The organism is Pseudomonas sp. GW704-F2, assembly GCF_059423025.1.
Genome location: NZ_JBWKXO010000045.1, coordinates 1 through 44,416, shown reverse-complemented (window position 1 = coordinate 44,416; position 44,416 = coordinate 1). Strand labels below are relative to the sequence as shown.

Below are 44,416 nucleotides of genomic sequence, written 5' to 3'. Positions count from 1 at the left end.
GTACTTTGACAAGCGCCCAGCAGCAGGGAAAATGCGGCAAGGAGCAGATAACGGGAGGTGAACGGCTTCATTCCTGCGACTCTCTATTTGCGCAAAAAGCGAGCAAGTCTACACCCCTCGACGGGGCAGGACAAAACTCAGCAGAAACAGGGCGGCCGCCGTGACCACAATCGACGGCCCTGCCGGCGTGTCCTTGAACCAGGACAGCGCCAGGCCCCCACACACTGCCAGCATCCCCAGTACGCTGGCGCCGATCGCCATCTGTTCCGGCGAGCGGGCGTGGCGCTGGGCGGCGGCTGCGGGAATGATCAGCAGTGACGTGATCAACAATACGCCGACAATCTTCATCGCGACAGCGATCACCACGGCGATCAACAACATCAAGGTCATGCGCAGCGCGGGCACGGGCAAGCCTTCCACCGTGGCCAGTTCTTCATGCACGGTGATTGCCAGCAGCGGGCGCCACAGCGTCACCAGCAGCACCAGCACGGCTGCGCTGCCGCCGAGAATCCACGCAAGGTCCGTGGGGCTGATCGCCAGCAGGTCGCCGAACAGGTAAGCCATCAGGTCGATGCGTACTTCATGCATGAAGCTCAGCACCACCAGGCCCAGGGACAGGGTGCTGGGCGCCAGGATGCCCAGCAACGTGTCGGAGGCCAGCGGCTGGCGCTGTTGCAGGGTCACCAGCAGCACCGCCAGCAGCAGGCAGCCGACGGTCACGGCGATGGTCGGGCTCACATCCAGCAGAAAGCCCATGGCCACGCCCAGCAATGCGGCGTGGGACAAGGTGTCGCCGAAATAGGCCATGCGCCGCCAGACCACGAACGAGCCCAGCGGGCCCGCCACCAGCGCCAGAGCCAAGCCTGCCAGCAGGGCGTAGAGCAGAAAATCAGCCATGCTTGCAGCTATCTCCATGAACGTGAGTGTGGGGTGTGGCGGGATCGTCGACCACGGCGCCATGCAGGTCATGGGCGTGATCGTGATGGTGGTGATAAATCGCCAGGCTCTGCGCGTTCTTGCCGAACAGCTCGACGAACGCCGGATCGCCGCTGACTTGCTCCGGATGGCCGGAGCAGCACACGTGGCGGTTGAGGCACACCACTTGGTCGGTGGTGCTCATCACCAGGTGCAGGTCGTGGGAGACCATCAGCACGCCGCAGCCAAGGCGGTCGCGCAGGCGGGTGATCAAGCTGTACAACTCGGCCTGGCCGGCGACGTCGACGCCCTGCACCGGTTCGTCGAGCACCAGCAGCTCCGGCTCGCGCAACAGGGCGCGGGCCAGTAACACGCGCTGCATTTCACCGCCGGAGATGCTTTGCACCGGGCTGTCGATGACCTGTTCGGCACCGACCTCCTTGAGCGCGGCTTGCGCGCGGGCGCGGTCCACGCCCGGCACCAGGCGCAGGAAGCGCAGCACCGACAAGGGCAGCGTCGGGTCCACGAAGAGTTTTTGCGGCATATAACCGACACGCAGCTTGGGCTTGCGCCACACACTGCCGGTGTCGGGCTTGAGCAGGCCGAGTACGGCGCGCACCAGGGTGGTCTTGCCGGCGCCATTGGGGCCGATCAGCGTGACGATCTGCCCCGGTTCGACGCTCAGCGCGATGTTATCCAGCACGTTTTGCCCGGCGAACGTGACCCCGACCTGCTCCAGGCGGATTAACGCGTTGCTCATCAAGCCCCCTGGCAACCGGCGCAGAGTCCGACGACTTCGACGGTTTGCCCTTCCACCTTGAAGCCGACGTCGGCGGCGCTCTGGATGATGGCGTCGCTGATGCTGCTTTGCTCAAGCTCAATGGCGGCGTGGCACTTGCGACAGATCAGGAACTGACCCTGGTGCGCGTGTTCCGGGTGGTTGCAGCCGACGAAGGCGTTGAGTGACGCGATGCGGTGTACCAGGCCGTTGTCCAGCAGGAAATCCAGCGCGCGGTACACCGTGGGCGGCGCGGCGCGGCGACCGTCCTGCTCGCTGAGCACGCCGAGGATGTCGTAGGCGCCCAGCGGCTTGTGGCTCTGCCAGACCAGTTCCAGCACGCGCCGACGCAGGGCGGTCAGGCGCAGACCCTGCCGTGCGCAGAGGGTGTCGGCCTCCGACAGCGCGGTATGCACGCAGTGAGAGTGGTCGTGGGGACGGCTGGCAAGCGGTGTTATAGGCATGAGCGGCGACAGATATTTGATAGAGACGTTATTATGTTACCCGTTCCTACGCCATTGAGTGGTCATCGTGTCCCGACTTTTTCCCGTTTTTGTCGTATTTGTCGCCAGTTTGCTCACCGCGGGTGCCGCTCAGGCGGAGGTCAAGGTGCTGACCAGCATCAAGCCGCTGCAGTTGATTGCCGCGGCTGTGCAGGACGGCGTGGCGGTTCCCGAGGTGTTGTTGCCGCCGGGGGCCTCGCCGCATAACTATGCGTTGCGCCCATCCGACGTGCGGCGCGTGCAGTCGGTAGACCTGCTGTATTGGATCGGCCCGGACATGGAAGGCTTCCTGCCCCGCGTCCTCAAGGGGCGCAGCCTGCCGACGGTGGCCGTGCAGGATCTTCCGGGCATGAAACTCCGTCGTTTCGCCGAAGATAGCCATTCCCACGCCGACGATGCCGACGAACATGACCACGATCATCGCCCAGGCACTTTGGACGCACATCTGTGGTTGTCGACGCTCAACGCCCGGGTGATTGCCGCACGCATGGGCGCCGACCTCAGCGCCGCGGACCCGGCCAATGCCGAGCGCTACCAGCTCAACGTGAAGGCGTTCGTGAGCCGACTGGATGCGTTGGACGCGCGCTTGAAAGCGCGGATGGCCGGCATCCACGACAAGCCTTACTTTGTGTTCCACGAAGCCTTTGATTATTTCGAAGAGGCCTACGGCCTCAAGCACGCCGGTGTGTTCAGCGTGGCCGCCGAAGTGCAGCCCGGTGCCCAGCATGTGGCGGCGATGCGTACACGTTTGCAGGAAGTCGGCAAGACCTGCGTGTTCAGTGAGCCGCCGCTGCGTCCGCGCCTGGCGGAAACGCTGGTGGCCGGTTTGCCGGTGAAATTGGCGGAGCTGGATGCGTTGGGCGGGTACACCCCGGCTTCCGCTCAAGGTTACGAACAGGTGCTGGACAAGCTGGGCAATGACTTGGCGGGCTGCCTGGAGTCGCTCTGAAAGCCCAGGCATAACGTCTGTAGGAGGGAGCAAGAAGCTCCCTCCCGCATTTTAGAGCGCGAACGGCAGCTGGATCGCGACCTGCTGGCGCTGCGCCAGCCGATGCTCGAACTCCGCCGGGTCATGAATCAACACATCCTGCCCGGCAAACGACTCCGCCGCGATCAGGCGTGACAACCAGAACCGCACGCACGCCACGCGCAACATCGTCGGCCACAACTCGGCTTCTTTCGCGGTAAACGGGCGCAACCCCGCATAAGCCCCGAGCAGTGCGCGGGCGCGCTGGCCGTCGAGTACGCCGTCGGCGTCCGAGCACCAGTCATTCAGGGCGATCGCCACGTCGTACAGCATCGGGCCCGAGCAGGCGTTGTAAAAGTCGATCAAGCCCGTCAGGTGCGTGCCTTCGAACATCGCGTTGTCGCGAAACAGATCCGCATGAATATTCGCGCGCGGCAGGGCGAGGATCTGCGCCTTGTGGGCCTCGATCTCATCCAGTGCGTCGCGCAGCAGGCGTTGCGGCGCTGCGTCCAGGTGCGAAATCAACTGCGCGCCTTCGCTGAGCATCCAGTCCAGCCCGCGATCGGTCTTGCGCTCCAGTACCTTGTCGCCCTGGGTCGCCAGGTGCAGATGGCCAAGCAGGTCGCCGACCTGGGCGCAGTGCTGGGCATTGGCGTCCTTGATGTGCTTGCCGGCCAGGCGCGGTTGCAGCAGCGCCGGTTTGCCGGCCAATTCGCGCAGGGCCACGCCGTCGGTGGTGCGCAGGGCGTAAGGCACCGGCAAGTCGGCGTCGTGGAGCACGTCGAGCAGTTCGATGAAGAACGGCATTTCCTGCACCGGGCCGCGCTCGACCAGGGTCAGGACGAACTCACCCTGTTCCAGGCTGATGAAGAAATTGGTGTTTTCGCTACCCGCGGCGATCCCCTGGAAATCAAGCAGGCGGCCGAGCCCGTAAGGGGCAAGAAAGGTTTCCAGCTCGGTCCGAGCCAGGGGGGTGAACACAGACATGGTTAAAACTGCCAGTACGGGCGCCGCGGTGTGCGGCGCCAATTGAAGTTAAGAAATCATTTCCATTCGAAGATCTTCCATGACGGGATCAGCATATCCGGTTGGTCAGAGCGGATGAAATTCGCATCGGTTCCGTCCGCGCGCACCAGGAAATACGGTGGGAAGCCTTTCTTCGTTATCTTGATTGCATACAGGAAACCGTTTTGACGGTACTCCTGAATGGTTCTGTCGCCCTCTGTGCGAATGGTAACTTCCGGATCACCCGAAGGCGCACTGTCGGCCGCCATGGCAACCATCGGAGCGAATGCAAACAAGCCGGTCAACAGCAGGCGATTGAATGAGCGCATGATAACCTTGTCCCTTTGTTGTCTGTGGTCCGGCTATTCTAGCGCCTGACCCGCCGAAAAGGTTGATCCTGCTCATGAGCCAAGCCCCCCTCGTCCTGGTGGACGGTTCTTCATATCTGTACCGCGCCTTCCACGCGCTGCCACCGCTGACCACTTCCAAAGGCCTGCCGACCGGTGCGGTCAAGGGCGTGTTGAACATGCTCAAGAGCCTGCGCAAGCAGTACCCGGACAGCCCGTTCGCGGTCGTGTTCGACGCCAAGGGTGGGACCTTTCGCGACGAAATGTACGCCGAATACAAGGCCAACCGCCCAAGCATGCCCGACGACATGCGCCTGCAGATCGAGCCCCTGCACCAGAGCGTGATCGCCCTGGGTTTCCCGCTGTTGTGCGTCGAAGGCGTCGAAGCCGATGACGTGATCGGCACCCTGGCCCGCAGCAGCGCAGCCGCGGACCGCCCGGTGGTGATCTCGACCGGCGACAAAGACATGGCGCAGCTGGTGGACGGGCACATTACCCTGGTCAACACCATGACCGGTAGCGCCATGGATGTGGAGGGCGTAAAGGAGAAATTTGGCGTCGCTCCGGAGCAGATTATCGACTATCTGGCGTTGATGGGCGATTCGTCCGACAACATTCCAGGCGTTCCGGGCATTGGTCCGAAGACCGCTTCCGGCTTGCTGGTGGGCGTCAATGGCGGCCTGAAAGAGCTGTATGAAAATCTGGATATTGTGCCGAGCCTGCCTATCCGTGGGGCCAAGACCCTGCCGGCCAAGCTGCAAGAGCATAAGGACATGGCCTTCCTCTCCTATCAACTGGCGACGATCAAGATCGACGTGCCGCTGGACGTGGGCCTGGATGATCTGCACCTGATCGAGCCGGATCGCGAAAAACTCCTGGAGCTGTACACCCTCCTGGAGTTCAAAAGCTGGTTCGAGGAAGTGCAGCGCGACGCCAAGCGCACCGGCTTGGAGGTGGCGGCTCCGGTCGCCGAGAATGCGCCGGTCGTCAACACCGAGCTCAAGTACGAGACCATCCTCGATCAGGCGCGTTTCGATGTGTGGCTGAAGAAGCTCGGCGAGGCCAAGCTGTTTGCCTTCGATACCGAGACCACCGGCATCGATGCACAGCAAGCGCAGCTGGTTGGGTTGTCGTTCGCGGTGCAGCCCTATGAAGCGGCCTACATCCCGCTGACCCATTCCTACATGGGCGTGCCGGAGCAGCTGGACCGCGACACGGTGCTGCGCGCGCTCAAGCCGATCCTCGAAGACCCGAGCAAGCTCAAGGTGGGCCAGCACGCCAAGTTCGATATGAATATCCTCGCCAACTGTGCCATCGGTGGCGATCAGAATTGTGGCATCACGGTGCAGGGCATTGCCTACGACACCATGCTCGAATCCTACGTCCTCGACTCCACCGCCACGCGGCATGACATGGACAGCCTGGCTCAGAAATACCTGGGTCACACCACGGTGAGCTTCCAGGATATTGCGGGTAAAGGCGCCAAACAGCTGACCTTTGACCAGATCTCCCTCGAACAGGCCGGCCCTTACGCGGCTGAAGATGCCGACGTCACCCTGTGTCTGCACCAGACCTTGTTCGAAAAACTCCAGGCGATCCCCAGCCTGGTCAGCGTGCTGACCGATATCGAGATGCCGCTGGTGCCGGTGCTGGCGCGTATCGAGCGTCAGGGCGCGCTGGTGGATGCCAAGTTGCTTGGCGTGCAGAGTGTTGAGCTGGGCGAGAAGATGGTCGAGCTGGAGCGTGAGGCATTTGCCATCGCCGGTGAGGAATTCAACCTCGGCTCGCCCAAGCAATTGGGCGCGATCCTGTACGAAAAACTCGGCCACCCGGTTCTCAGCAAGACCGCCAAGGGCCAGGCGTCGACCGCCGAAGCGGTGCTTGCCGAACTGGCCGAGCAGGATTTCCCGCTGCCCAAGGTGCTGATGCAGTACCGCTCCATGAGCAAGCTGAAAAGCACCTACACCGACCGCTTGCCTGAGCAGATCAACCCGCGCACCGGGCGCATCCATACCTCGTATCACCAGGCGGTGGCGGCCACCGGGCGTTTGTCGTCGAGTGATCCGAACCTGCAGAACATTCCGATCCGCACCGCTGAAGGCCGGCGGATTCGTCAGGCGTTCGTCGCGCCAAAAGGCTACAAGCTGCTGGCGGCGGACTACTCGCAGATCGAGCTGCGGATCATGGCGCACCTGGCCAAGGACGAAGGCTTGCTGCACGCCTTCCGCAATGATCTGGACGTACACAAGGCCACCGCCGCCGAAGTATTTGGCGTGGAGCTGGGCGCGGTCACCACCGACCAGCGTCGCAGCGCCAAGGCGATCAACTTCGGCCTGATCTACGGCATGAGCGCGTTTGGCCTGGCCAAGCAGATCGGTGTCGATCGTAAACAGTCCCAGGCCTATATCGACCGTTATTTCGCCCGCTATCCGGGCGTGCTGGCCTATATGGAGCGCACCCGCGCCCAGGCGGCCGAGCAGGGTTATGTCGAGACGATCTTCGGTCGCCGCCTGTACCTGCCGGACATCAACGCGAAGAACCCGGCGCTGCGCAAAGGCGCCGAGCGCACGGCGATCAACGCGCCGATGCAGGGCACGGCGGCGGATATCATCAAGAAAGCCATGGTGGCGGTGGATAACTGGCTGACCGCGTCGGGCCTGGATGCCAAAGTCATCCTGCAGGTACACGATGAACTGGTGCTGGAGGTTCGCGAGGATCTGGTCGATCAAGTGCGTGAAGAGATCCGCCAGCACATGAGCCACGCGGCGACGCTGGATGTGCCGCTGCTGGTGGAAGTGGGCGTGGGTGATAACTGGGACGAAGCGCACTGATAGCGCGGTTCTGCCACCGCCGAGGGTGGTGGCAGAACGCTTTAGACCCGAAAACGCCGTCGCTTATTGCAAATAGTTTTTTGTACGTGCCGGAACTTAACTCATGAAATGCCACTCAGAGTTACTGAATGGGCGGTGAAGCCCTTCAATGCTCCTATGTTGTGTTAAGTGTTGGCAGATATCTGGACCCCGCCCTAGCGGTCCGGAGCTTGAACCCCGAACTTCCCCTCCCCATACGAAGTCCGGGGTTTTTTTTGCCTGCGCAAAAGTCACTCCGCGGTTTCTGCGCCCTTGTCGGCCAATTCCATCCAGTCGGCCAGCACGGTGTAGGCTTCTTCCAGGCCCAGGCGCTTTGGCGCCGAGAACAGCTGGATGGTGATGGTGTCACCCCAACCTTTGCGGATTTCCGCCTGCACCTTCAACAGCGTGTTCTTGGCGGCGCCATAGGTCAGTTTGTCGGCTTTGGTCAGCAGGATATGCATCGGCATGCCGCTGGCGACTGCCCAGTCGAGCATCAGCAGGTCGAAGTCGGTCATTGGATGACGGATGTCCATCATCAGGATCAAACCCTTCAAACTCTCCCGGCCACCCAGATAAGCCTCGAGGTGACGCTGCCAGTGCAGCTTCAGCGGGATAGGTACTTTTGCATAACCGTAGCCTGGAAGGTCGACCAGACGCCGATCATCGTCTAGCTTGAAGAAGTTGAGCAGCTGCGTGCGGCCCGGGGTTTTCGAGGTGCGCGCCAGGCTGGCATGGGTCAAGGTGTTCAGGGCGCTGGATTTGCCCGCGTTGGAACGGCCGGCAAAGGCGACTTCAAAGCCCTCGTCATCGGGGCATTGGTCCACTTTGGCGGCGCTGAGCATGAACGTGGACTGTTGGCACAGGCCGAGGATGGGGTTCTTGAGTTGCATGAGATTTCCGATGTGGGCGGTGCCGAAAAAGGGTGCGGCAAGCGGTGTCGTTTCCGTTTCAGTAGCGCCAGTATATAATGCCGCAGATTTTGTGTGTGCTTTGTCCCAGCGAAGGATGAAGTTCACGGGAGTGATAGACCTTTATTGCGCATTAGAACGCAAAACGCTCCCAAACCCTGAAAAGGTCGATGTATGACCAGATGGTTGCTTGCTGTCGGTGTCTTGATGCCGCTTTACGGCGCTCAGGCTACACAGGAACCGGAAGCGGTGTACAACCGAGTTTGCGTGGCTTGCCATGCCGGCCAACTGCCGAACGCCCCGAAGCGGGGTGACCAGGCAGCCTGGGCGCCCAGACTGGCGCAAGGCATGGACACGCTGGTGCAACACGTGACCCAGGGTTTCAAGGCAATGCCGCCGCGTGGTTTGTGCATGGACTGCAGTACCGAGGATTACCAGGCCATCATTGAGTGGATGGTGAGTAAACCCGGTTAGATAACTCTTAAACCCTTAGCCGTAGTTGGATTAGCTGATGAACAAACTGATCGTGAGTCTGCTGTTGACCTTGGGCATCACCGGTGTTGCCCATGCTGCAGGCGACGCTGCTGCGGGTCAGGCGAAAGCCGCCGTGTGTGGTGCTTGCCATGGACCGGATGGTAATAGCCCGGCGCCGAACTTCCCTAAACTGGCCGGCCAGGGTGAGCGTTACCTGACCAAGCAGATGCACGACATCAAGGACGGCAAGCGCACGGTCCTGGAAATGACCGGCTTGCTGACCAACCTCAGCGATCAGGATCTGGCCGATATCGCGGCCTATTTTTCCAGCCAGAAAGGCAGTGTGGGAGCTGCTGATCCGAAGCAAGTGGCCCGTGGCGAAGAACTGTTCCGTGGCGGCAACCTCGACAAAGGCATGCCTTCCTGCATCGGTTGCCACTCGCCTAACGGCGTGGGCAACGCCGCTGCGGGCTTCCCGCATGTGGGTGGCCAGCATGCGCAGTACGTCGCCAAGCAACTGACGGACTTCCGTGAAGGTAATCGCACCAACGACGGCGATACCAAAATCATGCAGAGCATTGCCGCCAAGCTGAGCAACAAGGACATCGAAGCGGTTTCCCAATACATTCAGGGGCTGCACTGATCGAGGGCTGCGTTAACGCTCGATTAATCCGTTGATGCAAGCATAAAAAGGGTGGCCTAGGCCGCCCTTTTTTGTGGCCGGTGCCGTTACACTAACGAACTCATGCCCGCGCAGACCTGTCACAACAAAGGTCGCGTGAGGCGACTTTATTTGTCCAGGAGTAAAGCATGCGTAATCTGATCCTCAGCGCCGCTCTCGTCACCGCCAGCCTCTTCGGCATGACCGCACAAGCCGCCGACGTGCCGCTTGAAGCCGGTAAAACCTACGTGGAATTGGCCAACCCTGTGCCGGTTTCGGTGCCGGGCAAGATCGAAGTGGTGGAGCTGTTCTGGTACGGCTGCCCGCATTGCTACGCCTTCGAGCCAACCATCAACCCATGGGTTGAGAAGCTGCCCAAGGACGTGAACTTCAAACGCATCCCTGCCATGTTCGGCGGCCCATGGGATGCCCACGGCCAACTGTTCCTGACCCTGGAGGCCATGGGTGTCGAGCACAAGGTTCACAACGCTGTCTTCGAGGCGATCCAGAAACAAGGCAAGCGCCTGACCAAGCCTGAGGACATGGCTGACTTCGTCGCGACCCAAGGTGTCGACAAGGACAAGTTCCTGGCCACCTTCAATTCCTTCGCCATCAAGGGCCAGATCGAAGCCGCCAAGAAACTCGCCGTGGCTTATGGCGTGCAAGGCGTTCCGACCATGATCGTCAACGGTAAGTACCGTTTCGACCTGGGCACCACCGGCGGTCCTGAAGCGACCCTCAATGTGGCCGACCAGTTGATCGCCAAAGAACGCGCCGCCAAGTAAGGGGCCTGCCATGCGTCGCTGGGGTACCGAACGCGTTGTCGGTCTGCATGACCCGCAGGTCAACGAAGCTCACCTGGAATCCACGGGCCTGCCGGCGGACAGCCGCCTGCGGCTGCTCAGCTTCAATATCCAGGTGGGTATCAGTACCGAGAAGTACCGGCACTACCTCACCCGTGGCTGGCAGCACTTGCTGCCCCACAACGGGCGGGCGGGCAACCTGCAGAAGATCGGCGACCTGTTGGGCGACTTCGACCTGGTCGCCTTGCAGGAAGCCGACGGCGGCAGCATTCGCTCCGGCTACATCAACCAGGTGGAACACCTGGCCCAGTTGGGTGCATTTCCCTACTGGTATCAGCAACTCAATCGCAACCTCGGGCGTCTGGCGCAGCACAGCAACGGCGTGCTCAGCCGCCTGAAGCCATCGGCCATCGAAGATCACCCATTGCCGGGCCCCAAGGGTCGTGGCGCGATCCTCGTGCGTTTTGGCCAAGGTCCGGAAGCCCTGGTGGTGGTGATGATGCACCTGGCGCTCGGGGGACGTACCCGCAACCTGCAGTTGGCCTACGTGCGTGAGTTGATTGGCGGCTACAAGCATCAGGTGTTGATGGGTGACATGAACACCCATGCCACCGACCTGCTGCAGAATTCCCCGTTGCGTGACCTTGGGTTGCTGGCGCCGCAAGTCGAAGCCACGTTCCCCAGCTGGCGCCCGCAACGCTGTCTTGATCACATCCTGCTCAGTCCGACCCTCACGCTTGAAAGTGTGCAGGTGCTGGCGCAGCCCATCTCCGATCACCTGCCGGTCGCGGTAGAGATTCGTCTGCCGGGTTCGCTCACGGTGGATGCATTGCCCGCGTTGAGCCCCGGCCCTCGCGGACCCCTTGCATGAGCGACGAAGCCCAGCGCTGGAAAGAGAAATACCTTAAAAGCATCGATCAACAAGACAAACTCGAACGCCGCTGGGCCGCCCGCCTCGACCTGCTGCGCCGAGGCTTGGTGCGCAGTACGTTGGCCGCTGAAGGCACCGACCGTGCGGTCGATCAATGCATGAAGGAAATGCGCGACGTGGTGCGCAGCGACGACATGGATGCCGCCCTCGCCGCATTGCTGCCGCGCCTGGAAAAAGCCGTACTGGATTCGGAGCAGCGTCGCGAAACCCGGATTGACCAGATGAGCAGCGCGCTCACGGCCCTGGTTGCGCAGTTGCAGAAACTGCCGCTGCCCCGCGAGGTGGCCCGCCCGTTGAAAACCTTCGCCAAGCAGCTGGATAGCCGCGTGGGCCAGGCGCGCGAGATCCCGCTGTTGCTCAGTGAGTTGAGCAACCTGCAAGGGCAGGCGTTGAATAACCTGGAACCGGACGGCGAAACACCACGCCCCGGTCCCGGCCTGTTGCAGCGTCTGTTTGGCGCCAAGGAAGTTGCGAGTGAGGCGCCGACCGGCGAGCCCGCGCCGCCGCCTTCTGCGCCTTCTGCGCCCGCCGCCGCCAGGCCGGTGCCCGAACCCGTCGCCGAGGCGGCACCGCCGCCCCAGTCCGACGAGTTGGCCCAGGCCCTGCGGGCGTTCGCGCCGTTGCCGCAAGGCTCGGCCCCGCCCCCGCCGGAACCGGTGGCAGCGGCCAAGGCGGCCACGGCGGCCGAGGTCGTGAGCCCGGTCGTCGCCCCCGAAGCCGCGCCCCAGCCCACGCCGATCGCCCGGCCCGTCGAAGTGGCGGCGCCTGCCGCGCTTCCAGCAGCGGCGCCAGAACCTGGCGCCGAAAGCGCACTCGCCGCGCTTATCGAACCACCGCCGGTTCAGGTCGATGCACCGCAACAAACCGTCATCGGCAGCCTGTCACTGCCGCCGGTGCTGGACGCGCCGGACCCGGACGAGCTGCTGGCGGACGCAATCTACGCCCTGCCCGATTCGCCGGAGCCGTCCTACAGCTCCGTGGCCAAACACATTGAAGACACCTTGCTTGGCCTGCTGGAAGACCTGTCCCTGCCCGAGCGCCACCGGCCCCAGGCCGAAGCCATGCGCGAGCGCCTGGCCCATGGTTTGAACTGGTACGAACTGCTGCCGATCCTCGATGACCTGGCCACGCTGATGCTGGCGATCACCGACAGCGGCCAGCATGAGTTCGAGGCCTACCTCAAGCAGCTCAACGAACGCCTCGAAGCGTTCCAGGGCCATCTGCAGACGGCCAGCGAAGGCTATGCCGACAGTCGCTCGGCCGCCCGTGAGCTGGACACGCAAATCCGCGAACAGGTCGACGGCCTGCAAAGCAGTGTGCAGGGCGCCGCCGACCTGGACAGCCTCAAGCAGGTATTGGAAAGCCACCTTGAAGGCCTGCTCGGCACCATGGACCAGCACCAGCAGCAGCGTGACCTGCGCGAGCAGGAAGTGGCGGAGCGCTTGAAAGGGCTCGCCGAACGCGTCGCCAATATGGAGCAGGAGGCCCAGGGTTATCGCGATCACCTCGAAGTACAGCGCCAGAAAGCGTTGGTCGATCCGCTTACCGGCTTGCCCAACCGTGCCGCGTGGAGCGAGCGCCTGGACCATGAGGTCAACCTCTGGCATCAGCGCGGCAACAGCCTGTCGCTGGCGATGCTGGACCTCGATCACTTCAAGCGTATCAACGACGGTTACGGGCACCTGGCCGGGGACAAAGTGCTGAAAATCATCGCCAGCGTGCTGCGCAAGCGCCTGCGCCCCGGCGACTTCATTGCGCGCTTCGGCGGCGAAGAGTTTGTGTTGCTGATGCCCGACTCATCCCTGGCGAATGCCCTCGCCGCCGGCGAAGCGCTGCGCGCGGCGATTGAAGTCTGCCCGTTCCACTTCAAGGGCGAGCCGGTGACGATCACGGTGTCGATGGGCGTGGCGCAGTTCCAGCCCGGCGAGCGCAGCGACCTGGCGCTCAAGCGCGCCGACGAGGCGTTGTACCGGGCCAAGGCAGCGGGACGTAACCGGGTGCAGGCGGCCTAAAAGATGTTCCATTTTGTAATTTGACGTTCGGGCCACAAACGGTACGTTACACTGTTGCATTATCGTCTTCAGCGTAACGTTATCCGCCATGAAATCCGTGTACTTCGCCTTTGTGTTCCTCCTGCTCAGCGGCTGCGCCAGCGGCCCGCGCCTGGATACCAGCCACCCTTCGGTCAACCATGACAACCGCGTGCAGTTCGTGGTCGTCCATTACACCTCGACCAACCTCGAACGCTCCCTGGCGCTGCTGACCCATGGTCAGGTCAGCAGCCATTACCTGATCGGCGACGACGCTTCGGGCACCATCTACAAGCTGGTGGATGAAAGCCAGCGCGCCTGGCATGCCGGGGAAAGCGAGTGGATGGGCCGCACCTGGCTGAACTCCAGCTCCATCGGGATCGAGATCGTCAACCCGGGGTTCCGCGACACGCCGACGGGCCGCGTGTGGTACCCGTATTCCGAAGCGCAGGTGAAATCCCTGGAGGTGTTGCTCAAGGACATCAGCACGCGCAACGGCATCGACCCCAGAAACATCATCGGTCACAGCGATATCGCGCCGCTGCGCAAGCTGGACCCGGGGCCGTTGTTCCCATGGAAGCGCCTGGCCGAGAAAGGCTTGGGCGTCTGGCCCGACGCGCAGGCAGTGGCACGCTTCCAGGCGCAGTACGCCACGGACCTGCCGAGCATCACCTGGTTCCAGGAAGCGTTGGCGCACCTGGGCTACCAGACGCCGCAGACCGGTGAGCTGGACGTCGCCACGCGCCATGTGCTCGCCGCGTTCCAGATGCACTTCCGCCCTGCGCTGTTCGATGGCACGCCGGATGCCGAGAGTGCCGCGATCCTGCGTGCCCTCGACCGGCGTTAATTGCTACAGCGGCAACGCCATGTAGAACTGCGTGCCCTGCCCCGGCCGCGAATACACGCCCATGCGGCCGCCGTGCAGTTGCACGATCTCCTTGCACAGCGCCAGCCCCAGGCCGGCGCCGCCTTTCTTGCGGCCCACCTGCACGAAGGGTTCGAAGATGCGCCCTTGTTGACCATAGGCGATACCTTCGCCGTTGTCCTCAACGCTGATGATCACCCGCTCGCCATGGCGTCGTGCCTGCAGACGGATCTGCCCGCCCTCGGCGGTATGGCGCAGGGCGTTGCCCAACAGGTTGTCGAGCACGCGTTCCAGTTGCGCCTGGTCGGCATACAGCCGAGGCAGGTCGGGCTGGGCTTCTACCAGCAGTTCGATGTGTTGTGCATTCGCCGGCTCGGCAAAGCGCGCCCGTGCATGCTCCAGCAGGTCGGTGACATCGCACGGGGCCAGGGTGAGTTTTTGCATGCCGTTCTGGTAGCGCGAAAAGTTGAGCAGGTCATTGATCAACTGCATCAGGCGCTGCATTTCTTCATTGACCGTATCCAGCAGGTCCGCTTCACGGGACTCCGCGGGAAACTTCGCGCGTTCGCGGAACAAGCCGAAGGCCATGTGCATGCCGGTCACCGGCGTGCGCAATTCGTGGGAGGCGCGCAACACGAACTCGCTGCGTACCCGTTCAAAGGCGCGCTGTTCGGTGACGTCATGCAGCACCATCACGGCACCGAGGATATGCCCCTGGGTGTGGCTCACCGGCGTCAGGCTGTAGGTCAGCAGGCGCAGTTCGCCCTCGACTTCCACTTCCAGGTCGTCCGGCGCGCGCTCCAGGCTGCCGCCGCGCAGCACCAGTTGCAACTGATCGTCCATTTCCGGGCGACCCAGCGCCTCGCCCAGGCCCTGGCCGAGACGTTCCTCGTCCCAGCCCAACTGGCGCTGTGCCACTGGGTTGAGGTGTTCCAGGCGGCCTTGCCGGTCAATCATCAACAGGCCGTCGTCGATACTGTCGAGTACCGCCTGCAGGCGCTGCTGGCCGGCGAGCAACTCATCGATATTGGTTGCCTGATGCTGGCGCAAGGCTTCGGCCATGATGCCGAAGCGTCGGGTCAGTTGGTTCATTTCCGCTGCCGAAGAAATGGGCAGGGTCACTTCGAAATCGCCTTGCCCGATCTTGTCGGCGGCCTTGGCCAGTGCTTCGATCGGCCCGCCAAACCGTCGGGCGATGCCATGGGCGGTAACAAAGCCGATGATCAACACTGCGAGGCCAACCAACCCCAGCAGCCCGGCGATCAACAAGGCGCGCTCGCGGGATTTATGTTCGCTGGCGCTGATGTTTTCCAAGGCCTGCTTGTGCTCGGCGATCAGGCCGTTGCGCAGGACATTGAAGGTTTCGGTGATTTTCTCTTTGCTGCCGGGCGGTGGGGACGCTTGTTGAGACTCGTCAAAAGCCGCCAGGAAGCGCTGATAGTCGGCCCGGGCCCGGCTGAAACCGCTGCTGTTCCCGTCGCGCTGTTCATGCGCAATGCCTTGGTCGAGCAGCTCGAAGTAACGCTGTTCGGACGCTTGCAGCGCCTCGGGATTGGGGCGCTGTTCGAGCATCATCATCAACTGATCGCCCAGGCTCTGGCGCAGTTTGAGTCCCAGGTCGAGGGTGATGAAGTTGCTGCGGATCGACGACTCCTGGGTCTTGGCCATCTGCATCACGCTGACCAGGCCCAGGATCAACCCCAGCAGGGCGACGGTGATCAGCGCTGAGATACTCAGGAATAACCGAGTGCGCAATGTCATCGCTAACTTCATAGGGTGCCGCTCACAGGTTGTACTGTTTGCGTTTGCGGTACAGCGTCGACGCGTCGATGCCCAGGGTGCGGGCCGCCTGATCCAGGGTGTCGCTGGTGGCAAGTACCGCGCCGATATGCGCTTTTTCCAGCTCGTCCAGGCTCAACGCTGCACCGATACGGGGGGCATTGTTGGTCGGCTGTTCGGCCATCCCGAGGTGGCTGATTTCGACTTTTTCCTGCGGGCAGATAATGCTCGCGCGCTCCACCACGTTGCGCAGCTCGCGGATATTGCCCGGCCATCGGTAGTTGAGCAGCGCTTCGCGTGCCTCATCGCTGAAGCCCCGCGCTGGTCGCGCGTATTCCTTGACGAAGCGGGCGAGGAAGCGGTCGGCCAAGGCCAGGATGTCTTCGCTGCGTTCGCGCAACGGCGGCAGGTGCAAGGTGATGACGTTGAGGCGGTACAGCAAGTCTTCGCGGAAGCGGCCGTCGCGCACCATGTCTTCGAGATTCAGGTTGGTGGCCGCGAGGATGCGTACATCGGCGCGCCGGGTGACCGGGTCGCCCACGCGCTCGTATTCCTTGTCCTGGATAAAACGCAGCAACTTGGGTTGCAGAGTGAGGGGAAAATCGCCGATCTCGTCGAGAAACAGCGTGCCGCCATCCGCTTGGTTGACCCGGCCCAAGGTGCTTTCGCTGGCGCCGGTAAAGGCTCCGCGGCTATGGCCGAACAGTTCGCTTTCCATCAGCTCCGCCGTCAGCGACGGGCAGTTGATGGTGACGCAGGATTTCTTCGAGCGCTTGCTCCAGCCATGAATGGCCCGCGCCAGCTCGCCTTTACCGGTGCCGGACTCGCCGAGGATGAGGATGTTGGCGTCAGTCCCGGCCACTTGGCGCGCAGTTTCCAGCACCGCCATCATCGCCGGGCTGTGGGAGTCGAGACCGTCTTTCGGTTGGCGCACCTCGCCTTCCAGTGCTTCCAGGCGCGCGGAGAGCTGGCGCACTTCCAGCTGTTTGGCGGTGGCCAGGCGCAGTTGGTCGGGGCTGCACGGTTTGACCAGATAATCAGCCGCGCCGGCCTGGATGGCATCCACGGCGGTGTCGACGGCGGAATGCGCGGTCACAATCACCACGCGCATCCACGGCGCCTGGATACGCATCTGCGCCAACACATCCAGGCCGTTATCCTCGCCCAGGCGCAGGTCGAGGAAGCACAGGTCGAACACCTGGCGTTGCATCAAGGCATCGGCCTGGGCGGCGCTGTTGGCGGTGGCTACGGTGTAGCCCTCATCTTCCAGGCAATAACGGAAGGTACGAAGGATTGCGGATTCGTCGTCCACCAAAAGAATGCGGCCTTGAAGTTCCTTGGCTGATTCCATCTGTCCCGCGCTCCTTAATATGAATGATGGTGTTTAGTCCCGGAATAATCGGGCAAGTTGCATGGTTCATTCTGATCGATAAAACGCAACGTCGTGCAGCTATCTGCCTGCATTCCTACAAAGCCTGCGCCCAATGGCGTTTTCATGCCTTCTTGCCACTTCGGCAACGCACGATGGGTTTTCTATCCGTCGATCCGACCGCTGGCGATCGTGCATTTCGCACGGCGCCCAGGCGGCCATCGTGCAGGATGCTGGGCTTTGCTCCGGTCGCATATATCTAACTGATTGATTTAGTTGAATATTATTTTGTAAAAAAACTGGCATGCGCTCTGCAATAGCTCTCCTAACGAATAATCAAAATGCGGGAGAAAGCAGCATGACTCGCCCAAGCCTCAGCTCACTGCATGTATCGCCACTGCGCTTGCAACAAGGCCTGTTCGCCAGCCTGGCCTTGATGGTCACGTTGATTGGCGGCCAGCAGCTGCAGCATTGGCAGCAGAGTCAGCAGCAAACCCCGCATTTCGAACGTCCGGCGATGACCCAGACCCACTTTCGTTCCATTGATAGCCGTTCCGTTGGCAGCGTTTCTGCCGATGTAACCGTTCCCCAACTGCGGATGGTTGACCAGGCGTCTGCCCTGAATGAACTGCCATCCCAGGAACGTTGGGTGTTCTAGGCAATAAAAAGGTCGCTTGAGTTGAGCGATTGCACGGCAGTACCGCTGTCACCCCCTATAAAAGCGTAAGGAGAATCACCATGTTGAGTTGGGCAATCACATTTCTGATCATCGCCATTGTGGCTGCAGTCCTGGGCTTCGGTGGTATCGCGGGCACCGCCACGGGTATCGCCAAGATCCTGTTTGTGGTCTTCCTGGTGATGTTCATCGCTTCGTTCTTCTTTGGTCGTCGCGGCCGAGGCTGAATATGACCCGTTTGTCCCTCAAAACCATGGCTGCCGTCCTGCTCCTGGGCGGCAGCGGCTTGGCGATGGCCGCTCACGACGGCCAGAGCCGCGCCAACGAATTGCTCGGCGCGGACCCGCAGTACCGTGAAACCTGGCAAAGCGTGGTGAAGAAAGAAGAGCGCCTGCCGGAATGGGTCATGAACCTGTCCGGCGCCGCCGAGCAAATGAATGCCGTCGAAGAAGGTGGCGACAAGTACTTGGTCGGGCCGCTCTGCGAAACCGCAGACACCTGCCGAAACAAGCGCCTGATCGTCGCCTTCAGTTACGACAAGGAAGATGCCTACGCCATGTTGGTGGAAGTCCCGGCCGGCCTGCCGGCGGACAAGTCCCCGACCCGGCACGCCGATTACCGGTTTATCGGTAAGCCGGATGCAGGCATGCAAAAGCTGCTGATGGAGCAGCTTAAGAAAGATCCGAATTGGTACTAGGTTCCGTCTGATGCATTTGTCGTCTACGGGACCGGCGTCCATAGAAAGAAGCCTGTGCGCTTCTTTCTGTTTGCATCGCTCGCCAAGGGTGATGCATGACCAGGGGGCCGGGTTGCTCTGATCCTTCGCGATCGGCGCGACCTACGGGGACAGGGAGTGCCTGCGCAAGGGCCGGGTCAGGTGAAAAGCTGCGCCGCAAGTCCACACGCTCTCGAGCTTGCTGGACTTGCGGCGCGCTTATGACGTTCACCCCCGCCTCTTATGCCGCTCATAGCCGAGAGTCTTCTTTTCGCCCGAGCCCAATCATTACTGGGTATGTCGGGGCGACCATCTATCGAGAAAATTTTGCCCGCGCCATAGGACATTTCAGTCAATGTACCGCTGAAAGCACGGGCATTTTTGCCAACGCTCCCAGGTTGTCCTGAATCTCTGAGCGAGCCTGATTTGACCGGTTCACGGCATATTCACCGGGCAAAATGTCGCATTTGAACTGACCGTTCGGACAGTTATTCTTAAAAAAAGCCATGCCGATTCGGCATAGGGTAGGCGTTTACGGCATTAGACGTCGCCTCCTTGCATGGGAATAGTTGCGCCTTTTTTCGCCTGCCAGTAAGCCATTTCGGCCATGCGGCGGTGACCTTCTACGGAGGCAGATGCACACACTTTTTCGCTTCCGGGCGTTGCAGCTGGCGCATTTGCCTTAAGTTCACTTGAAGTAAGGGTAATGACATGAAGAAGGCAAAGCTAAGCCTCGCCTGGCAGATCCTCATCGGTTTGGTGCTGGGTATCGCAATCGGTGCCGTGCTCAACCATTTCAGTGCTGAAAAGGCCTGGTGGATCAGTAATGTGCTGCAGCCAGCGGGCGATATCTTTATCCGCCTGATCAAGATGATCGTGATCCCGATTGTGATTTCTTCGCTGATCGTCGGCATTGCCGGTGTCGGTGACGCGAAAAAGCTCGGGCGCATCGGTGTCAAAACCATCCTTTACTTCGAAATCGTCACCACCATCGCCATCGTGGTCGGCCTGTTGCTGGCCAACGTGTTCCACCCCGGTGCGGGCATCGACATGAGTACGCTGGGTACCGTGGACATCTCCAAGTACCAGGCGACCGCGGCGGAAGTGCAGCATGAGCATGCGTTCGTCCAGACCATCCTCAACCTGATCCCGTCGAACATCTTTGCCGCCGTCGCGCGTGGCGAGATGCTGCCGATCATCTTCTTCTCCGTGCTGTTCGGCCTGGGCCTGTCGAGCCTCAAGCCTGAGCTGCGCGAACCGTTGGTGACGATGTTCCAGGGCGTGTCCGAGAGCATGTTCAAAGTCACCCACATGATCATGAAGTACGCGCCTATCGGTGTGTTCGCGCTGATCGCGGTGACCGTCGCCAACTTCGGCTTCGCTTCCCTGCTGCCACTGGCCAAGCTGGTGATTCTGGTTTACGTCGCCATCCTGTTCTTCGCCTTTGTGGTCCTGGGCCTGATCGCACGCCTGTTCGGCTTCTCGGTGATCAAGCTGATGCGTATCTTCAAGGATGAGCTGGTGCTGGCCTACTCCACCGCCAGTTCGGAAACCGTGCTGCCGCGTGTGATCGAGAAGATGGAAGCCTACGGCGCGCCGAAGGCCATCTGCAGCTTCGTGGTGCCGACCGGTTATTCGTTCAACCTCGATGGTTCGACCCTGTACCAGAGCATCGCGGCGATCTTTATCGCCCAGCTGTATGGCATTGATTTGTCGGTCGGCCAGCAACTGATGCTGGTGCTGACGCTGATGGTCACCTCCAAGGGCATCGCCGGTGTGCCGGGCGTGTCCTTCGTGGTGTTGCTGGCGACGCTGGGCAGCGTGGGCATTCCGTTGGAAGGCCTGGCGTTCATTGCCGGTGTCGACCGCGTCATGGACATGGCGCGTACCGCGCTCAACGTGATCGGCAACGCCCTGGCGGTACTGGTCATCTCCCGTTGGGAAGGCATGTACGACGATGCCAAGGGCGAGCGCTACTGGAACTCCCTGCCGCACTGGCGCACCAAGCAAGTGCTGCCGGTCGGTGAGACCAGCCGCGGCTGAGGCCAGCCTGATGCGAACAAACCCCGGGAAATCCGGGGTTTGTCGTTTCTGCCAGCCCCGCTATCATTCGCCCCATCTTTCGGGGGATTCAACTGATGCTCAATGGCCTGTGGCTTGGCTTCTTTGTCGTGGCAATGGTGTCAGCACTGGCGCAATGGCTGGTGGGCGGTAACGCTGGGATTTTTGCGGCGATGGTGGAAAGCATTTTCGCCATGGCCAAATTGTCGGTGGAGGTCATGGTGTTGCTGTTCGGCACCCTGACGTTATGGCTGGGGTTTTTGCGCATCGCCGAAAAAGCCGGGATCGTCAATTGGTTGGCCAAGGCCCTGGGCCCCCTGTTCCGCCGGCTGATGCCGGAAGTGCCGGCCGGCCACCCGGCCATCGGCCTGATCACCCTCAACTTCGCCGCCAACGGCCTGGGCCTGGACAACGCCGCCACGCCCATCGGCCTGAAAGCCATGAAGGCGTTGCAGGAACTCAACCCGATCCCCAATACCGCGAGTAACGCGCAGATTCTGTTCCTGGTGCTCAACGCGTCCTCGCTGACGCTGTTGCCGGTGACCATCTTCATGTACCGCGCCCAGCAAGGCGCGGCCGACCCGACGCTGGTGTTCCTGCCGATCCTGCTGGCCACCAGCGCGTCGACCCTGACGGGCTTGCTCTCGGTGGCGGTGATGCAGCGCCTGCGGCTGTGGGACCCGGTGGTGCTGGCCTATTTGATCCCGGGCGCACTGCTGCTGGGCGGCTTCATGGCATTGCTGGCGACCTTGTCCGCCACGGCGCTGGCCGGGCTGTCGTCGATCCTCGGCAACCTGACGCTGTTTGGCCTGATCATGCTGTTCCTGCTGGTCGGCGCGTTGCGCAAGGTGAAGGTGTACGAGGCGTTTGTCGAAGGGGCCAAAGAAGGCTTCGACGTCGCCAAGAACCTGCTGCCATACCTGGTGGCGATGCTTTGCGCGGTGGGCGTGTTGCGTGCGTCTGGCGCGCTGGACTTTGGCCTGGAAGGCATTCGTCATGTGGTGGCCTGGACTGGCCTGGACACGCGCTTCGTCGACGCGCTGCCGACCGCGATGGTCAAGCCGTTCTCCGGCAGTGCCGCACGGGCGATGTTGATCGAGACCATGCAGACCCAGGGCGTCGACAGCTTCCCGGCATTGGTGGCGGCGACGGTTCAGGGCAGTACCGAGACCACCTTCTATGTGTTGGCGGTGTATTTCGGCTCGGTGGGCATTCAGCGGGCAAGGCATGCGGTGGGTTGTGCATTGCTGGCGGAGTTTGCCGGTGTGGTGGCGGCGATTGCGGTGTGCTACTGGTTTTTCGGTTAAGGCTTGGATGGCTATCGGGAGCAAGCTCCCTCCCACATTCAACCGTATTCATCCTGACGAAACGCGGTCAACTGTGGGAGGGAGCTTGCTCCCGATGAGGCCCTCAGCGTTTCGGCGCAGTGTTGCCCTGCGCCACCACCCAATCCACCACCAGCTTGTTCAACTGATCCCCCGCCAGCCCAAACCCGGCCACCACCGCCGGTACTTTGTTGTCGCCGACTGGCTGGCGCACTTCAAACCGGCGGCTGGCAATGATCCGCTGATCACTGCCGCGCACCAGCCGCGCATCCAGGCGGATCACCACCTCCACTGCGTTGCCGCGGTATTCGCTCTGGAACGCCTGCAATTGCCCGCCCAACTCGTAGTCGGCCTGCAGGTTGGTCTCGTCGCTGCTCAGCAGTGTCACCCGGCCATCGCGCTGGAAGCCATCCATGAAGCGGTTGCGCAGCAGCACCGGCGCCGGGTCGCTCCAGCGTGAGTTGGCGTAGCTGCTGATCAGATCACCCTGGGGCACCACGGCAATGCGCGGGCTGTCGAGGAACTCGCTGGTCTGCGGCTTGGTCACGCGCAGCGACCAGGCTACCGGCGCTGCTTGGGTGGCCGCCGGGGCCGAGGCCAGGCGATAGACGTCGGACGGATCGGGCTTGGGCAGGATCGAGCACGCGCTGACCAGCGCCAGGGCCACGGGGGCGATCAGTTGGTAAGCACGCTTCATGGCGTGAACTCCTTGTTCTTGTCGCTGCCCAGCAGGTAACCGCTGGGGTTGGCTTCCAGGCGGCGGGAGATGGCGCGCAGCGAACCGAGGGTTTCGCGCAGTTCGCGCACGGCCGGCGCCAGTTCGTTGAGGCCCTGCATGCCGCTGTTCACCGAGTTCTTGTTATCGGTCAGCAAGGTATTGATGGTCGCGGTGCTTTGCTCAAGGGATTTCATCGCTTGTTCGGCGCTGCCGAAGACCTGCTTGCCTTGATCGTTGAGCAGGCCGTTGGCATTGCGCATCAGCGCAGTGGTCTGCTCCAGGGCGGCACCGGCCTGCTTGCTGACCTGCATCAGTTGCTGCATCACCACCTTGATATCACCGCGCTGCTCGGCAATCGCGCCGGTGGTTTGTTCCAGGTGGTCCAGGGTGTTGCTGATGCGCTCGACATTCTGCGCGGAGAACATTTCGTTGGCGTTGTGCAGCAGCAGGTTGATGCTGGTCATCAGGTCGTTGCTGTTGGTCAGCAACCGCGCGATTGGCGATGGCGAGGCAATGATCTCCGGCAGGTTGCCGTCCTTGCCCTTGAGTTTCGGGCTTTGCGGTGTGCCACCGCTGAGCTGGATGATCGATGTGCCGGTGATGCCGGTCAGCGCCAGTTTGGCCTGGGTGTCTTCCTTGATCGGCGTCTGCCCGGAGAGGCGGATGCGCGCGAGCACGCGGCGCGGGTCTTTGGGGTCCAGGCGCAGGCTGATGACATCGCCCACCTTGATCCCGCTGTACTGCACCGAGCTGCCCTGGGACAGGCCGCTGACCGCCTCGTTGAAAATCACTTCGTAATCCTGGAACGCGGTGTCGACGCTGGACTTGGCCAGCCACAGGCCGAACAGCATCGCGCCGACCACCACAATCACGCTGAACAGACCGATCATCACATGATGGGCTCGGGTTTCCATGTCATACCTCGTTGAGCGGTTGAGCGGCATCCAATGCCGCGCGGCCCCGGGGGCCGTGGAAATATTCGTGAATCCAGGCGTCGTCGGTTTCCGAGACGACATCGATGGCATCGGCCACCAGCACTTTCTTCTGCGCCAGCACCGCCACGCGGTCGGTGATGGTGTACAGCGTGTCCAGGTCATGGGTGACCAGGAACACACTCAGGCCCAGCGCATCGCGCAGGGTCAGGATCAGTTGGTCGAATTGCGCGGCGCCGATCGGGTCGAGCCCGGCGGTGGGTTCGTCGAGGAACAGGATGTCCGGGTCCAGCGCCAGGGCGCGGGCCAGGGCTGCACGCTTGATCATGCCGCCGGACAGCGACGCCGGGTATTTGTCGGCCGCCGACAACGGCAACCCGGCCAGGGCCAGTTTGACCGCAGCCAGGTGCTCGGCGTCGGCGCGGCTCAGGCCGGCGTGTTCGATCAGCGGCAGCGCGACGTTCTCGGTCACCGTCAGCGAGGAAAACAGCGCGCCCTTCTGGAACAGTACGCCAAAGCGTCGTTCCACCAGGGAGCGCTCATGCTCCGGCAGGTTCGACAAGTCCTTGCCGAATACCCGTACCTCGCCTGCGCTGGGCCGGCGCAGGCCGACGATGCTGCGCAACAGCACCGACTTGCCGCTGCCGGAACCGCCGACCACGGCGAGGATTTCGCCCTTGTACAGATCCAGGTCGAGGTTTTCATGCACGCTCTGGCTGCCAAAGCGATTGCACAGCCCACGGACTTCGATCACCGCCTCGCTGGGCGCTCGGGGTCGGCGACTCACCAGCTCATCTCCATGAAGAACAGCGCGGCGACCGCATCCAGCACGATCACCACAAAAATCGATTGCACCACGCTGGAGGTGGTATGGGCGCCGACCGACTCGGCGCTGCCGCTGACCTTGAAGCCTTCCAGGCAACCGATGGCGGCGATCAGGAAGGCGAAGAACGGCGCTTTCACCATGCCCACCAGGAAATGCTTCACGCCAATGTCCGACTGCAGCAGCGAGAGGAACATCGCCGGCGAAATATCCAGGGTCAGCGCACACACCACCCCGCCGCCGACAATCCCCGAGAGCATCGCCAGGAACGTCAGCATCGGCAGCGACACCAGCAGTGCCAGTACCCGGGGCAATACCAGCAGCTCCATCGGGTCCAGGCCCAGGGTGCGGATTGCGTCGATTTCCTCGTTGGCCTTCATCGAGCCGATTTGTGCGGTAAAGGCACTGGCGGTGCGGCCGGCGATCAGGATCGCGGTGAGCAAGACGCCGAATTCCCGTAGGAAGGAGAACGCCACCAGGTCCACGGTGAAAATTGTCGCGCCAAAGCTCTTGAGTACCGTGGCACCGAGGAATGCCACCACGGCGCCCACCAGAAACGTCAGCAAGGCGACGATGGGCGCGGCGTCGAGGCCGGTCTGTTCGATATGCGCAACCATCGGCGTCACGCGCCAGCGCTTGGGCCGGAAAATGCTGCGGGCGAAGGTTTCCAGGATCAGGCCGATAAAGCCCAGCAGTTGCTTGCTGTCCAGCCACACTGTGTCCACCGCGGCACCGATGCGCGCCAGCAACTGGATGCCGACGGCTTCTTCCGGCGCTTTTTCCGGTACGCAGAAATCGTTCAGGGAGCGGTAGACAGTCTTGAGCAGCGCGCGGTCGGCGGCGGACAGGCTGCAATCGGTCTGCTCGGCGGATTGCTCGATGCGGTCCGGGCCCAGCAGCTCCACCAACAGTGAGGCGCCGGCTGTGTCGAGGGCACCGAGGCCATTGAGGTCGATGCGGGCACCGGCGTCGTATTGGCCGTCGAGTTTGTCCGACAGTTTTTTCAGGTTTGTGTAGTGGGCAAGCGTCCAGTCCCCCGTAATCCTGAGTAACGGGGGGGCGGTGGACGTATCGAGGTGGGCTGTGCCGGCCGAGGTACGAGTGGTCATAAGCTCCGAGCTTGTCTGGCTATCCACAATGTCTACGTAATAGCACGATACAGCTTACTTTGGGTTGTCCGTTTGTGCTGTGTCAGTCACTTTGAAGCGCAGCACACCGATCACCTGCCCGTCCTCGGTCAGCACCCGGACTTGCCAGCGTCCCACGGAGTCGGCCGGGAAGTTCTGCTTGTGGGTCCAGGCGCGGTAGCCTTCCTTGCGCCCGCCGTGGATATCCAGGGCGATGCGGTCGACTTCCTGGCCGTTGAATTTCCACACATGGTAGATCCGCTCATCCAGCCCGCGCGGGGCATTGATCGCGGTATAGGCATACAGCCCGCCGCTGCGCAGTTGGGCGGCGCTGACCTCTTTGAGATCGTCGCCGGGTGTGCGGTCTTGCAACTGGGTGCTGATCGCCACTTCGGTCATCCACAAGGTGGCCGGTGGAACCCAACTGCGTAGGAACCATCCGGCGCAGCCAATCGCGGCCGTGACCCCGAGCAGCATCGCCCAGCCTTTGACGCTGCGCAGCGGCAGGCTTACGGCCAGGCTCGGGATCGACAGGACCATGGCCACGCCGAGGGCCAGCTTGTAACTCTCGGCGGTGGTCAGGTGCAGGATGATCGGCAGCGCGGTGAGCAGCGCGGCGAACAGGGTCAAGGTGTGCAAGGCGAGGAACAGCGAGCGTTTCGGCGCCAGCCACTTGTAGTACAGCGGGTCGGTGATCGACACCAGCGCCGCCGCGCCGAGCAGCCCGGTGAAGATCGATTGGCCGCTGTTCCAGGTGGTGGTGATGAAAAAGAACGGCAGCACGAAAAACAGACTTTCCTGGTGGATCATCTGGGTGGCGTAGCGCAGCAGCGGTTCGGGGATTTCGCGCTTGAAGAGTTTGGTGAACAGCTGGGTAAAGCTGTTTTCCAGCATCAGCCACAGCCAGCTCACCAGCATGATCACCGCGATCCAGCTGGCCATGCCCTGCTGGCGGTCCACCAGGATGAAGCTGCTCACCCCCGAGATGAAACCGCCGAGTGCAATCACCCCTGGGTAGCGCTTCATCAGTTCGAGGATGCGCTGGATGTAGTGGTTCAGGTTCGGCATTCGGCGGTCACAGTCTTTGTAGGAAAAATCCCAGACAGAATAACGTCTTAGCCCTGGGTGCGGTGCCTCATTACGCGATCCGTTTGCGATAACTGCGCACGCCGATCACTCCAATCGCGATCAGCCCGAGCACACCGGCGCCGATCCAGTTCAGCATGTCGTAGCTCAGCAGCGGTTTCTCGATGCGCCAGTAGCCCGGCTGCTTGAAGAGTTGGCGCATGGCCTGGTTGGTCTGCGCCAGGCTCACGGCCTTGATGCGTTTGACCGGGTCGCTGAAGTGACCGTTGTCATAGTCGCCCGAGGCGCTCCAGTAATAGTCGGCCAGCGCGCTGTTGCCCTGCACGGCCCAGGCCTGGCGTGCGATGGCGGCGTTTTGCAGGCGGGCGAATGCCGCCGGGTCGAGGCCGTCCTTGAGCAGTTGGGCCGTGAGGTCTTGCAACACCTGTTCGGCTTCGGCGAGGTTTTCCCGTTCGAGGTCGGCATTCAGGCTGAGGAAACCGACGCCGCCGAGCACTTCGCGTTCGCTCCACGGGCCGTAGGACAAACCGTGCTTGAGGCGCAGTTGGCGATACAGCGCCCAGTCGAGGTAGTCCTTGAGCAGGTTGTAGGTTTCGTCATGCTGGTCGTCGAGTACCGGCTCGGGGAGCAACCAGTGCAGTTTGGCGCCGTTGCCGACCCAGCCATGGATCAGGTCACGGCGGTTGGCGGCGGCGTGCTGGATTTCCGGCAGGGCCAGATGCTCGGTGGGCTCGACCGGGACAAGTTGGCCATAAGTGCGTTCCAGATAGGCCGGCAGCAGTTTGTCGAGGTCGCCGACGATGATCAGCGTCATGTTGTTGGGGGCGTACCAGTTTTTGCGCAGTTGCTCCAACTGGTCGCGGGTCAACTGGCCGGCCTCGGCGCGTTCGGCGCACTTGAGGCCCAGTTCGACCGCCAATTGGTTGCTGGCGGTGTGGCCCAGGTCCTGGCGGTCCAGCAGGCGTTGCAGGTGCGAGTAATGGCCGCCGTCTTCGCGCTCGACCACCTGCTTGGCGGCATTGATATGGGCATCGGTCAGTTCGGTGCGGGTGAGGATCGCCCGCAGCAGGTCCAGGACCTTACGCTGGTTTTGCGCGGGCGCCTCGATCACGAAGGTGGTGTCGGCGTTGCTGGTGTAGGCGTTCCACTCGCCGCCCAGGGCTTGCATGCGTTCTTCGAGGTCGCCTTCGCCGCCGCCGTCGATACCGCTGAACAACAAGTGTTCGAGCAGGTGCGGCAGTTCCTTGTCTTCGCAGCGGAAGTCATCCAGGCCCACGCCGACCACCAGGCGAATCGCCACATGCCCGCGTTCGGTGCCCGGCTTGAGCAGCAGTTGCAGGCCGTTGGGCAAGGTGTAACCCTCGACGTGCAGGCGGTCAAAGGCAAAGGCGTGTGCAGAGCCCATGAGCAGGCAGGCGAGTAACAGGCGACGCATAACTGGCTTCCTGGCGAGTGAGGTCAGTGTTAACTGACTTCAGCGGCCGTCTTACGTTCAGGGCGAATGTGTGATGTCGGCAATATCTTCGGCGGACAGTGCGCCGGTGTCGGACGTTTCCAAGACTACATAAGCACTGCTGCAAAACAATGAGTTCAAGCGTTTCATGTCGGCAATCAGTTCCAAATGCAGGGAACTGGTCTCCAGGCTCTGTACGATCTTGCGTTGCAGGCGGCTGACGTGGGCATGGGCCAGGCGCCGCTCCTGGGCGCGGAAGCGGCGTTTCTCGCGCAGCAATTGGCGTGCGCTTTCCGGGTCGGCACTGAGGAATACCGACAGGCCCAGGCGCAGGTTGGCAATCAGTTGGCTATGCAGGCCGGTGAGTTCTTCCAGGCCCACTTCGGAGAACTGGCGACGTTGGGACGTTTTCTGCTGCTGGACTTTGCGCAACATGCGTTCGATCAGGTCGCCGGCCAGTTTCAGGTTGATCGACAGCTCGATGATCTCGGCCCAGCGGCGGTTGTCCTGTTCGCTGAGGTCTTCGCGGGGCATTTGCGCCAGGCAGAGCTTGATCGCGCTGTAGAGCGCCTCGACGTCGTCGCTGAGGCTGCGCATTTCCTGGGTGATGGCCGTCTGTTTGCCGCGCAGCACTTCGAGCATTGCGGTGAGCATGTTGTCGATCAGGTCGCCCAGGCGCAGGGTTTCCCGCACCGCGTTGGCCAGCGCCAGGCTTGGCGTGGCCAGGGCGGCGAGGTCCAGGTGGCGCGGCGTGGCCTTGCCGTTGGCCTCTTCACGTTCGGGCAGCAACCACGCGCAGACCCGGGCCATCGGGCCGATGCTCGGTAGCAGGATCAGGCAGCGACTGACGTTGTAGAGCAGGTGGAAGCTGATGACCATGCCTTGGGCGCTGTAATCCAGGCCGTCCATCCACAACACGAGCGGGTCGAGCACCGGGATGATCAGCAACAGGCCGATCAATTTGTACAACAGGCTGCCCAGGGCCACCTGGCGTCCGGCGGCGTTCTGCATGTTGGTGCTGAGGAAGGCGAGCACGCCGCTGCCGATGTTGGCGCCGATCACCAGGCCGATGGCCACGTGCAAGCCGATCAGTCCGGCGCCGGCCAGGGTGGCGGTCAGCAGTACGGCGGCGAGGCTGGAGTAGGAAATCATCGCGAACAACGCGCCGACCAGCGCATCGAGCAGGATGTCGCCGGTCAGTGAGGCGAACAGCACCTTCACGCCCTGCGCGTGGGTAATCGGCCCGGCGGCTTCGACGATCAATTGCAGGGCGAGGATGATCAGCCCGAGGCCGATCCCGACCCGACCCAGTTGCCCGGCCCGTGTCTGCTTGCGCGAGAGGAAGAAGATCACCCCGAGAAAGATCAGCAGCGGCGACAGCCAGGACAGGTCCAGGGTGAGCACCCGGGCCATCAGCGCCGTCCCGACGTCGGCGCCGAGCATGGTCGCCAGGGCAGGCATCAGCCCCATCAGGCCCTGGCCGACAAACGATGTGACCAGCATGGCGGTGGCGTTGCTGCTCTGCACCATGGCCGTCACCAGGATACCGGCGACGAACGCCAGCCAGCGCTTGGACATGTTTTGCCCGATGACGTGGCGCAGGTTGGAACCGTAGACCCGCAGGATGCCGGTACGGACGATATGCGTGCCCCAGATCAGCAGGGTCACGGCGGAAAGCAGATTGAGCAAGGTCAGCATGCTCGGCCCCCCGTGTGGGTGGGCTCCAACAGGAGCCAATGAGAATTGCCGCGTGCCGTTCTACGTCTTGTACTTAAGCTGTAGTTGGCGAAAGGGCTGTGCGCCAGCATCGCATAGCTAAAGTCGGGTTTGAAACAAAACTGTCATGAAGTCAGTTTTGTGCAGATGAAAAAATGGGGCGCGAACGCCCCATTTCAGCAGCGGATCAAGATTATTGACCCGGAATGTCCTTGCGCAGTTTCACAGGGTCCTGCTGTTTCTTCTTTTTCGCGATGGCGGTACGCATCTTGATGTTCACCGCTTCCACCGCCAGCGAGAACGCCATGGCGAAGTAGACGTAGCCTTTAGGCACATGCACGTCGAAGGATTCGGCGATCAGCACGGTACCCACCACTACCAGGAACGACAGCGCCAGCATCTTCAGCGACGGGTGCTTGTCGATGAAGTCACTGATGGTGCCGGCCGCTGCCATCATCACCAGCACCGCGACCACGATCGCCGCGATCATCACCGGCACATGGGACACCATGCCGACGGCAGTGATCACCGAGTCCAGGGAGAACACGATGTCGATGATCGCGATCTGGATGATGGTGTAGATGAACTTGCCACCGGCGCCTTTGGGCTCTTCGTGGGTTTCGTCTTCACCTTCCAGGGCGTGGTACATCTCCTGGGAGCTTTTCCACAGCAGGAACAAACCACCGAAGAACAGGATCAGGTCGCGCCCGGAAATGCCCTGGCCGAAGACCACGAACAGGTCGTCGGTCAGGCGCATGACCCAAGTGATGGACAGCAGCAACAGGATTCGCGTGACCATGGCCAGGGCCAGGCCGAAGATCCGGGTACGCGCCTGCATATGCTTGGGCATGCGGCTGACCAGGATCGAAATCATGATGATGTTATCGATGCCCAGAACGATCTCGAGGGCCGTCAGGGTGAAGAAGGCAATCCAGATTTCCGGATTGGTCAGCCATTCCATGTGTATTCCTTTAAGCGAGTGTTAAACCGCGCCAGCTGCAGCGCCGCGCGGTGAGTCGGTACGATTATAGAGTGCTGAACAGCGGAAAAATCCCCATCAGCAACGCCGCGAACATTATGCACAGGCACACCAGCACTGCCCACTTCAGGGTGAAGCGCTGGTGATCGCCGAATTCGATACCGGCCAGGGCCACCAGCAGGTAAGTCGATGGCACCAACGGGCTGAGCAAGTGTACGGGTTGGCCGACGATGGAGGCACGGGCCATTTCCACGGCGGTGATGCCATAGTGACTGGCGGCTTCGGCCAGCACCGGCAGTACGCCATAGTAGAACGCATCGTTGGACATGAAGAAGGTGAACGGCATGCTCACCAGCGCGGTGATCACCGCCAGGTAAGGGCCCAGGGCTTCTGGAATGACCGCCAGCAGGCTCTTGGACATGGCGTCGACCATGCCGGTGCCCGACAGGATGCCGGTGAAAATCCCTGCAGCGAAGATCAACCCCACCACGGCCAGTACGCTGCCGGCATGGGCGGCGACGCGGTCTTTCTGCTGTTGCAGGCACGGGTAGTTGACGATCATTGCGATACTGAACGCCACCATGAACAGCACCGGCAGTGGCAACAGGCCGGCGATCAACGTACACATCAGCGCCAGGGTCAGCACGCCGTTGAACCAGATCAGCTTCGGACGGCGGGCATCCGGGTATTGCGACACGCTGATTTCGCTGTGGTCGATCTCGTCGCCCTGCAGGTGCAGTTCACCCAGGCGCGCACGTTCGCGCTTGCCGTACATGTAAGCGATCACCAGGATCGCGACCACGCCGGCGGCCATGGCCGGGATCATCGGGACGAAGATGTCTGACGGGTCCACGTGCAGCGCACTCGCGGCGCGAGCGGTCGGGCCGCCCCAGGGCGTCATGTTCATCACGCCACCGGCGAGGATGATCAGGCCGGCCATGATCCGTGGGCTCATGCCGATGCGCTGGTACAGCGGCAGCATCGCGGCCACGCAGATCATGTAGGTGGTGGCACCGTCACCGTCAAGAGACACCACCAAGGCCAGCACGGCGGTGCCGACCGAGACTTTCAGCGGGTCGCCCTTGACCATCTTGAGGATCTTGCGCACGGCCGGGTCGAACAGGCCGGAGTCGATCATCAGGGCAAAGTAGAGGATGGCGAACATCAGCATCACGCCGGTCGGCGCGAGCTTGGTGATGCCTTCGAGCATCATCGGGCCGATCTTCGGCGCAAAACCGCCGAACAGCGCGAACAGAATCGGCACGATGATCAGGGCGATCAGCGCGGACAGGCGCTTGGTCATGATCAGGAACATGAACGTGATGACCATGGCAAAGCCAAGGAAAGTCAGCATAGGAATACTCCAGGCGTAGCGCGGCTAAGGAATGGCGAACCGGGTGGGGTCAGCGCAGAACGAGAGGCACGAGGCTTACGGGTGGAGTGGGGGCGAACAGGCGGGAACGGGCGGACATCGGGAATCACCATTGTTGTTGTTAACAGCCGGTCTGTTGCCGGCAGTGGGGGCGATCCTAGACGCGTAAGCTTTCAGCCAGCTTTCGTTGATCAAACAGGTGAGGTGGAAATGACACACGGTCTCCAGGCCTGCGCAGATCAACATGTGGGAGGGGGCTTGCTCCCACATTCAGCTGGTGTATGCGCAAACTTTCAGGGCAGTTCGAGGCCGCCCGCTGCTTTGTGCAGTTTGCGCAGATGTTCGCCAATCTGCTTGAGGTTGGCTTCGCACGCGGCAATCTCGGCGGCGCGGGACGGGTCCAGCAGCGCCCTCACCTCTTTATCCAGTTCGCCGGTCAGGGATTGCAGCTGTTTCTGGCGCTCGGCACTTTCCGATTCCAGCCGCTTGGACTCCGAAGGTTGCGGCAAGCCGTAGCCACCGCTGCCCAGCAGTTCTGCCGGGCGGCTGAGGAAGCCGCTGTTGGCGAGGATTTGTTGCAAGGTGGCGTTGGCTTTCTCCATGCCGCCGTTCTTCAGCTCGCGGGCCCCGAGGTAGCGTTGTTTGACTTCGTCCTGGGCCAGCATCAATTGCTTGCGAAAGCTTGCCTGTTCCAGCAGCAGTAATGCGGCGCTGGTGCGCAGGTCGGCCTGCTCGAACCAGTGGCGGCGCTCTTGCGCGCTCAGGGACAGCCAGTCTTCGACCTGGGTCTGCTGGATCGGCAGGCGCTTGCGCAGCACGTCGAACATCGCTTGGTAGCGCTCGCGGAACGAGTCGAAGTGATAGCCCAGGCGCAGCGCCTCGCGCTTGTCGTTCAACACGCTGGTATCGGCCAGGCCGCGCGCCTGCAGCACCTCCAGCAGCCCGTTGGGCGTGATGTTGTCCAGACCGGTCAGTTTCGGGTTGGCGCTGCCGCTGCGTAACAGTTTCAGGCCTTCGACCGCGCAGTTGTTGGACAGGAAGAAGTAGTTGCCGTCGTAGCTCCAGTGCATTTCGGCCGCGTGTTCGACGGTGTCCTCGATCTCCCGGCGCGTCAGCTTCAGCGGCACCGAGGCGAGGCCGCGCAACTCGGTCTTGGTGTACTCGTCGATGACCTGGGCCAGCGGCAACACGAACAGCCGTGACGGGTACTTGCCCACCAGGCCATCCCAGCTCGACAGTTGTACGTCACCGACAAAGGCGCGGTAGGACAACACCAGATGCTGATCCAGATCCAGCCGACAGTCCGGGCCGCGAGGGCGCCCCGGCGCGCAGATCACCAGGCGCAACATGCTGTGGCCCCAGCGACTGACGAGGTTCTGGTTGGCTTCGGCGAGTAGGTAATCGATTTCGTAGACCCGTTCCGGGTCGACATGGCCCAGGGGCGTCTTGGCGAAATCGTTGCCGGCGTTGAGGAAGGCGTAGGTCTTGGCGCAGGTGTCTTGCGCGGGCGGCGCCCAGCCAAAGTGTTCCTTGTAATAGCGGAACAGCGCGGGGCGGCGGCAGGCGTAGCTCGGGTCGAGGAGGAAATATTCCATATTGACCGCGACGAACTCCAGTGGACTGCTGGTTTCGTAGAGGTCCGGGCTGCGCGCGACCTGGCGGTTGTGCTGCTCGCGCTCACCGCGGCGGCCGACGTATTGCGGCCAGCCGGCGAGGTCGAGCAGGCGCGGGTCGTCGCTGAGGGTGAAGCGGCGGTCGTTCTGGCCACGGCATTGATCGGGCAGGCCGACCAGGCCGGTGATGCTGTTCTGGCGGCTGCAGCGTCGGATCAGCGCGCGCTCGTCGCTGGGCCACAGGCGCGCACGGTCGTAGATGTGGGTCAGTTCATGCAGCACGGTGGCGAGCATTTCCCGGCGCACAGTGCCGTGGGGGCGGTTGGTCTTGCGGGTGGCGGCGCTGCCGTCGGTCAGGCTGGCGAGCAGGTTGCGGTTGAGGTCCAGCTCGGACACCAGGGAGGCCTGGCCGTAAGCGTTGGCGGGCATCTTGTCGGTCCAGCCGACATCGATGCGCCGGTCCAACTGTTCGATGAAGCGCGGCGGCAGTGAGCGCAGCGCTTCATCGAGCAACGCCTGGCTGGCCTGCTGTTCGGCTGGGCTCAAACCTTCGGTAATGAGCCGCAGTTGCAGGCTGGCCTGGGCTGCGCCGGCACACAACAGCACAGCCCCGGCCAGGAGCCAGGCGATGAGACGCCTCACAGCGCGAGAATGGCTTCGGCGAGGGTCTGGTCGCTGGCATCACGGGCTTCCGGCACGCGGGTGCGCAGGGTGTCGAAGGCGGCTTCGAGTTGTGCGCCACGGATCTCGCCGTTGCTGGCGACGAAGCTGGCGGCGTCATCGTGGGCTTCGCGCACGATTTTGGAGTCGCGGATGGAGGTGGTGGTGTCCGAGGTGAAATCAATGGTGCGCGCGGAGGCGCGGACGATGATGTTACTGGTGGCCTTCAAGGTCTGCGCGTGGGCGACATCGGTCAACAACAGCAGGCCGAGAGCGGCGGCGATCAGCGGGCTACGCATGGAATGACTCCGAAATACAAAGATGATTATTGGACGAGAATTGCTTGCGCCAGTTCAAGGTCGCTGGCGTTAAGTTTTGGTTGGCTGCGGCGCAGACGATCCAGCGCTGATTCCAGCCGAGCCCCCCGCCATCGGCCGTCAGTGGCAATGAATGCGGCAGCGTCATCCTGGGCGGCCAGCACCCACTTTCGGTCAAACGGCGCGGAGGTCACTTTGCTGGTGGCATAAGCGCTCACCACAGTGCTCTGGGTGGACAGATCAAAGGCCGAAGCCAATGGCGACCAGCCAGCAGCAAACATCACGGGAACCAGCAATAGGCGGTATGAAAAAGCCATGGGACTCGACAACTGAAAGCGAGCGCCAAGGCTAGCGCAATGCCCGGGCGAGAGCCAGCGTCGAGGCATCCGGGAGCGGCTGGCGCGCCCTTGTTCCGACGGGTTTTCAGATGGCCAGAATGGCCTGGGCCAGTTGTGCGTCTGTCGCAGCGCTCAGTTGCGGCGCTTGCTGGCGGATCTGCGCCAGGGCGCTTTCCAGTTTGACCCCACGAATGGCGCCTTGGCTGGCGACGAAGCTGGCGGCGTCGTCACGGGCGGCGCGCACGACCTTGTTGTCACGCAGGGAGGAGGTGGCATCGGAGCTGGCATCGGAGGTGGCTTTCAATGCGCCGACGATCGAGTCGGTCGTCACGATGAGGCTGGACGCATGGGCGTTGGCGGCGAGGGCCAACAGGGCGGCGGCACTCAGCAGGCGAAGACGGGACATGGGGTTACTCCTGTAGATGAACAAATAAGGTCGCGCGCAGCGGCCACTGTGAAACGGATGTGGATGCCATTGAGCATCAGACGCCCGTTCTACACGGTTCGCCACGTGGTGACCGGATATTAAGCCGCGGCCTGTCCATTCGAAAAGCGCCTTGACTGTCTAGTCACGCCAGAACGGCTTGGACAGCTCGACATGGCGCTCGCCGGGGCTGATACCCGCGTCGGACAGCTCTCGAGGGTCGAGCTGGGCCAGTTGGTGTCGTTCTCGGGCCTGTTGCCGCCACCTGGCGAGCGTGGCGACGATGCGGCGTAACAACGTGGTGCGCGGGGTTGGTGGGTGCATGGGGAGCGCCTTACAGGGTCTTTTTTTTGGAAGACCATGTTGAGCGGATCGTTTCGACCGATACAGATACACCGGCGCTAAATTGTACTGCTCGATTGTTATAATAATCGAACTGTACTGGTTGGTTTGCAAGCTATCTGTTCGGGGCCGAAAACACCCGGGCCCAGACACAACAAAGCCCGCCTCCGGTGACCCGGGGCGGGCTTTGCTTAACGAATCAGGTTGCTGGCTGTGGACCCGGTGGGTCAGGGCCAGCGGGCGCTCATTAACGCCAGAACGGCTTGCTCAGCTCTTCGTAGCGTTGTGCTTCGCTGATACCGGCGTCAGCCAGCAGACGCGAATCCAGACGAGCCAGTTGATGGCGGCTGGAGATGCGGCGCTGCCACAGCATCAGGTTGGCGATAACGCGCAGAGGCAAGGAAGCCTGGGTGCTTACAGCTTTTTCTTCGAAGAACAGATCGGAACTGAGTGTACGTTCCATGATGACATCCTTCCGCTTGTGGCGGGATTAGGTAGTGGTTTAACTGATGCCAATGATCCTCCTCCCGCGCAAGACTCTCTAGATACAGTTCACCTGTATTGTGAGGGGCCAGTTAACTGTTTATAGCGGCTGTACTGTACGGAAATGGGGAAACTGTACCTGTCCGCACTGAAACAGTGCAAAAATGGCATTTTAGAAGAGAGGTGTGGGATATTTCGGTAGGAAAAGACCAGTACAGCAGTACAGTTTTTTCCAGAAAGGGGGATGATGCAACCGAGCTGATGAAACTGTGTGCATCAGCTCGGTTGTGTATCGATCAATCCTTGAGCATGTGCCCGGTTTCTTCCAGGTTAATGTGCCAGCTCAGGGCTTCGCGCAGGACGTGTGGGGTGTGGCCACCAATCGCGCAAGCGGCGTTGAAGTATTTGTTCAACGCATCGCGATAGTCCGGATGCACGCAGTTGTCGATGATCACCCGTGCGCGCTCCCGTGGCGCCAGGCCACGCAAGTCGGCGAGGCCCACTTCGGTCACGAGGATGTCGACGTCGTGCTCGGTGTGGTCGACGTGGCTGACCATCGGCACCACGCTGGAAATCGCCCCGGCCTTGGCAATCGACTTGGTCACGAAGATTGCCAGGTGCGCGTTACGCGCGAAGTCGCCCGAGCCGCCGATCCCGTTCATCATCCGTGTCCCGCACACGTGCGTGGAGTTGACGTTGCCGTAGATGTCGAACTCCAGCGCGGTGTTGATCGCGATGATGCCCAGGCGACGAACCACTTCAGGGTGGTTGGAAATTTCTTGCGGGCGCAGCACCAGTTTGTCCTTGTAGTGCTCCAGGTTGCCGAACACGTTGCTGTTGCGCCGCTCCGACAAGGTGATCGAACTGCCGGAGGCGAAGCTCAGCTTGCCGGCGTCAATCAGGTCGAACGTCGAGTCCTGCAGCACTTCCGAATACATGGTCAGGTCTTCGAACGGCGAATCGATCAAGCCACACATCACGGCGTTGGCGATGTTGCCGATCCCGGCCTGCAGCGGGCCGAGCTTGTTGGTCATGCGGCCGGCGTCCACTTCCTGCTTGAGGAAGTTGATCAGGTGGCTGGCGATGCCTTGGGTGTCGGCGTCCGGCGGCGTCACTGTGGAAGGCGAGTCAGCCTTGTTGGTGATCACGATGGCGACGATCTTCTCCGGCGGAATCGGGATCGCGGTGCTGCCAATGCGGTCGTCGACTTTTACCAGCGGGATCGGCGTGCGCGTCGGCCGATAGGTCGGGATGTAGATGTCGTGCAGGCCTTCCAGGTTCGGGTTGTGCGCCATGTTGATCTCGACGATCACTTGCTTGGCGAAAATCGCGAAACTGGCCGAGTTGCCCACGGAAGTGGTTGGCACGATATGGCCTTGTTCGGTGATCGCAACGGCTTCGATCACGGCAATGTCAGGCAGCTTGAGCTGGTTGTTGCGCAGTTGCTCGACGGTTTCCGACAAATGCTGGTCGATGAACATCACCTCGCCGGCATTGATCGCCTTGCGCAGGGTGCTGTCGACCTGGAACGGCATGCGTCGCGACAGCACGCCGGCTTCGGTCAGTTGCTTGTCGAGATCGTTGCCCAGGCTGGCGCCGGTCATCAGGGTGATTTTCAGCGGCGACGTCTTGGCACGTTCGGCCAGAGCTTGAGGGACGGCCTTGGCTTCACCCGCACGGGTAAAGCCGCTCATCCCGACGGTCATGCCGTCCTCGATCAGTGCGGCGGCATCAGCCGCGCTCATGACCTTGTTCAACAGCGAAGGCAAGCGGATACGATCACGGTACATGGATTGTTATCTCGAGATACGGAGGCAAGGTGCGCAGTTTAGTGATTTCAAAAGTTTTCGGCCCGCTACCATGGTCGAATGCCGGGCAGTGATTTAGGGCCTTTGGTCGGTTTTCATGCTGCAATAAAAAACCCTAGCCTACTGCAGGCCAGGGTTTCGGGTATTGCGCTGGCGCAGTGTTACTCGACAGCCTTGACCATGTCTTCGATAACCTTCTTGGCGTCGCCGAAGACCATCATGGTTTTGTCCAGGTAGAACAGCTCGTTGTCCAGGCCGGCATAGCCGCTGGCCATCGAGCGCTTGTTGACGATGATGGTCTTGGCCTTGAACGCTTCGAGGATCGGCATGCCGGCAATCGGCGAGTTCGGATCGTTCTTGGCGGCCGGGTTGACCACGTCGTTCGCGCCGAGCACCAGTACTACGTCAGCCTGGCCGAATTCGGAGTTGATGTCTTCCATCTCGAACACCTGGTCGTAAGGCACTTCGGCCTCGGCCAGCAATACGTTCATGTGTCCGGGCATGCGGCCGGCCACCGGGTGGATCGCGTACTTCACGGTCACGCCACGGTGGGTCAGCTTCTCGGTCAGTTCCTTCAGCGCATGCTGTGCCCGCGCCACTGCCAGGCCATAGCCCGGCACGATGATCACGGTATCGGCGTTGGTCAGCAGGAACGTGGCGTCGTCGGCCGAGCCGGACTTCACCGGGCGCGCTTCTTTCGAGCCGGCCGCTGCACCGGCATCCGGCGCATTGCCGAAACCGCCGAGCAGCACGTTGAAGAAGGAGCGGTTCATCGCCTTGCACATGATGTAGGACAGGATCGCACCGCTGGAGCCCACCAGCGAGCCGGCGATGATCAGCATCGAGTTGTTCAGCGAGAAGCCGATCCCTGCCGCAGCCCAGCCGGAGTAGCTGTTGAGCATCGACACCACTACCGGCATGTCGGCGCCGCCGATCGGGATGATGATCAGCACGCCCAGCACGAACGCCAGGGCCAGCATCAGCGCGAAGGCAGAGAGGTTGCCGGTGAACATGAAGGTCAGGCCGAGCCCCAATGTAGTCAGGCCGAGCACCAGGTTCAGTTTGTGCTGGCCGCCGAACTGTACCGGTGCGCCTTGGAACAGGCGGAACTTGTACTTGCCCGACAGCTTGCCGAAGGCGATCACCGAACCGGAGAAGGTGATGGCGCCGATGGCGGCACCGAGGAACAGTTCCAGGCGGTTACCGGCCGGGATCGCATCGCCCAGGTGTTTGACGATGCCCAGCGATTGCGGCTCGACCACGGCGGCAATGGCGATAAACACCGCGGCCAGGCCGATCATGCTGTGCATGAAGGCGACCAGTTCCGGCATCTTGGTCATTTCCACGCGCTTGGCCATGATCGAGCCGGCGGTGCCGCCGATCAGCAGGCCCACGATCACGTAGCCGATGCCGGCAGTGGCAAGCTCAGCGCCCAGCTTATAGATGAGGCCCACGGTGGTGAGCACCGCCAGCGCCATGCCGAGCATGCCGAACAGGTTGCCGCGCCGCGAAGTGGTCGGATGCGACAGGCCTTTGAGGGCCTGGATGAAACAGATCGACGCGATCAGATAGAGCGTCGTGACAAGATTCATGCTCATTACTTCGGCGCCTCTTCTTTTACTTTCGGGGCTTTCTTCTTGAACATCTCAAGCATCCTGCGAGTCACCAGGAAGCCGCCGAACACGTTGACGGCCGCCAGGGCCACAGCCAGCGTGCCCATGGTCTTGCCCAGCGGAGTCACGGTCAGCGCAGCGGCCAGCATGGCGCCGACGATCACGATCGCCGAGATTGCGTTGGTCACCGCCATCAACGGCGTGTGCAGTGCGGGGGTAACGTTCCAGACCACGTGGTAACCGACATAAATCGCCAGCACGAAGATGATCAGGTTGTAGATACCGGGGGAGATAAGCTCTTCCATCGTCTGAATCCCTGCTTAGGCGTTTTTGCGGATGACTTGGCCGTCGCGGCACATCAGGCACGCGGCGACGATGTCGTCTTCGAGGTTGATTTCAAACTGCCCTTCCTTGTTGAAGACCAGCTTCAGGAAGTCCAGCAGGTTGCGCGCATACAGGGCCGATGCGTCGGCGGCGACGGCACCCGCCAGGTTGGTCGGGCCGCAAATGATCACGCCGTTTTCCACCACCACCTGGTCGGCGACGGTCAGCGGGCAGTTGCCGCCCTGGGCTGCGGCAAGGTCGATCACCACTGAGCCCGGCTTCATCTGGGCAACCGTGTCGGCGCTGAGCAGGGTCGGAGCCTTGCGGCCCGGGATCAGGGCGGTGGTGATGACGATGTCGGCCTGCTTGGCGCGTTCGTGGACCGCCAGGGCCTGGCGTTGCATCCAGCTGGTCGGCATCGGCCGTGCGTAACCGCCGACGCCGACGGCGCATTCACGCTCTTCGTCGGTCTCATAAGGCACGTCGACGAACTTGGCGCCGAGGGATTCGATCTGCTCCTTCACGGCCGGGCGCACGTCAGACGCTTCGATCACTGCACCCAGGCGTTTCGCCGTGGCGATGGCCTGCAGCCCCGCGACGCCAGCGCCGAGGATCAACACGCGTGCGGCTTTTACCGTACCGGCGGCAGTCATCAGCATCGGCATGAAGCGTGGGTAATGATGGGCGGCGAGCAACACGGCCTTGTAACCGGCGATGTTGGCCTGGGACGACAGCACGTCCAGGCTCTGGGCCCGCGAAGTACGCGGTGCGGCTTCGAGCGCGAAGGCCGTGATGCCCTGCTCGGCCAGCTTGGCGATGGTTTCGTTGCTGAACGGATTGAGCATGCCCACCAGCACGGTGCCGCTTTTGATCAGCGTCAGTTCGCTGTCGCTGGGGGCAACCACTTTGAGGATCAGCTCCGCGCCAAATGCATCGCTGGCGCTGCCAATGGTTGCACCTGCCGTTTCATAGGCACTGTCGACGATGCTGGCTTTAATGCCCGCCCCGCTTTGTACAGTGACCTTATGGCCCTGGCCGATCAGCTTCTTGATGGTTTCCGGGGTGGCAGCCACCCGCGTTTCACCGGTCTGGGTTTCGAGAGGAACACCAATGTGCACGTGAAATCTCCTGCATGATCTTTTTGCTTTTGATCTTATTGTAAAAAGGCCAGCGCACCGTGAGTGGCGCATCTGGGGCGGCCGATCAGCACGATCCCGCTGAAATGACAGCGGGGCGCGGCATTTTGCAGGCGAACTTTACGACCTTACAAGGGATTATGACGGGTGACGAAAAATTAACTACAAGTCACCCTGTGACTGATTGTCGCAACGTTTTGAGAAAAAACCTTTAAATACAAGTGGTTAATGGTGTGTTTTGGTTTTTCGGTAGTTTTGCAATCGCCGTTGTGAATAGCCGGGCATTGGTCGGTAATAGTCGCTACAAGCCATGAGAATCATGGCTTGTAGCCTCATTCTCGCCGAACAGGTACAGTTTGCTTAAATGCGACATATAGATATATCTGTAGGATGGTGTTTTAGCTGACTACATGGTCAATAAATGGCACTTCGTCTTTAGATTACTGGGCTATAGCGCTGGGACTGGTCGATCAGCCAGTCCCTGAAGGCGTGCAGGGAGGCCGATTCGACTTTCCTGTCAGGAATCATCAAGTAATACGCCTTCGAACTGCTCAGTGCTTCAGGGCTCGCGATCACCAGTTGGTGCTCGTCCAGTTCGCGCTGGATGAGGAACGGTGGAATCAGCGCAATGCCCATGTCATGCATGGCGGCCTGGGACAACATCGAGAATAGCTCGTAGCGGGGGCCTGTCATGTCGCGAGGTATGTTCAGTTGTTGCGCGTTGAACCACTGGCGCCAGGCATAGGGCCGCGTGGTCTGCTGCAGCAGCGGCAGTTCCGCGATTTCCTGGGGGCTGAAGTGTGCGCGGCTGCCGAGTAAGCGCGGGCTGCACACCGGGACCGGGTTTTCTCCCATCAGCCGGTGGGATTCGGTACCGGACCAGTCGGCATCGCCGAAATAGATCGCGGCGTCGAATTCGGTGTCGGCAAACAGGAAGGGGCGCGTGCGGTTGGTGAGGTTGACCGTGACTTCCGGGTGCTGGCGCTGAAAGTCCTTGAGACGAGGGATCAGCCATTGGGTGCCAAAGGTCGGCACCACTGCCAGCTCGATGACGTTCGCGCCCTGCTGTCCCATGACGGACAAGGTGTCGCGTTCCACCGCGTCCAATTGCGTGGCGACCCGACGGCTATACGACAGGCCTGCTTCCGTCAGCTTGACCCCACGCCGCGAGCGTCGAAACAGCTCGACACTTAAAAACTCCTCGAGGCTGGCGATCTGTCGGCAAATGGCGCCCTGAGTGATGGAAAGCTCCTGCGCCGCCTTGGTAAAGCTCTCGTGGCGGGCTGCAGCTTCAAAGCTGACAAGGGCGGTGGTGCTGGGGATTTTTCTGCGCATGTACCTTGTTCTCACTTATAAGGCGCGTTTGCGCCCTTCTCGGCCGTTACGGAGTGAGAAATTAGCACAAGCCTATGCAAAAACCTCGTTTGCCCTCTGCGCTTGCCGAGCCTAGTCTGCATCCACGACTTCTGATTTCTTTGCGAGGACTTATTCATGGCTGGCAAGGCAAGCTTCAACTGGATCGATCCACTGCTGCTGGATCAACAGCTCACCGAAGAAGAGCGCATGGTGCGCGACAGTGCTGAGCAATTCGCCCAGGACAAGTTGGCGCCAAGGGTGCTCGAAGCCTTCCGCCATGAAAAGACCGACCCTGCGATCTTCCGTGAGATGGGCGAAACCGGCCTGTTGGGCGCGATGATTCCCGAGCAGTACGGCGGCAGTGGCCTGAATTACGTCAGCTACGGGTTGATTGCGCGTGAGGTCGAGCGAGTCGACTCCGGCTATCGCTCGATGATGAGTGTGCAGTCGTCACTGGTCATGGTGCCGATCAATGAGTTCGGCACCGAAGCGCAAAAACAGAAATACCTGCCGAAGCTGGCGTCGGGTGAATGGATCGGTTGCTTCGGTCTGACCGAGCCTAACCACGGTTCCGACCCGGGCGCGATGATTACCCGGGCACGCAAGGTGGATGGCGGCTACAGCCTGACCGGCGCCAAGATGTGGATCACCAACAGCCCGATCGCCGATGTGTTCGTGGTGTGGGCCAAGGACGATGCCGGCGATATCCGCGGTTTTGTCCTGGAGAAAGGCTGGAAAGGTCTGAGCGCTCCGGCGATTCACGGCAAGGTCGGCCTGCGGGCTTCCATTACCGGCGAGATCGTCATGGACAACGTGTTCGTGCCTGACGAGAACATCTTCCCGGATGTGCGTGGTTTGAAAGGCCCCTTCACCTGCCTTAACTCCGCTCGTTACGGGATCTCCTGGGGCGCGCTGGGAGCTGCCGAGTTCTGCTGGCACACTGCTCGCCAGTACACCCTTGATCGTCATCAGTTCGGTCGGCCATTGGCGGCGACCCAGCTTATCCAGAAGAAGCTCGCGGACATGCAGACCGAGATCACTCTGGCCTTGCAAGGCTGCCTGCGCCTGGGGCGGATGAAGGATGAAGGCACTGCGGCGGTGGAAATTACTTCGATCATGAAGCGCAATTCCTGCGGCAAGTCGCTGGATATCGCACGCATGGCGCGGGATATGCTGGGCGGTAACGGTATCTCCGACGAGTTCGGGGTGGCGCGTCACCTGGTCAACCTGGAAGTGGTGAACACCTATGAAGGTACCCACGATGTACACGCCTTGATTCTGGGGCGCGCGCAAACCGGTCTTCAGGCGTTCTATTAATAGGAGCACGGGCATGGGCGCGCTTTCGCATCTGCGGGTACTGGATTTGTCGCGAGTACTGGCGGGCCCTTGGGCCGGGCAGATCCTCGCGGACCTTGGGGCCGAAGTGATCAAGGTCGAGCGGCCGGGCAATGGTGACGACACGCGTGCCTGGGGGCCTCCCTTCCTCAAGGACGCGTATGGCGAGAACACCAGTGAAGCGGCGTATTACTTGTCGGCCAACCGCAACAAAGAGTCGGTGACCATCGACTTCACGCAGCCGGAGGGGCAGAAGCTGGTGCGTGACCTGGCGGCCAAGTCCGACATCCTGATCGAGAACTTCAAGGTGGGCGGCCTGGCGGCGTATGGGTTGGACTATGCCTCGCTGAAGGCGGTCAACCCGGCGTTGATCTATTGCTCGATCACGGGGTTTGGCCAGACGGGGCCTTATGCGGCGCGTGCGGGCTACGACTTCATGATCCAGGGGTTGGGCGGACTCATGAGCCTGACGGGGCGGCCGGAGGGTGATGAGGGGG

Annotated in this window: 43 protein-coding genes and 1 pseudogene; 15 read left to right on the top strand and 29 right to left on the bottom strand. The window is 61.7% G+C overall.

What is annotated here, in order from left to right; translation table 11 throughout:
• The 4 genes and pseudogenes from AC07W0_RS26515 to zur form a co-directional block, all read right to left on the bottom strand.
• Positions 1 to 71 (bottom strand): annotated as a pseudogene (locus AC07W0_RS26515) (PA5502 family lipoprotein); the annotation flags it as partial.
• Positions 72 to 108: 37 nt separating this feature from the next.
• Positions 109 to 897 carry a zinc ABC transporter permease subunit ZnuB gene (gene znuB, locus AC07W0_RS26510; RefSeq protein ID WP_102618539.1) on the bottom strand — a complete coding sequence of 263 codons (789 nt, stop codon included), beginning with the start codon at positions 895 to 897 and terminating at the stop codon, positions 109 to 111.
• Complete coding sequence (gene znuC / locus AC07W0_RS26505; protein WP_017849021.1) at positions 890 to 1,675, bottom strand: zinc ABC transporter ATP-binding protein ZnuC; 786 nt, start codon at positions 1,673 to 1,675, stop codon at positions 890 to 892. The genes znuB and znuC overlap by 8 nt, the downstream gene beginning before the upstream one ends.
• Positions 1,675 to 2,157: a zinc uptake transcriptional repressor Zur gene (gene zur / locus AC07W0_RS26500; protein ID WP_026140288.1), complete on the bottom strand. Its 483-nt coding sequence runs from the start codon at positions 2,155 to 2,157 to the stop codon at positions 1,675 to 1,677. Before zur ends, znuC begins: the two co-directional genes overlap by 1 nt.
• Positions 2,158 to 2,215: 58 nt before the next feature.
• On the opposite strand from zur, the gene AC07W0_RS26495 reads away from it, so the two are divergent.
• On the top strand, positions 2,216 to 3,145 hold the full coding sequence (locus AC07W0_RS26495) for a zinc ABC transporter substrate-binding protein (RefSeq protein WP_017849023.1): 930 nt from the start codon (positions 2,216 to 2,218) through the stop codon (positions 3,143 to 3,145).
• A gap of 51 nt (positions 3,146 to 3,196) precedes the next feature.
• Here AC07W0_RS26495 and AC07W0_RS26490 read toward each other — a convergent pair whose 3' ends face one another.
• Both AC07W0_RS26490 and AC07W0_RS26485 read right to left on the bottom strand, forming a co-directional pair.
• The gene (locus AC07W0_RS26490) at positions 3,197 to 4,150 is read right to left on the bottom strand and encodes a homoserine kinase (protein WP_046484367.1); all 954 of its coding nucleotides are present in this window, start codon (positions 4,148 to 4,150) and stop codon (positions 3,197 to 3,199) included.
• A gap of 56 nt (positions 4,151 to 4,206) precedes the next feature.
• Positions 4,207 to 4,497, bottom strand: coding sequence for a DUF2782 domain-containing protein (locus tag AC07W0_RS26485; protein ID WP_017849025.1), 291 nt, complete (start codon positions 4,495 to 4,497; stop codon positions 4,207 to 4,209).
• Between the two features lie 74 nt (positions 4,498 to 4,571).
• Between AC07W0_RS26485 and polA the strand changes: the two genes are divergently transcribed.
• Entirely contained in the window at positions 4,572 to 7,346 is a 2,775-nt protein-coding gene (gene polA, locus AC07W0_RS26480) for a DNA polymerase I (RefSeq protein WP_102618540.1), read from the top strand.
• 269 nt (positions 7,347 to 7,615) lie between these two features.
• Here the strand turns inward: polA and yihA are convergent, their stop codons facing one another.
• Complete coding sequence (gene yihA, locus AC07W0_RS26475; RefSeq protein ID WP_017849027.1) at positions 7,616 to 8,257, bottom strand: ribosome biogenesis GTP-binding protein YihA/YsxC; 642 nt, start codon at positions 8,255 to 8,257, stop codon at positions 7,616 to 7,618.
• Positions 8,258 to 8,449: 192 nt separating this feature from the next.
• On the opposite strand from yihA, the gene AC07W0_RS26470 reads away from it, so the two are divergent.
• From AC07W0_RS26470 to AC07W0_RS26445, 6 genes are all read left to right on the top strand, one after another.
• The gene (locus AC07W0_RS26470) at positions 8,450 to 8,749 is read left to right on the top strand and encodes a c-type cytochrome (protein WP_017849028.1); all 300 of its coding nucleotides are present in this window, start codon (positions 8,450 to 8,452) and stop codon (positions 8,747 to 8,749) included.
• 37 nt (positions 8,750 to 8,786) lie between these two features.
• Positions 8,787 to 9,392 carry a c-type cytochrome gene (locus tag AC07W0_RS26465; RefSeq protein WP_017849029.1) on the top strand — a complete coding sequence of 202 codons (606 nt, stop codon included), beginning with the start codon at positions 8,787 to 8,789 and terminating at the stop codon, positions 9,390 to 9,392.
• Between the two features lie 167 nt (positions 9,393 to 9,559).
• Positions 9,560 to 10,195, top strand: coding sequence for a thiol:disulfide interchange protein DsbA (gene dsbA / locus AC07W0_RS26460; protein ID WP_017849030.1), 636 nt, complete (start codon positions 9,560 to 9,562; stop codon positions 10,193 to 10,195).
• Positions 10,196 to 10,205: 10 nt separating this feature from the next.
• Positions 10,206 to 11,084, top strand: a complete 879-nt coding sequence (locus AC07W0_RS26455) for an endonuclease/exonuclease/phosphatase family protein (RefSeq protein ID WP_017849031.1) — start codon at positions 10,206 to 10,208, stop codon at positions 11,082 to 11,084.
• Positions 11,081 to 13,156: a GGDEF domain-containing protein gene (locus tag AC07W0_RS26450; RefSeq protein WP_102618541.1), complete on the top strand. Its 2,076-nt coding sequence runs from the start codon at positions 11,081 to 11,083 to the stop codon at positions 13,154 to 13,156. The genes AC07W0_RS26455 and AC07W0_RS26450 overlap by 4 nt, the downstream gene beginning before the upstream one ends.
• An 88-nt stretch (positions 13,157 to 13,244) precedes the next feature.
• The gene (locus AC07W0_RS26445; RefSeq protein WP_017849033.1) at positions 13,245 to 14,021 is read left to right on the top strand and encodes an N-acetylmuramoyl-L-alanine amidase; all 777 of its coding nucleotides are present in this window, start codon (positions 13,245 to 13,247) and stop codon (positions 14,019 to 14,021) included.
• Between the two features lie 3 nt (positions 14,022 to 14,024).
• Here AC07W0_RS26445 and AC07W0_RS26440 read toward each other — a convergent pair whose 3' ends face one another.
• Both AC07W0_RS26440 and algB read right to left on the bottom strand, forming a co-directional pair.
• Positions 14,025 to 15,812, bottom strand: a complete 1,788-nt coding sequence (locus AC07W0_RS26440) for a KinB sensor domain-containing domain (protein ID WP_102618542.1) — start codon at positions 15,810 to 15,812, stop codon at positions 14,025 to 14,027.
• A 10-nt stretch (positions 15,813 to 15,822) separates the two neighbouring features.
• Positions 15,823 to 17,169 carry a sigma-54-dependent response regulator transcription factor AlgB gene (algB, locus tag AC07W0_RS26435; RefSeq protein ID WP_017849035.1) on the bottom strand — a complete coding sequence of 449 codons (1,347 nt, stop codon included), beginning with the start codon at positions 17,167 to 17,169 and terminating at the stop codon, positions 15,823 to 15,825.
• A gap of 376 nt (positions 17,170 to 17,545) precedes the next feature.
• Between algB and AC07W0_RS26430 the strand changes: the two genes are divergently transcribed.
• The 5 genes from AC07W0_RS26430 (at position 17,546) to AC07W0_RS26410 (ending at position 21,946) form a co-directional block, all read left to right on the top strand.
• Positions 17,546 to 17,845: a hypothetical protein gene (locus AC07W0_RS26430; RefSeq protein ID WP_017849036.1), complete on the top strand. Its 300-nt coding sequence runs from the start codon at positions 17,546 to 17,548 to the stop codon at positions 17,843 to 17,845.
• 80 nt (positions 17,846 to 17,925) lie between these two features.
• On the top strand, positions 17,926 to 18,090 hold the full coding sequence (locus AC07W0_RS26425) for a DUF1328 domain-containing protein (RefSeq protein ID WP_003170804.1): 165 nt from the start codon (positions 17,926 to 17,928) through the stop codon (positions 18,088 to 18,090).
• A gap of 2 nt (positions 18,091 to 18,092) precedes the next feature.
• Positions 18,093 to 18,560: an inhibitor of vertebrate lysozyme family protein gene (locus AC07W0_RS26420; protein ID WP_046381532.1), complete on the top strand. Its 468-nt coding sequence runs from the start codon at positions 18,093 to 18,095 to the stop codon at positions 18,558 to 18,560.
• 729 nt (positions 18,561 to 19,289) lie between these two features.
• Entirely contained in the window at positions 19,290 to 20,621 is a 1,332-nt protein-coding gene (gene gltP / locus AC07W0_RS26415) for a glutamate/aspartate:proton symporter GltP (RefSeq protein WP_017849038.1), read from the top strand.
• A 95-nt stretch (positions 20,622 to 20,716) separates the two neighbouring features.
• Positions 20,717 to 21,946 (top strand): nucleoside recognition domain-containing protein, encoded by a 1,230-nt coding sequence (locus AC07W0_RS26410; RefSeq protein WP_017849039.1) that lies wholly within the window; start codon positions 20,717 to 20,719, stop codon positions 21,944 to 21,946.
• Between the two features lie 103 nt (positions 21,947 to 22,049).
• Here the strand turns inward: AC07W0_RS26410 and AC07W0_RS26405 are convergent, their stop codons facing one another.
• The 20 genes from AC07W0_RS26405 to AC07W0_RS26310 all read right to left on the bottom strand — a co-directional run bounded on the left by AC07W0_RS26405 (position 22,050) and on the right by AC07W0_RS26310 (position 42,563).
• Positions 22,050 to 22,661 (bottom strand): ABC-type transport auxiliary lipoprotein family protein, encoded by a 612-nt coding sequence (locus tag AC07W0_RS26405; RefSeq protein ID WP_102618543.1) that lies wholly within the window; start codon positions 22,659 to 22,661, stop codon positions 22,050 to 22,052.
• Positions 22,658 to 23,596, bottom strand: coding sequence for an MlaD family protein (locus AC07W0_RS26400; protein WP_017849041.1), 939 nt, complete (start codon positions 23,594 to 23,596; stop codon positions 22,658 to 22,660). Before AC07W0_RS26400 ends, AC07W0_RS26405 begins: the two co-directional genes overlap by 4 nt.
• A gap of 1 nt (position 23,597) precedes the next feature.
• Complete coding sequence (locus AC07W0_RS26395; protein ID WP_017849042.1) at positions 23,598 to 24,401, bottom strand: ABC transporter ATP-binding protein; 804 nt, start codon at positions 24,399 to 24,401, stop codon at positions 23,598 to 23,600.
• Complete coding sequence (locus AC07W0_RS26390; RefSeq protein ID WP_017849043.1) at positions 24,398 to 25,546, bottom strand: ABC transporter permease; 1,149 nt, start codon at positions 25,544 to 25,546, stop codon at positions 24,398 to 24,400. The genes AC07W0_RS26395 and AC07W0_RS26390 overlap by 4 nt, the downstream gene beginning before the upstream one ends.
• A gap of 54 nt (positions 25,547 to 25,600) precedes the next feature.
• Positions 25,601 to 26,632 carry a DUF5924 family protein gene (locus AC07W0_RS26385; RefSeq protein WP_017849044.1) on the bottom strand — a complete coding sequence of 344 codons (1,032 nt, stop codon included), beginning with the start codon at positions 26,630 to 26,632 and terminating at the stop codon, positions 25,601 to 25,603.
• Between the two features lie 70 nt (positions 26,633 to 26,702).
• Entirely contained in the window at positions 26,703 to 28,085 is a 1,383-nt protein-coding gene (locus AC07W0_RS26380; RefSeq protein ID WP_102618544.1) for a M16 family metallopeptidase, read from the bottom strand.
• 57 nt (positions 28,086 to 28,142) lie between these two features.
• Entirely contained in the window at positions 28,143 to 29,801 is a 1,659-nt protein-coding gene (locus AC07W0_RS26375) for a Na/Pi cotransporter family protein (RefSeq protein ID WP_102618545.1), read from the bottom strand.
• A gap of 211 nt (positions 29,802 to 30,012) precedes the next feature.
• Positions 30,013 to 30,780: a TerC family protein gene (locus AC07W0_RS26370; protein WP_017849047.1), complete on the bottom strand. Its 768-nt coding sequence runs from the start codon at positions 30,778 to 30,780 to the stop codon at positions 30,013 to 30,015.
• Between the two features lie 64 nt (positions 30,781 to 30,844).
• Positions 30,845 to 32,152 (bottom strand): CitMHS family transporter, encoded by a 1,308-nt coding sequence (locus AC07W0_RS26365; RefSeq protein ID WP_017849048.1) that lies wholly within the window; start codon positions 32,150 to 32,152, stop codon positions 30,845 to 30,847.
• A gap of 311 nt (positions 32,153 to 32,463) precedes the next feature.
• Entirely contained in the window at positions 32,464 to 34,425 is a 1,962-nt protein-coding gene (locus AC07W0_RS26360; RefSeq protein WP_026140291.1) for a DUF7844 domain-containing protein, read from the bottom strand.
• Positions 34,422 to 34,742 carry a DUF2388 domain-containing protein gene (locus AC07W0_RS26355; RefSeq protein ID WP_017849050.1) on the bottom strand — a complete coding sequence of 107 codons (321 nt, stop codon included), beginning with the start codon at positions 34,740 to 34,742 and terminating at the stop codon, positions 34,422 to 34,424. The genes AC07W0_RS26360 and AC07W0_RS26355 overlap by 4 nt, the downstream gene beginning before the upstream one ends.
• Before the next feature lie 26 nt (positions 34,743 to 34,768).
• Positions 34,769 to 35,077, bottom strand: coding sequence for a DUF2388 domain-containing protein (locus AC07W0_RS26350; protein WP_026140292.1), 309 nt, complete (start codon positions 35,075 to 35,077; stop codon positions 34,769 to 34,771).
• Positions 35,078 to 35,183: 106 nt separating this feature from the next.
• Positions 35,184 to 35,504 (bottom strand): DUF2388 domain-containing protein, encoded by a 321-nt coding sequence (locus tag AC07W0_RS26345; protein WP_017849052.1) that lies wholly within the window; start codon positions 35,502 to 35,504, stop codon positions 35,184 to 35,186.
• Positions 35,505 to 35,663: 159 nt separating this feature from the next.
• Positions 35,664 to 35,846: a DUF1127 domain-containing protein gene (locus AC07W0_RS26340; protein ID WP_102618546.1), complete on the bottom strand. Its 183-nt coding sequence runs from the start codon at positions 35,844 to 35,846 to the stop codon at positions 35,664 to 35,666.
• Positions 35,847 to 36,111: 265 nt separating this feature from the next.
• The gene (locus tag AC07W0_RS26335; RefSeq protein ID WP_017849054.1) at positions 36,112 to 36,327 is read right to left on the bottom strand and encodes a DUF1127 domain-containing protein; all 216 of its coding nucleotides are present in this window, start codon (positions 36,325 to 36,327) and stop codon (positions 36,112 to 36,114) included.
• A gap of 316 nt (positions 36,328 to 36,643) precedes the next feature.
• Positions 36,644 to 38,137 (bottom strand): succinyl-CoA:acetate CoA-transferase ScpC, encoded by a 1,494-nt coding sequence (gene scpC / locus AC07W0_RS26330; RefSeq protein ID WP_017849055.1) that lies wholly within the window; start codon positions 38,135 to 38,137, stop codon positions 36,644 to 36,646.
• Between the two features lie 179 nt (positions 38,138 to 38,316).
• Positions 38,317 to 39,753 (bottom strand): NAD(P)(+) transhydrogenase (Re/Si-specific) subunit beta, encoded by a 1,437-nt coding sequence (locus tag AC07W0_RS26325; protein WP_017849056.1) that lies wholly within the window; start codon positions 39,751 to 39,753, stop codon positions 38,317 to 38,319.
• Positions 39,753 to 40,073: an NAD(P) transhydrogenase subunit alpha part 2 gene (locus tag AC07W0_RS26320; RefSeq protein ID WP_003187417.1), complete on the bottom strand. Its 321-nt coding sequence runs from the start codon at positions 40,071 to 40,073 to the stop codon at positions 39,753 to 39,755. The genes AC07W0_RS26325 and AC07W0_RS26320 overlap by 1 nt, the downstream gene beginning before the upstream one ends.
• A gap of 15 nt (positions 40,074 to 40,088) precedes the next feature.
• Entirely contained in the window at positions 40,089 to 41,210 is a 1,122-nt protein-coding gene (locus AC07W0_RS26315; protein WP_046381520.1) for a Re/Si-specific NAD(P)(+) transhydrogenase subunit alpha, read from the bottom strand.
• 453 nt (positions 41,211 to 41,663) lie between these two features.
• The gene (locus AC07W0_RS26310) at positions 41,664 to 42,563 is read right to left on the bottom strand and encodes a LysR family transcriptional regulator (RefSeq protein ID WP_102618547.1); all 900 of its coding nucleotides are present in this window, start codon (positions 42,561 to 42,563) and stop codon (positions 41,664 to 41,666) included.
• Positions 42,564 to 42,719: 156 nt separating this feature from the next.
• Here AC07W0_RS26310 and AC07W0_RS26305 point away from each other — a divergent pair, with 156 nt between their 5' ends.
• On the top strand, positions 42,720 to 43,901 hold the full coding sequence (locus tag AC07W0_RS26305; protein WP_017849059.1) for an acyl-CoA dehydrogenase: 1,182 nt from the start codon (positions 42,720 to 42,722) through the stop codon (positions 43,899 to 43,901).
• Between the two features lie 13 nt (positions 43,902 to 43,914).
• Positions 43,915 to 44,416 (top strand): CaiB/BaiF CoA transferase family protein (locus AC07W0_RS26300; RefSeq protein WP_173677837.1); only part of this gene is annotated, 502 nt, incomplete at its 3' end.

What these genes read in the sequence shown, in the direction of transcription:
- AC07W0_RS26350 (WP_026140292.1), bottom strand. Translation starts at nt 35,077, where the DNA reads ATGGCTTTTTCATACCGCCTATTGCTGGTTCCCGTGATGTTTGCTGCT.
- AC07W0_RS26310 (WP_102618547.1), bottom strand. Translation starts at nt 42,563, where the DNA reads ATGCGCAGAAAAATCCCCAGCACCACCGCCCTTGTCAGCTTTGAAGCT.
- AC07W0_RS26380 (WP_102618544.1), bottom strand. Translation starts at nt 28,085, where the DNA reads ATGCGTCGCCTGTTACTCGCCTGCCTGCTCATGGGCTCTGCACACGCC.
- scpC (WP_017849055.1), bottom strand. Translation starts at nt 38,137, where the DNA reads ATGTACCGTGATCGTATCCGCTTGCCTTCGCTGTTGAACAAGGTCATG.
- AC07W0_RS26370 (WP_017849047.1), bottom strand. Translation starts at nt 30,780, where the DNA reads ATGGAATGGCTGACCAATCCGGAAATCTGGATTGCCTTCTTCACCCTG.
- AC07W0_RS26375 (WP_102618545.1), bottom strand. Translation starts at nt 29,801, where the DNA reads ATGCTGACCTTGCTCAATCTGCTTTCCGCCGTGACCCTGCTGATCTGG.
- gltP (WP_017849038.1), top strand. Translation starts at nt 19,290, where the DNA reads ATGAAGAAGGCAAAGCTAAGCCTCGCCTGGCAGATCCTCATCGGTTTG.
- AC07W0_RS26420 (WP_046381532.1), top strand. Translation starts at nt 18,093, where the DNA reads ATGACCCGTTTGTCCCTCAAAACCATGGCTGCCGTCCTGCTCCTGGGC.
- AC07W0_RS26455 (WP_017849031.1), top strand. Translation starts at nt 10,206, where the DNA reads ATGCGTCGCTGGGGTACCGAACGCGTTGTCGGTCTGCATGACCCGCAG.
- AC07W0_RS26340 (WP_102618546.1), bottom strand. Translation starts at nt 35,846, where the DNA reads ATGCACCCACCAACCCCGCGCACCACGTTGTTACGCCGCATCGTCGCC.
- AC07W0_RS26465 (WP_017849029.1), top strand. Translation starts at nt 8,787, where the DNA reads ATGAACAAACTGATCGTGAGTCTGCTGTTGACCTTGGGCATCACCGGT.
- AC07W0_RS26425 (WP_003170804.1), top strand. Translation starts at nt 17,926, where the DNA reads ATGTTGAGTTGGGCAATCACATTTCTGATCATCGCCATTGTGGCTGCA.
- dsbA (WP_017849030.1), top strand. Translation starts at nt 9,560, where the DNA reads ATGCGTAATCTGATCCTCAGCGCCGCTCTCGTCACCGCCAGCCTCTTC.
- AC07W0_RS26405 (WP_102618543.1), bottom strand. Translation starts at nt 22,661, where the DNA reads ATGAAGCGTGCTTACCAACTGATCGCCCCCGTGGCCCTGGCGCTGGTC.
- algB (WP_017849035.1), bottom strand. Translation starts at nt 17,169, where the DNA reads ATGGAATCAGCCAAGGAACTTCAAGGCCGCATTCTTTTGGTGGACGAC.
- AC07W0_RS26390 (WP_017849043.1), bottom strand. Translation starts at nt 25,546, where the DNA reads ATGACCACTCGTACCTCGGCCGGCACAGCCCACCTCGATACGTCCACC.
- zur (WP_026140288.1), bottom strand. Translation starts at nt 2,157, where the DNA reads ATGCCTATAACACCGCTTGCCAGCCGTCCCCACGACCACTCTCACTGC.
- AC07W0_RS26445 (WP_017849033.1), top strand. Translation starts at nt 13,245, where the DNA reads ATGAAATCCGTGTACTTCGCCTTTGTGTTCCTCCTGCTCAGCGGCTGC.
- AC07W0_RS26440 (WP_102618542.1), bottom strand. Translation starts at nt 15,812, where the DNA reads ATGAAGTTAGCGATGACATTGCGCACTCGGTTATTCCTGAGTATCTCA.
- AC07W0_RS26450 (WP_102618541.1), top strand. Translation starts at nt 11,081, where the DNA reads ATGAGCGACGAAGCCCAGCGCTGGAAAGAGAAATACCTTAAAAGCATC.
- AC07W0_RS26490 (WP_046484367.1), bottom strand. Translation starts at nt 4,150, where the DNA reads ATGTCTGTGTTCACCCCCCTGGCTCGGACCGAGCTGGAAACCTTTCTT.
- AC07W0_RS26335 (WP_017849054.1), bottom strand. Translation starts at nt 36,327, where the DNA reads ATGGAACGTACACTCAGTTCCGATCTGTTCTTCGAAGAAAAAGCTGTA.
- AC07W0_RS26485 (WP_017849025.1), bottom strand. Translation starts at nt 4,497, where the DNA reads ATGCGCTCATTCAATCGCCTGCTGTTGACCGGCTTGTTTGCATTCGCT.
- AC07W0_RS26320 (WP_003187417.1), bottom strand. Translation starts at nt 40,073, where the DNA reads ATGGAAGAGCTTATCTCCCCCGGTATCTACAACCTGATCATCTTCGTG.
- AC07W0_RS26430 (WP_017849036.1), top strand. Translation starts at nt 17,546, where the DNA reads ATGACTCGCCCAAGCCTCAGCTCACTGCATGTATCGCCACTGCGCTTG.
- znuB (WP_102618539.1), bottom strand. Translation starts at nt 897, where the DNA reads ATGGCTGATTTTCTGCTCTACGCCCTGCTGGCAGGCTTGGCTCTGGCG.
- AC07W0_RS26400 (WP_017849041.1), bottom strand. Translation starts at nt 23,596, where the DNA reads ATGGAAACCCGAGCCCATCATGTGATGATCGGTCTGTTCAGCGTGATT.
- AC07W0_RS26410 (WP_017849039.1), top strand. Translation starts at nt 20,717, where the DNA reads ATGCTCAATGGCCTGTGGCTTGGCTTCTTTGTCGTGGCAATGGTGTCA.
- AC07W0_RS26325 (WP_017849056.1), bottom strand. Translation starts at nt 39,753, where the DNA reads ATGAGCATGAATCTTGTCACGACGCTCTATCTGATCGCGTCGATCTGT.
- AC07W0_RS26305 (WP_017849059.1), top strand. Translation starts at nt 42,720, where the DNA reads ATGGCTGGCAAGGCAAGCTTCAACTGGATCGATCCACTGCTGCTGGAT.
- AC07W0_RS26385 (WP_017849044.1), bottom strand. Translation starts at nt 26,632, where the DNA reads ATGCCGAACCTGAACCACTACATCCAGCGCATCCTCGAACTGATGAAG.
- znuC (WP_017849021.1), bottom strand. Translation starts at nt 1,675, where the DNA reads ATGAGCAACGCGTTAATCCGCCTGGAGCAGGTCGGGGTCACGTTCGCC.
- AC07W0_RS26355 (WP_017849050.1), bottom strand. Translation starts at nt 34,742, where the DNA reads ATGCGTAGCCCGCTGATCGCCGCCGCTCTCGGCCTGCTGTTGTTGACC.
- yihA (WP_017849027.1), bottom strand. Translation starts at nt 8,257, where the DNA reads ATGCAACTCAAGAACCCCATCCTCGGCCTGTGCCAACAGTCCACGTTC.
- AC07W0_RS26470 (WP_017849028.1), top strand. Translation starts at nt 8,450, where the DNA reads ATGACCAGATGGTTGCTTGCTGTCGGTGTCTTGATGCCGCTTTACGGC.
- AC07W0_RS26345 (WP_017849052.1), bottom strand. Translation starts at nt 35,504, where the DNA reads ATGTCCCGTCTTCGCCTGCTGAGTGCCGCCGCCCTGTTGGCCCTCGCC.
- polA (WP_102618540.1), top strand. Translation starts at nt 4,572, where the DNA reads ATGAGCCAAGCCCCCCTCGTCCTGGTGGACGGTTCTTCATATCTGTAC.
- AC07W0_RS26365 (WP_017849048.1), bottom strand. Translation starts at nt 32,152, where the DNA reads ATGCTGACTTTCCTTGGCTTTGCCATGGTCATCACGTTCATGTTCCTG.